The following is a 55918-nucleotide window of genomic DNA, read 5'->3' on the forward strand; positions in this document are numbered from 1 at the left end:
GAGCCCCCCAAGGGGCTGCGAGGCCATCCGTGGCTGACTCTTTTCTCCGTCGCCATCGGCGTGATGATGGTCGCCCTGGACGGCACGATCGTCGCCATCGCCAACCCGGCCATCAAGCAGGACCTCGGTGCCTCGCTCGCCGACGTGCAGTGGATCACCAACGGCTACATGCTCGCCCTGGCCGTCTCCTTGATCACGGCGGGCAAGCTCGGTGACCGCTTCGGCCACCGCCAGACCTTCCTGATCGGCATCCTCGGCTTCGCGGCGGCCTCCGGCGCCATCGGGTTCTCCCACGAGGTCGCCCTCGTCATCGTCTTCCGTGTGCTGCAAGGGCTGTTCGGCGCGCTGCTGATGCCCGCCGCACTGGGACTGCTGCGCGCCACCTTCCCGGCCGAGAAGCTCAACATGGCGATCGGCATCTGGGGCATGGTCATCGGCGCCTCCACGGCCGGCGGCCCGATAGTCGGCGGACTGCTGGTCGAGCACGTCAACTGGCAGTCCGTGTTCTTCATCAACGTCCCGGTCGGCGTGCTGGCCCTGGTCCTGGGCCTGGTGATCCTCAAGGACCACCGCGCCGAGAACGCCCCGCGCTCGTTCGACATCCCCGGCATCGTGCTGCTCTCCGGAGCGATGTTCTGCCTCATCTGGCCGCTGATCAAGGCGACGGAGTGGGGCTGGGGCGACATGAAGACCTGGGGCTTCCTGATCGGCGCCGTGGTCCTCTTCGCCCTGTTCGCCGTCCTGGAGACCAAGGTGCGCGAACCGCTCATCCCGCTGCGGATGTTCCGCTCGCTGCCGCTGACCGCCGGCACGGTCCTGATGGTGCTGATGGCCTTCGCCTTCATGGGCGGCCTGTTCTTCGTGACGTTCTACCTCCAGAACGTGCACGGCATGACCCCCGTGGACAGCGGTCTGCACCTCCTCCCGCTCACCGGCATGATGATCGTCGGCTCGCCGCTCGCCGGCGCGCTGATCACCAAGCTCGGCCCGCGCATCCCGCTGGTCGGCGGCATGGTCCTGACCGCCGTCGCCATGTACGGCATGTCCGGCCTGGACACCGACAGCACCACGGGCCCGATGTCCCTGTGGTTCGCCCTGCTCGGCCTGGGCCTCGCACCGGTCATGGTCGGCGCCACCGAGGTCATCGTCGGCAACGCCCCGCTGGAGCTCTCCGGTGTCGCCGGTGGTCTCCAGCAGGCCGCGATGCAGGTCGGCGGCAGCCTCGGTACGGCCGTGCTCGGCGCGGTGATGGCCTCCCGCGTGGACAGCGAGCTGCCGGGCAACTGGCAGTCGGCCGGTCTGCCGCCGGTCCCGCCGGCCAAGGCGTCCGAGCTGTCCGACGCCGTCTCGGCCGGTATCGCACCGGTCCCCAAGGGCACCCCGCCGGAGTTCGCCGCGAAGATCACCTCCGCCGCCCATGACACCTTCGTGTCCGGCATGGGCCTGGCCTTCACGGTCGCCTGCGGCGTGGCGGTCCTCGCGGCCGTCGTCGCGATCTTCACCAAGCGCGGCGCCAACGCCGAGGCGGGCGCCGGCGTCGGCCACATCTGACCGGCCCCCCCTCCATACCGCTGCGGCGCGCGGCCGTCCGAGAAGACTCCTCGGACAGCCGCGCGCCGTTGTCGTGCCCGGCGGCGGGTGCCGGACGTCAGCCTCGGCCGTCAACCACCGCCGGTGGCCCGCATTCCGTCCCACCCGCCGTATGCCGGGCGGGAGTTGGGTCCCGCCGGCGAGGTGAATCGCTCATCCGGATGAGCCGTCGCGGGAACCGGTCGCGCGGAGCGCGGCAATCCAGGCGCCGCCGGTGCGCACCGCACCTCACCAGGCCCCGGGAGAACGGTTTTTGCGGCCCGCCCGCGCCATCCGCCCCGCGTCAACACCGCGCACCGGCACCCCGGCCCGGCGCGTACCGCTCGTCCACATACCCGATCCGGGTGGCAGGGCCGTCACGGCCTTGGCAACCGCGCGGCACCCTCGCGAAGCTCGATGACGAACCCGCCGCGGCCGACCGGCCCGCCGCGGGGCACCGTCGTCCTACTCCACGGGGGAGAGATTCCTATGCGTCCGCGTCCGTCCCACACCACCGCGTTCCTGACCGGCCTCACCGCGCTGGCCGCCGCGCTCACCCTGCCGCCCGCCCTCGGCACACCGGCCGCGCACGCGGCCACCGGCGGGCACCGGGCCGCAGCGACGGGCCACTGCGACGCGGGCGAACTCTGCGTCTGGCGGCGCGCGGACTTCGCCGGCGAGCGGCGGACCTACGAGCTGTCCGGCACCGACATCGAGAGCTGTGTGCCGCTGCCCGAGGGAATGACCGCCGCCTCGCTCGCCAACCGCATGGGCCGGCCGGTCACCACGTACCAGAGCGCACAGTGCGCCGAGACCGCCGAGTTCGACACCTACCCGGGCGGCGGCAGCTATGTGCCCCGGTCCCCGTACCGGGTACGGGCGTTCAAGGTCTGGGAGAGCTGAGCGTGAACATGCGACGCCCCCGGCAGCGGGGTGCTGCCGGGGGCGTCGCACAGGCGATGCGGTACGCCGCGAGGAGGTTATGCGTCGCCGCCGGCCTCACCGGCTTCGGCGGCCGCGACGTCCAGGAGCTGGTAGCGGTCGATGGCCTGCTTCAGCAGCGACCGGTCGACCTTGCCCTCCTTGGCGAGCTCGGTGAGCACGCCCAGGACGATCGACTGCGCGTCGATGTGGAAGAAGCGACGGGCCGCGCCGCGGGTGTCCGCGAAGCCGAAGCCGTCGGCGCCCAGCGACTGGTACGTGCCGGGAACCCAGCGCGAGATCTGGTCCGGGACGGCACGCATCCAGTCCGACACCGCGATCTTCGGGCCCTCGGCGCCCTGGAGCTTGTGCGTCACATAGGGGACGCGCTGCTCCTCCTCCGGGTGCAGAAGGTTGTGCTCCTCGACCTCGACGGCCTCGCGGCGCAGCTCGTTCCAGGAGGTCGCCGACCAGACGTCGGCCTTGACGTTCCACTCGTCCGCGAGGATCTGCTGGGCCTCGACCGCCCACGGCACCGCGACGCCCGAGGCGAGGATCTGGGCGGCGTGCTCGCCCTTCTCGCCGGCCTTGACGCGGTGCAGACCCTTGAGGATGCCCTCGACGTCGGCGTCGGCCGGCTCCGCGGGGTGCTGGATCGGCTCGTTGTAGACGGTCAGGTAGTAGAAGACGTCCTCGGCGTTCTCGCCGTACATCCGCCGCAGACCGTCCTTGACGATGTGCGCGATCTCGTAGCCGTAGGCCGGGTCGTAGGAGACACAGGCCGGGTTGGTCGAGGCCAGCAGCTGGGAGTGGCCGTCGGCGTGCTGCAGACCCTCACCGGTCAGCGTCGTACGGCCGGCGGTCGCGCCGAGCACGAAGCCCCGCGAGAGCTGGTCGGCCATCTGCCAGAACTGGTCACCGGTGCGCTGGAACCCGAACATCGAGTAGAAGACGTAGACCGGGATCAGCGGCTCGCCGTGCGTGGCGTAGGCGGAGCCGGCCGCGATCAGCGAGGCCGTGCAGCCCGCCTCGGTGATGCCGTCGTGCAGCATCTGACCGGTCGGCGACTCCTTGTAGGCCAGGAGCAGTTCGCGGTCGACGGACTCGTACTGCTGGCCCAGCGGGTTGTAGATCTTGGCCGACGGGAAGAACGCGTCCATACCGAAGGTGCGGTACTCGTCGGGCGCGATCGGCACGAAGCGTTTGCCGATCTCCTTGTCCCGCATGAGGTCCTTCAGGACCCGCACGAACGCCATGGTCGTGGCGATCTTCTGCTGCCCCGAGCCCTTCTTGGCACCCGCGTACGCCTTGTCGTCCGGCAGCGGCAGCGGCTTGGCGCGCACGACACGGGTGGGCACGTAGCCGCCCAGCGCCTTGCGGCGGTCGTGCATGTACTGGATCTCTTCGGAGTTGCGGCCCGGGTGGTAGTACGGCGGCAGGCCGTCCTCCAGGTCCTTGTCCGGGATCGGCAGGTGCAGCCGGTCGCGGAAGCCCTTGAGGTCCTCGACCGTCAGCTTCTTCATCTGGTGGGTCGCGTTGCGGCCCTCGAAGTTCGGGCCGAGCGTCCAGCCCTTGACCGTCTGCGCGAGGATCACGGTCGGCTGGCCCTTGTGCGCCTTGGCCGCCGCGTACGCCGCGTAGATCTTCTTGTGGTCGTGGCCGCCGCGGCCCAGGTGCAGGATCTGGTCGTCGGTCATGTTCTCGACCATCGCGCGCAGACGGTGGTCGTCGCCGAAGAAGTGCTGGCGGATGTAGGCACCGGTCTCGGTGGCGTACGTCTGGAACTGACCGTCGGGCGTGCTGTTGAGCTTGTTGACCAGGATGCCGTCGCGGTCCTGCGCGAGCAGCGGGTCCCAGCTGCGGTCCCACACCAGCTTGATGACGTTCCAGCCGGCACCGCGGAACTGCGACTCCAGCTCCTGCATGATCTTGCCGTTGCCGCGGACGGGGCCGTCCAGACGCTGCAGGTTGCAGTTGACGACGAAGGTCAGGTTGTCCAGGCCCTCACGGGCGGCGATGGACAGCTGGCCAAGCGACTCGGGCTCGTCCATCTCGCCGTCGCCGAGGTAGGCCCAGACGTGCGACTTGGAGGTGTCGGCGATGCCGCGCGCCTCCATGTAGCGGTTCATCCGCGCCTGGTAGATCGCGCCGAGCGGGCCGAGGCCCATCGAGACGGTCGGGAACTCCCAGAAGTCCGGCATCAGCCGCGGGTGCGGGTAGCTGGACAGGCCGTGGGGTGCCTTGGACTTCTCCTGGCGGAAGGCGTCGAGCTGGGTCTCGCTCAGTCGGTCCAGGAGGAACGCGCGGGCGTAGACACCGGGCGAGGCGTGGCCCTGGAAGAAGATCTGGTCGCCGCCGTCGCCCTCGTCCTTGCCCCGGAAGAAGTGGTTGAAGCCCACGTCGTAGAGGGAGGCGGAGGAGGCGAAGGTGGCGATGTGGCCGCCGACGCCGATGCCCGGACGCTGGGCGCGGGAGACCATGACGGCGGCGTTCCACCGGGTCGCGTTGAGGACCTTGCGCTCGATCTCCTCGTTGCCGGGGAAGAACGGCTCGTCCTTGGTCGCGATGGTGTTGACGTAGTCCGTGCTGCGCATCTCGGGCACGGCCACACGCTTCTCGCGGGCCCGCTCGATCAGCCGGAGCATGAGATAGCGGGCACGTTCCCGGCCTCGCTCGTCAACGGCCGCGTCGAGCGAGTCGAGCCATTCCTGGGTCTCTTCGGGATCGAAGTCCGGGACCTGGCTGGGAAGGCCGCCAATGATGATCGGGTTTCGATCGGATCCGGAAGCCACGCTGTTCCTTCGTGTTCGGGTCGTGTCGTGCTCTGCACGCTATTGCTGCTGTGCACGGGACGAATGCTGTCTATGCCTGGGTGTCGCGCCGTCTTCCATCGTGTACCGAGCCACAGGGATACGTCACCTCTACCGATGGGTAACCACCCGCTGAGAGATGGCGCTGAAAAGGCCGCTTTCTCAGGTCGGCCAAATCGCAACCATACGCCCATGTCGAAAGTGCCTTGCGCACGGACGTGCGGCCCTCGAATGGAGATCCGCAACGGCGTCCGCCGCCCCCCGAAGGGACCAGTCGCGCGCGACTACCCGATATACCCCGCAGAACGCTGTGGCGTGAATCACTTCAGCCTGTCCTGTTGGGGTCGTAGTTGCGGTGAGACGCCTCCAAACGTCACCGTTTCGGCGGTCTGGACCGCCGGGTACTTGCGCGATCCGCCCGGCCCGTGTGGACTACGCCCAATGCTCCGCGCACGCGCGGGGTCCCCGAGCATTACCCGAAACATGACAGGAGGCAATCCGTGAGCGCGACCGCGGACCACGCGGAGGAGCGGACCAACCCTGCCGCCAGGCTGGGGTTCGAGCCCGGACAGGTGGTCCAGGAGATCGGCTACGACGACGACGTCGATCAGGATCTCCGCGAAGGCATTGAGACCGTGATCGGCCAGGATCTCGTCGACGAGGACTACGACGACGTCTGCGACGTCGTGCTGCTGTGGTTCCGCGACGAGGACGGCGACCTCACGGACGCTCTGGTGGACGCCATCGGCCTGATCGACGAGGGCGGGCAGATCTGGCTGCTGACCCCGAAGACCGGCCGCGACGGCTATGTCGAGCCGAGCGACATCAATGAGGCCGCGCAGACCGCGGGTCTGTCCCAGACCAAGAGCATCAACGCAGGCAAGGACTGGGCCGGCAGCCGACTGGTGACGCCCAAGTCCAAGCGCTGAGCAGTACCGCTTCGACGTTCGCCGCCGAGCCCCCTCCGCCCTGTTCAGGAGGGGGCTCGGAGTCGTTGTGCACAGGTTCCCCGGCCACTCACCCCGGCGCGTAGGGTTGGTCGCGTTCTGTTGAGCGTGAGCGGAAGGGAAGCACCCCATGGCGATCGAGGTCGGCACGAAGGCTCCGGATTTCGAGCTGAAGAACCAGCACGGCGAGCTGGTCAGGCTCTCCGACTTCCGCGGCGAGAAGGCCGTCGTCCTCCTCTTCTACCCCTTCGCCTTCACCGGCGTGTGCACCGGTGAGCTGTGCGCGCTCCGCGACGAGCTGCCGAAGTTCGTCAACGACGACGTCCAGCTGCTGGCCGTCTCCAACGACTCCCCGTTCTCGCTGCGCGTCTTCGCCGAGCAGGAGGGCCTGGAGTACCCGCTGCTGTCGGACTTCTGGCCGCACGGCGAGGCCTCGCGGGCGTACGGCGTCTTCGACGAGGAGAAGGGCTGCGCGGTGCGCGGCACGTTCATCATCGACAAGGAGGGCGTGGTGCGCTGGACGGTCGTCAACGGCCTGCCCGACGCCCGCGACCTGAACGACTACGTCAAGGCCCTCGGGACCCTCTGAGCCGACGCGCGCGCTGGGACGCACCGGGCGTCCGCCGGCCGACATCCGCACTGATCCGGGTGCGATATCTGCAATCGGCGGGAACCGGTCACTAGGATCAATTCGTTGATCCGATGCCATGCACGACGGGGGCGCAAATCTTTACGTACCCCTCGAATCTATGGGAGGACTCGTGGGAGTCAGCCTCAGCAAGGGCGGCAACGTCTCGCTGACGAAGGAAGCCCCCAATCTGACCGCCGTCATCGTCGGTCTGGGCTGGGACGCGCGTACCACCACCGGTACGGACTTCGACCTGGACGCCAGCGCCCTGCTGACGAACGACCAGGGCAAGGTGGCCAACGACCAGAACTTCGTGTTCTTCAACAACCTGAAGAGCCCGGACGGTTCGGTCGAACACACCGGTGACAACATCACCGGCGAGGGCGAGGGCGACGACGAGCAGATCAAGGTGAATCTGGCCGGCGTGCCGGCCGATGTCGCCAAGATCGTCTTCCCGGTGTCGATCTACGACGCCGAGACCCGTCAGCAGAGCTTCGGCCAGGTCCGCAACGCCTTCATCCGCGTGGTCAACCAGGCCGACAACAATGAGCTGGCGCGCTACGACCTGAGCGAGGACGCCTCGACCGAGACCGCCATGGTCTTCGGCGAGCTGTACCGCAACGGCGCGGAGTGGAAGTTCCGGGCCATCGGCCAGGGCTACGCCTCCGGCCTGCGCGGCATCGCACAGGACTTCGGCGTCAACGTCTGATCGACCGGATCCGGGATCCGATCGTCGATATCCGGCCGAGCGACGCCACCGCAGTGATCGCCCGTGCCGCAGAGCAACCGCGTCCGGCGCCGTACGCCCCCGTCCGGGGGAGTGCGGCGCCGGACGCTTGAAAGAGGCGGGCCGCGCCTGGCATGGCCCGTGCTGACACCGGGGAGGAAGCGCACGATGACCGTCACGCTCGCCAAGGGGGGCAATGTCTCCCTGTCCAAGGCCGCTCCGAATCTCACGCAGATCATGGTCGGTCTCGGCTGGGACGCGCGGTCCACGACCGGAGCACCGTTCGACCTCGACGCCAGCGCGCTGCTGTGCCAGTCGGGGCGGGTGCTGGGGGACCAGTACTTCGTCTTCTACAACAACCTCAAGAGCCCCGAAGGCTCCGTCGAGCACACCGGGGACAACCTGACCGGAGAGGGAGACGGCGACGACGAGTCGATCCTGGTGGACCTCGCGCAGGTGCCCGAGCAGGTCGACAAGATCGTTTTTCCGGTCTCGATCCATGAGGCCGATCTCCGTGGCCAGAGCTTCGGCCAGGTCAGCAACGCCTTCATCCGGATCGTCAATCAGGCCGACGGCAGCGAACTCGCCCGTTACGACCTCAGCGAGGACGCCTCCAGCGAAACCGCGATGATCTTCGGCGAGGTATACCGCCACAAGGGTGAATGGAAGTTCCGTGCGGTAGGCCAGGGGTACGCGTCGGGCCTGCGGGGCATCGCTCTAGACTTCGGGGTCAACGTTTCGTAAAGCGCCGCGCGCTGCGCGCGGGGGACCCCATACAGCGAGGGATTGGGTAGGCAGTGCTCCTGAAAACCTTTGGCTGGTCGTTCGCCGTCACGGTGCTCGGCCTCGCCTTGGCCGGCGTGCTCTGGGGGTGGCAAGGGCTCGCGATTGTCGGGATCCTGTCCATCCTGGAGATCTCGCTCTCGTTCGACAACGCCGTGATCAACGCAGGCATCCTGCGCAAGATGAACGCCTTCTGGCAGAAGATCTTTCTGACCGTCGGCATCATCGTCGCGGTATTCGGCATGCGGCTGGTGTTCCCGGTCGTCATCGTCGCGATCACCGCGAAGATCGGGCCGATCGAAGCGGTCGATCTCGCCATCAACAACAAGGCGCATTACGAGGAGCTGGTCACCAGCGCCCACCCGGCCATCGCGGCCTTCGGTGGAATGTTCCTTTTGATGATCTTCCTCGACTTCATCTTCGAGGAGCGCGACTACAAGTGGCTGGCCTGGATCGAGCGGCCGATGGCCAAGCTGGGCAAGCTCGACACGCTTTCGATCATCATCGCGCTGGTCGCGCTGCTGGTGAGCGCCATGACGGTGGCCACCGACGTCGCGCACGGCGGCGGTGACAAGAGCGCCACGGTCCTGTTGTCCGGCGTCGCGGGTCTGATCACGTACCTCGTCGTCGGCGGTATCTCCGGCTACTTCGAGGACAAGCTGGAGGACGCCGAGGAGGACGAGGGCGAGGAGGCCGCCGCGGCGCCCGCGAAGAAGGGGACCGGCGCGGCCGTCGGGCTGGCCGGCAAGGCCGCGTTCTTCATGTTCCTCTACCTCGAGGTCATCGACGCGTCCTTCTCCTTCGACGGTGTCATCAGCGCGTTCGCCATCACCAACGACATCTTCGAGATGGCGCTGGGTCTGGGCATCGGCGCGATGTACATCCGTTCGCTGACGGTCTTCCTGGTCCGCAAGGGGACGCTGGACGAGTACGTGTACCTGGAGCACGGTGCGCACTACGCGATCGGCGCGCTGGCGGTCATCCTGCTCATCACGATCAAGTACGAGATCCCCGAGGTCGTCACCGGCCTGATCGGTGTCGTGCTGATCGCCCTGTCGTACTGGTCCTCGGTGGCGAAGAACCGGCGGGACGGTAAACCAGGCGCCGAGGGCGGGGCGAAGTCGGAAGTGGCGTCCGGAGTGTGACAGGACGCTGATTGAGGAACGCTCTCTGCGGGGCGGCCTGGGGTGCGGACCTCGGGCCGCCCCGCGGTAATTGGGGCCGAGCAATGGGGTGGGCATGGTGTCGTTCCTGGGGAACCTGTGGCGCGGTGGCGCGCAGAAGATGGACTTCGACAGCGGCGGGGCGTCGTACGTCGTCGAGCTGACGAAACGCAATCCGGTCATCTCCCTGACCAAGCAGGGGGCGGCCACGGGGCATCTGCGGGTCAATCTGCACTGGCAGATGCGGACCTCGGACCTCCATGAGCGGGGCGGGCAGGGCAAGGGCAGTCTGCTGCGCCACCCGGGCAAGCTGTTCAAGCCCGAGATCGTCCAGGCGCAGGGACCGGCCGTGGTCAAGATCGACCTGGACCTGGCCTGCCTGTACGAGCTCAAGGACGGCACCAAGGGCGTGGTGCAGCCGCTGGGCAACTTCCTCGGCGATCTCAACGCCGCGCCGTTCGTGAAGCTCAGCGGCGACGACCGCTTCGGCTCCCCGTCCGGCGAGACGCTGTACATCAACATGGACCAACGCGACGAGATCAAGCGGATGCTGATCTTCGTCTACATCTACGACGGCACGCCCGCCTTCGACCGTACCCACGCGGTCGTGACGCTCTACCCGAGCAACGGCCCGCGGATGGAGATCAAACTCGACGAACGGGCGCCACAGGCCCGCTCCTGCGCCATCTTCATGCTGGAGAACAACAAGGGCGAGCTGACGGTGCGCCGCGAGGTGAAGTACGTCTACGGCTTCCAGGCGGAGCTCGACCGGTTGTACGGCTGGGGGCTGCAGTGGGGGCGCGGGTACAAGTCGAAGGTGTGACCCGCCGGTGCCCGGGGGCACCGCCCTCAGGAGGCGCCCCGCAGGCTGTCCCCTAACGGCGCTGGAACTGCGGGCCCTGGGGCGGCAGGACGAACGAGGGGTCCGGCACGAACGGCTGCTGCTGCATCGGATAGCCGTATGTCGCCGCCGGGTGCGGCTGCTGCTGTGGATAGCCGTACGTGGGCGGCTGCTGCTGGGGCTGGTACTGGGGCGGCGGCCCCGGGTAGCCGTAGGCGGGCTGGGCCGGGGGCTGGGCGGGCGGCGGCGGAACGTTGTGCGGGTAGCCGTAGCCGCCGCTCGTCGGTGCGGGCGCCGGGGAGGCCGCGGCGGCAGGCGGCAGTGGTGCGGCCGAGAACGGCTCCGGCATCGCGTCCGGCACATGCTGGGTGACGGCGTCGGGGTTCGACGGGGCGGAGGTCTGCGGGTCGGGGGCGGAGGTCCGCTGACCGGCCGCGGAGGGCGGCCCGGAGGCCTCTTCCGGCCAGGCGCTCGGCGGTGGGGTCACCGGGGTGGCGGGCTCGCTCCGCGGGGGTGCGGGGAGGGCTTCCGTGGGTTCCGAGCCGGGCGGTGTCGAGGGCGGCGTCGACGGTGTCTCCGGGGCCGGTGCGGCCGCGCTCTCGCCGGCCGTGTCCTTCTCCTCCACCGAGATCCCGAACTCGGTCGCCAGGCCGACCAGGCCGGTCTCGTACCCCTGCCCCAGGGCGCGGAACTTCCAGCCCTCGCCGCGGCGGTACAACTCCCCGCAGATCAGGGCCGACTCGTCGCCGGTCTCGGGCACCACGTCGAAGACCGCAAGCGGCTCACCGTCGCTCTCCGCCGCGTCGTACAGCAGGACCCGCAGATCCCCTACGTCCGCGAAGGCGCCGCCGTCCGACGATGCGGCCAGCACCACCCGGTCGACTGACGGATCCAGGGTGGCCAGGTCCGCCTCGATGGTCTCCGTCAGGCTGTCGGCGAGCCGGGCCTTGGGCAGGTGCCGGACCAGGCCGCTGGGGTGCCGCGGCTGGTTGTAGAAGACGAAGTCCTCATCGGAGCGCACGCTTCCCTCGGGCCCCACCAACAGGGCCGAGGCATCGACATCGGGGACTCCGGCGCCGGGCGTCCAGCGCAGGACGGCCCGGACAGCCGTGGCATCGAGGGGTACGTTCGACCCTTTCAGCATCGCGTGCGTCATGCCGCAATCCTGCCTTCCCGGAGGTCGCAGGGACAACGCGGGGGCCGTGGAGCGGTGCAGGGGGAGCGGTCACGGACATCTGAAGGCCCCATGCGGGTTACGTGATTTTCACGCACGCGGGAACTAACCACACCCCCACGCACGTACGATTACCGGCTGGATCCAGACAGCGAGACGCAGCGGGGGTGCCCGGTCCCGCATCCATACGGGGAGATATATGCGGCATTTTGGGTACCTTCCGCCCGATATTCGGAAGGCGCTGTTCCATCAGGAGCCGGTGGATTTCACCGCCGACTCCCCGGCCCGCACGCTCTCGGTCGCCCTCGGTGCCACGCTCTACAGCCCCGCCACTCGCCCCCGGCTCGCCGCCGACGTCCTCAAGCAGGCCGGGCGTGGCGTGATGTCCATGGTGCTGTGCCTCGAAGATTCCATAGGGGACGGGGACGTCGAGGCCGGCGAGTCGAACCTCGTACGGCAGTTCGGTCTGCTCGACGAGGCCGCCGACGCGGGAGGGGACCTTCCGCTGCTGTTCATCCGCGTCCGCACCCCCGGCCAGATACCGGATCTGGTGCGCCGCCTGGGGTCGACGGTGCACAGGCTGTCTGGATTTGTACTTCCGAAGTTCACCGAAGAGCGTGGGGTCCCCTTCCTCGAGGCGCTGACCGCGACCGAGTCGGCCTGCGGCCGGCGGCTGTTCGCGATGCCGGTGCTCGAATCCCCGCAGCTGCTGCATCTGGAGAGCCGCGCGGAGACCCTTCAGGGCATTTCCAGGACCGTGGACAAGTACCGGGACCGGGTCCTTGCCCTGCGGCTGGGCGTCACGGACTTCTGCTCCGCCTACGGCCTGCGCAGACCGCCCGACATGACCGCCTACGACGTCCAGATCGTCGCCTCCGTGATCTCCGACGTGGTGAACGTACTGGGCCGGGCGGACGGCACGGGCTTCACGGTCACCGGCCCGGTGTGGGAGTACTTCCGGCTGCACGAGCGGATGTTCAAGCCACAGCTGCGGCGCAGCCCGTTCCTGGGCCGCGCCGAGGAATTGCGTACAGCTCTGATCGAGCACGACATGGACGGTCTGCTGCGCGAGATCGAACTGGACCGCGCCAACGGCCTGCAGGGCAAGACCTGCATCCACCCCTCGCATGTCGCGCCGGTGCACGCCCTCTCGGTCGTCAGCCATGAGGAGTTCAGCGACGCCGCGGACATCCTGCGGCCCGAGCGGTGCGACGGCGGGGTCCTGCGCTCCGCCTACACGAACAAGATGAACGAGGTGAAGCCGCACCGCGCCTGGGCCGAACGGACCCTGCTGCGCGCGGAGGCTTTCGGGGTCGCCCGGGAGGGCATCGGCTTCGTGGAGCTGCTGACGGCAAGCCTGCCGCAGACCTGAGATACGGCGAACGACATGAACGGTACGACGGAGGAGACGGAACGCGTGGTGTGGACGGGAGAATGGGTCGCCGGTCGGCTCGGGGTCTCGCTGAGCGGCGGGGACGAGCTGCCGGAACTGCTGGGGCTGGCGCTGCGGCGCAACCCCAAGCGGGCCCATCTGCTCGTGTCGAACGTGCTGGGCAAGCACGTGCCGCAGCGACCGGACGTGGTTCATGGCGCCGGCTTCGGGCTGGGGCGCCGGGTGCGCGAGCTGCTCGGAGACGAGGCCGCCGCCCGCTCCGTCGTCCTGGGCTACGCCGAGACCGCCACCGGCCTGGGCCACTCCGTGGCGGACGGCCTGGCGCTCGCGCCCTATCTGCACTCCACCCGCCGACCGGTGGAAGGCGTGGCGCAGGCGGGCGGGTTCGAAGAGGAGCACAGCCACGCCACCTCGCACCTGCTGCTCCCGGAGAACCGCGAACTCCTGGCCGGCGACGGGCCGCTGGTTCTCGTCGACGACGAGTTCTCCACCGGCAGGACCGTTCTGAACACCATCAAGGCGCTGCACGCGCGCTTCCCGCGTGAGCGGTACGTCGTCGTCGCCCTGGTCGATATGCGCTCCGACGCGGACCGCAGCCGGCTGGAGAAGTTCGCGGCGGAACTGGGCGCCCGCGTCGACCTCGTGGCCCTTGCCGCGGGCGGCGTGCGCCTGCCCGAGGACGTCCTGGTCCGCGGCCAGGAACTCGTCGCCGAGCACGAGGCCCTCGCGGCACACGGGCCGGCGGCCGGATCCGGGAGCGCGGCGGGGCCCGTCGGCAGCCATCGCACGGACGTCGTACGGATCGACCTCGACTGGCCCGCCGGGCTGCCCGACGGCGGGCGGCACGGCTTCACACCCGCGCACCGCGAGCGGCTGGAGTCCGCTCTGCCGGGCATGGCGGCCCGGATCGCGCGGCATCTGGACGGCGCCCGCCGCGTCCTCGTCCTGGGCAACGAGGAACTGATGTACGCACCGCTGCGGATAGCCGGCGCGCTGGACGTCCTGGTCGGCGAGGGAGGGGAGGCCGCCGACGCGCCTCGGACCGGCGAGCCGTCCGAGCCGGCCGCGGGCCCAGGCGTCCACTTCTCGACCACCACCCGTTCGCCCGTGCTCGCCGTGGACGACCCCGGCTACGCGATACGGACCCGGCTGTCCTTCCCCGCCCACGACCGGCCCGCCGACGGGCCGGGGGAGCGGTACGCCTACAACGTCGCGGCCGGCACCGACCCGGCGCGCCGTTTCGACGCCATCGTCGCCGTCGTGGACTCGCACGGCGACGTCCCCGAACTGCACGCCGCCGACGGTCTGCTGGACCGTCTCGCCGAGCACACCGACCGGCTGCTGCTCGCCGTCATCCCCTCGTACGCCCCGCGACCCCAGGCCCGGCCCATGTCCCTCCCCGAGCCGCTGCGCGGCCCCGCCTTCTCCTCCTACGACGCCGACGAGGTCGGCTGGCTGCTGCAGGACCTGTCCGACATCACCCTGGAAGCGCCCACCGAGGAACGCGAGGAGGCGATTCAGCGCGGCGGCGCCCACTACGCCGAGTCGCTGCCGGTCGAATACCAGCCGAGCGAGCAGTACCAGGCGCTGTTCCACAGCGCGCTGCAGGCCTCTGCGCACCGGATCGCATGCGCCGTCGGGACCGTCACCGAGACCGTGCTCGCCGAACGCAGCCGGCGCCCCGTACTGGTGTCGCTGGCGCGGGCCGGTACGCCCGTCGGTGTGCTGATGCGGCGCTGGGCGCAGCACGCCCACGGCCTGGACCTGCCGCACTACGCGGTCTCGATCGTCCGCGGCCGGGGTATCGACACCACCGCGCTGCGCTGGCTGGCCGCCCATCACGATCCCGCGGACGTCGTGTTCGTGGACGGCTGGACCGGCAAGGGCGCCATCACCCGCGAACTCGCCCGGGCCGTGGCGGACTTCCCGGGCTTCGACCCGCGGATCGCCGTGCTCGCCGACCCCGGCGGCTGCGTCGAGACCTACGGCACCCGCGACGACTTCCTCATCCCGTCCGCCTGCCTCAACTCCACCGTCTCCGGCCTCATATCGCGCACGGTCCTGCGCGACGACCTCGTGGGACCGGACGACTTCCACGGTGCGAAGTTCTACCGCGAGCTGGCCACGTCCGATGTGTCGCGCGCGTTCCTGGACGCGGTCGGCGCGCGGTTCGACGAGGTCGCCGGGGAGGTCGCCGCCAAGGTGAAGGAGCTGGCCACCGCCGACCGTGCCCCCACCTGGGCGGGCTGGGCGGCCGTCGAGCGGATCAGTGAGGAGTACGGCATCCACGACGTCAATCTCGTGAAGCCGGGTGTCGGCGAGACCACGCGGGTACTGCTGCGCAGGGTCCCCTGGAAGATTCTGGCCCGGCAGGGCGCCGGAGCCGATCTCGATCATGTGCGCCTCCTGGCTGAACAAAGGGGTGTGCCCGTCGAAGAGGTCGACGAACTCCCCTACACCTGTGTCGGATTGATCCACCCCCGCTTCACTCGCGGGGCGACGGGCGCTGACGGCAAGGCGGTGGCCGGCTGATGAGCACGATCGTCGCCAGCGACCTCGACCGCACGCTGATCTATTCGGCGGCCGCGCTGGACCTGGCCATGCCCGACGCCGAGGCCCCGCGGCTGCTGTGCGTCGAGACCTACCAGCGCAAGCCGCTGTCCTATATGACGGAGACGGCCGCCGGGCTGCTCGCCGAACTGGCAGGCAGCACCACCTTCGTGCCGACCACCACCCGCACCCGTGAGCAGTACGGACGCATCCATCTCCCCGGTCCCGCACCGGAGTTCGCGATCTGCGCCAACGGCGGCCATCTGCTCGTACGGGGTGAGTCGGACCCGGACTGGCAGCGCACGGTCGCCGAGCGGCTCGCCTCGCACTGCGCTCCGCTGGACGAGATCCGCACACACCTCGTCCGCACCGCCGACTCGGCCTGGCTGCTCAAGGAGCGGGTCGCCGAGGACCTCTTCGCCTATCTCGTCGTGGAGCGGTCTCTGCTGCCCGAGACCTGGGTGAAGGACCTCGCCGACTGGGCGGAGCAGCGTGGCTGGACCGTCTCCCTGCAGGGCCGCAAGATTTACGCCGTACCGCGGCCGCTGACCAAGAGCGCGGCCGTGGCGGAAGTGGCGCGCCGTACCGGAGCGTCCGAGATCCTCGCGGCCGGCGACTCCCTGCTCGACGCCGACCTGTTGCTGGCCGCGGACCGGGGATGGCGCCCGGGGCACGGTGAGCTGGCGGACTCCGGCTGGCAGGCCCCGCACGTCACGGCGCTCGGCGCGCGGGGTGTCGCCGCCGGCGAGGAGATCACGCGGGCCTTCATCCGCGGCGCCGTATCCCCGGGCCGCGCCGGCTGACCCGTACCGACACGAAGGCCCCCACCGCCAGCGCCGCCGCCGCGAGGACCACTTTCGAATAGACGTCAACAAATCCCGTCACCTCTTCCCATCGCTCGCCGAGCAGATAGCCGGCGAGGACGAAGATCGTGTTCCAGATCAGGCTGCCGAGGGTGGTCAGGGCGAGGAAGACCGGTATCGGCATGCGCTCGATGCCGGCGGGGATCGAGATGAGGCTGCGGAAGAGAGGGATCATCCGGCCGAAGAACACCGCCTTCGTCCCGTGCCGCTGGAACCAGCGCTCCGTCTTCTCGATGTCGGAGACCTTGACCAGCGGCAGCTTCGAGGCGATGGCGACCGTACGCTCGCGCCCGAGCAACGCCCCCACGCCGTACAGCGCCAGGGCGCCGGTCATCGAGCCGAGGGTGGTCCACGCGAGCGCGGACGCCAGATGCATACTGCCGCGGTCGGCCGCGAAGCCCGTCAGCGGCAGGATCACCTCGCTCGGCAGCGGCGGGAAGAGATTCTCGGCGGCGATCGCCAGACCCGCGCCGGGCGCGCCGAGCGCGTCCATGAGGTCGGTGATCCAGCCTGGTGCGGTGTTTCCGATGCTCTCGATCATGTTTTCAAAGCTATGAATTCCGCTCCGCCCGCACATTGCGGAAGACCGCACAAAAGACTGCGGTTTTCCGCAGTGTGCGGCAGCGAGCGGGGCGGCTAGCGTTTCGATCATGTTGGGAATCGCACGGCGCGGACTGCGCCTGACGACAGGGCTGGTGCTCGGCGCGGTGGCATCCGTCGCCGAGCTCCCCTTCGTCGTGCTCTCCGGGCTGTCCCTGCTGCTCGTGCTCGCCTGGCCGCGCGGCCGCCGCGCGGTCCTCAGGCCCGTGGCGGCCGGCGGACGGGCCCTGACCGAAGCCAACCGGCGCCGCCTGCGCGACTACCTCACGACCGAGACCTCCGACGCCTACACCGACCACCGCGCCCTGCACTATCTCTCGCTGCGCTGGTCGTTGGGCCTGCTGGGCGTCTTCGTGCTGAGCACCGCCCTGATCGGAGCGGCGTACGGCACCGCGTGGATCTTCATCCTGCTGCTCGGCGAGGTCCGGCACTTCGGCACCGTCGTCCTCTCGGGTATCGGCGGCCTCTTCCTTCTTTTCCTCAGCATGCAGGGCGCGTTCGGGGTCGCCGGCCTGGAGTCCAAGCTGGCGCGACGCCACCTCGGCCCGAGCCGCCAGGAGGAACTGGAGCGGCGCATCGAGCAGCTGGCGGCCAGCCGCGCCGGCGTCGTCGCCGCCGTCAACGACGAGCGACGCCGCATCGAGCGTGATCTGCACGACGGCGTCCAGCAGCGGCTGGTGGCGCTGGGGATGCTGCTCGGCCGCGCGCTGCGCAGCCAGGACCAGCAGCGCGCCGAGCAACTCCTGCGCCAGGCCCACGAAGAGAGCGGAATGGCCCTGGCCGAGCTGCGTGAAGTGGCATGGCGGGTCTACCCGACGGTGCTGGACGAGGCAGGTCTGCGGGCGGCCCTGGAGACCGTCGCCGAGCGCTCGGCCATCCCCGTGCGGCTGGACTACGAACTCTCCGCCGATCCCGAGGCAACGGTGGCGACGGTCGCCTACTTCGTGGTCTGCGAAGCGGTCACCAACGCCGTCAAGCACTCCGATGCCGGGCTGATAACCGTCCGCGTCGCCCGTGGTGAGGACGCCGTGCTCGTATGCATCGAGGACGACGGACTGGGCGGCGCGGATGCCTCCGGCAGCGGCCTGTTCGGGATGGCCCGCAGGGTTGCCGCCCTCGACGGCCGGTTCCGGGTCGACAGCCCGGCCGGCGGACCGACCACCATCACCGCGGAGCTGCCGTGCGCGTAGTACTCGCCGACGATTCGACCCTGTTGCGGGAAGGCCTGGTGCGCCTTCTCGCCGAGGAAGGCCACGAGGTTGCCGCGGCGGTCGGTGACGCCGATCAGCTGATCGCCGTGCTGGAGCGTGCGGCGGAGACGGGAACGAAGCCCGACGCGGTGGTCGTGGACGTCCGGATGCCCCCCACCCACACCGACGAAGGGCTGCGGGCAGCGGTGCAGATCCGGGAGCGCTGGCCCGGTGTCGGCGTGCTGGTGCTCTCGCAGTACGTCGAGCGCCGCTATGCGACGGAGCTGCTGACCGACGACGGCGAGGGGGTCGGCTATCTCCTCAAGGACCGGGTGGTCCAGGTGGACGAGTTCCTGGACGCACTGCAGAGGGTGGGAGCCGGCCAGGCGGCCTTCGACCCCGAAGTCGTACGGCAGTTGCTGACGCGTACGCGCCGCTCGGATCCGCTGGGCACCCTCACCGCACGCGAGCGGGAGGTGCTCGCACAGATGGCGCAGGGCCACACCAATGCGGCGATCGCCGCCCGGCTGCACATCTCGCAGAGCGCCGTGGAGAAACATGCCAACGCGATCTTCGACAAGCTCGGCCTGACCGGTACGTCCGGATACTCACGCCGGGTCCTGGCGGTGCTGCGGTACTTGGGAACGTGACAGGCCGGGCGGACATTCACGGCGTGACAGCCAAGGTGTGGCAGGCAGGCAGGCAGGCAGGGAGGGATGAGCGAAGGCTCGTGAAGGGAGGGGTGAAAAGCGGCTGGCGGCGAAGTGGCTCGGCTAGTCTCGCCGAGGCGGGCGGCTGCACCGTCCGGTGATCGGCCGGGACCGCGATCCTTGGTCAAGAGGAGAGCAAGTGGCTGAGTCCAAGAGCACACCGATCACGCCGGAGCTGTACGACTACGTTCTCGCCCACAATCCGCAGTTGAACCCAGCGCAGCGGGGCATCGTGGAGCTCACCCGGCAGCAGTTTCCCAAGGCGGCGGGGATGCAGTCCGCGGAGGAGCAAGGGCCGCTGCTCGCGTTCCTGGTGCGGCTGATCGGGGCGCGGCATGTCGTCGAGGTGGGGACGTTCACCGGCTACTCGGCGCTGTCCATGGCTCAGGCTCTGCCCGCGGACGGCACGCTGATCACCTGCGATGTGTCCGAGGAGTGGACGGCGTACGGCCGGGAAGCCTGGACCAGGGCCGGTGTCGCGGACCGCGTCGAGCTGCGGATCGCGCCCGCGCTGGAGACGCTGCGGGCGATGCCGAGCGAGCCGCACATTGATCTTGCCTACCTCGATGCGGACAAGGGGGGCTATATCGCCTACTGGGAAGAGCTGGTGCCGCGGCTGCGGCCCGGCGGTCTGATCGTCGCGGACAACGTGCTGTACCGCGGTGAGGTCGCCGACCCGGCGGCGACCGGGTCGGCCCTGGCGATCAGGGCGTTCAACGACCATGTGGTGGCGGACCGGCGCATGGAGGCGGTGCTGCTCACCGTGGCGGACGGTCTGACGCTGGCCCGCAAGCGGTAGCGCCCGCGACCGAAGGACGCGGCCGCCGCCTCCCGAAGCGCACGCGGCCGCCGCCTCCCGAAGCGCACGCGGCCGCCGCCCGGGGCGCGTCTCCCCGCCGGCCTAGCCGCAGCAGCCGCCTCCGCAGCAGCCGCCGCCTCCGCCCCCACCGCTCGGCGCGGGGGCGGCCGCGGAGCCGCCGACGGCGACCGTGGAGAGCAGCTTCACGGTGTCCTCGTGGCCCTCAGGGCAGACGGCGGGGGCGGAGGACTCGGCCATCGGCCGGTTCAGCTCGAAGATGGAGCCACAGGGGCGGCACCGGTATTCGTAACGAGGCATGGCCACAGATTAACCGTGTCGCTGATCAGCGCACGACGGTGTCGGGTGGCGCGTCCAGCATGCCGAGCTCCGCACGGGTCGGTGCGCCCTCCCAGTCGCCGTGCGAGGCGACCGCGAACGCGCCCGTCGTGACGCCGCGCTCAAGGCGTCCGGCAGGTCCCTCGCCGTCCAGCAGTGCCGAGAGGTACCCCGCCACGAAGGCGTCGCCGGCGCCCACGGCGTCCACGGCACGGACCGCTCTGGCGGGCTGGTGTACACAGCCGTCGCGGGTGAAGGCCATCGCCCCCTTCCCGCCGAGTTTGACCACCACCTCACCGACACCCTCCGCCAGCAGAAGCCGGGCCTGGTCCGCGTGGCCCGGCGCCGCGGCGCCCGCGCCGTCGGGCAGGCAGAGCGGCAGCTCGTCATCGGAGGCGATCAGGACGTCCACGAAGGGGATCCACTCGCGAAGGACCGCGGCGGCCTCCTCGGCGGCCCACAGGCGGGCGCGGAAGTTGACGTCGAGACAGACCCTTGAGCGATACCGGCGTGCCAGGTCGAGGACCTGGTGCGCCGCAGAGCGGGCCGTAGGGCTCAGCGCCGGGGTGATGCCGGTCAGATGCAGGACGCGCGGCGGAGCGGCGCGGAAGGCGCGGTCGATGGCGGCCGCCGCCGGCCGGGAGCCGGCCGATCCGGCGCGGTAGTAGTGCACCCGGGTGACCTCCGGCAGCCGCGGCTCGAAGAGCAGCAGCCCGGTCGGGGCGCCGGGATCGGTGGTGGCGGCGGAGACCTCCACGCCCTCGGCCCGCAGCGTCCGGAGCACCAGCGCTCCCGCCTCGTCGTCACCGACCGTGCCCGCCCAGCGGACGGCGTGCCCGAGCCTGGCCAGCCCGATCGCGACATTGCTCTCCGCCCCGGCGATGGAGACCTGCATCGTGCCGCCGAGCCTCAGCGGGCCGCTGCCGCGCAGGGCCACCATGGTCTCGCCGACGGTGAAGACGTCCGGGCGGTCCCGTTCCCCCGGGAGCCCGCAAGCGGGGAGGGCGCCACCGGGAGCCTCGCCGCCGCGCCGCTCCTCCCCGTCCCCGCCGGCCGCCGGCGGCCGCCCCGTCACTGCGTGCACACCGCCTTGAACTCCGCTGCGCGTTTGCGCAGCTCGTCCAGGTCGCCGCCGTCCGCCGCGTCCCCGATGAGCGGCGAGCCGACGCCCACGGCCACCGCTCCCGCGTCGAAGTACGCCGGGGCGACGGCCGCGTCCACCCCGCCGACCGGCACGAACGGCAGCTCCGGGAAGGGAGCGCGCAGCGCCCGCAGATACGCGGGTCCGCCGGCCGACGCCGGAAACAGCTGGAGCGCCGACACACCCAGTGCCTCCGCGGCGATGACCTCGGACGGCGTCATCACCCCGGCGAGCGTCGGCAGTCCCTGCCGTACGGACTCCTCCAGCCCCGCGCCCAGACCGGGCGTGACGATGAGATTCGCGCCGGCCTCGGCGGCACGTCGGGCGTCGTCGCCGGTCAGGACGGCGCCCGCGCCGAGCCAGGCGGCATCGCCGAGTTCGCTGCGGGCCCGCCGGATCACGCTCAGCGCGTCTTTGCCGCTGAGGGATACCTCGATCAACGCAAGGCCGGCCTCCGCAAGCGCCATGACCGTACGGAAGGACGCCTCCGCATCCCTGCCCCGGATGATGGCGACCAGCCGGTCGTTCCGGAGCGCTTCGCTGAAGTCCATGGCGATTCCTGCTTTCTCCGCTCCCCGCTGCGCGTGTGCCGCGCGTGCGGGTCGTTCGGGCGCGCGGGTGGTGCCATCGATTATTCCGGCCCGGCCGCATGGGTGGGGCGCTTCGGCCGGCACCTTGTCACCATTCCGCAAAGCCACCGTCCTCGTAGCGCCACACCGGGTTCCGCCAGGCGTGTCCCCGCTTGTCCGCCGCCCGTACGGCGGCCTCGTCGACCTCCACACCGAGCCCGGGGCGTTCGGTGCGCAGCAGCGACCCGCCATGGAAGCGGAACGGCTCCGGGTCCGCGACGTAGTCCAGCAGCTCGGCGCCCTGGTTGTAGTGGATGCCGATGGACTGCTCCTGGATGAGGAAGTTCGGTGTGGTGAAGGCGACTTGGAGGCTGGCGGCCAGTGCCACCGGGCCGAGCGGACAGTGCGGGGCGAGCTGCGCGCCGTACGCCTCCGCGAGCGCGCCGATCCGGCGCAGCTCGGAGATACCGCCCGCATGCGAGACATCGGGCTGGAGGATCGCCACGCCGGACTGCAGCGGAGCCAGGAACTCTCGCCTGGTGTAGAGACGTTCACCGAGTGCGAGGGGGATGCCGGAGGCATTGACGAGATCAGGGAGGGCCTGCAGGTAATCACCGAGCACCGGCTCCTCGACGAACATCGGTGCGGTCTCGGCCAGCAGGGGGAGGAGCCTGCGGGCGTTGGCGGGGGAGACCCGGCCATGGAAGTCGAGCCCGAAGTCCCGGTCCTCACCGAGGACTTCGCGTGCGGTCTCGGCGCGGAGCAGGCATGCGCGCACCTCGGCGCGGGTCGCCACCGGGCTCATCCGGCCGCAGCCGTTCATCTTGACGGCCGTGAAGCCCGCCTCGATCTGCGCGGTGATCGCCTCCCGGATGGCCTGCGGTTCGTCGCCGCCGACCCATGCGTAGGCCCGGATCCGCTCTCGTACCGGCCCGCCCAGCAGCTGGTGGACGGGGACACCGTGGCGCTTGCCCTTGATGTCCCACAAGGCCTGGTCCAGACCGGCGACGGCGGACGACAGCACCGGCCCGCCCCGGTAGAAGCCGCCCTTGGTCATGACCTGCCAGTGGTCCTCGATGCGCGCCGGATCCTGCCCCAGGAGGTATGCGGACAGCACCTCCACGGCCGCCCGGACGGGCTCCGCCCGCCCCTCGACCACCGGCTCGCCCCAGCCGACGAGGCCCTCATCGGTCTCCACCCGTACGAACATCCAGCGCGGCGGGGCGAGGAACGTCTCGATGCGGCTGATCTTCATGGACCGGACCGTCCTTTCGGCGTGCGCGGCGTACGGCGGGACGTGCATCCCCCGGCGGGCCCGTGCGCGATCTACTGCCCGCAGGGGACGCCGCCGTAACGGGAAGGGCCGTCGCCGCTGCCCCCGAGGACCGATGTGATCACACAGTCCGGTCACGCCTTCCCGAGCCCCTCCGCCCCTACGCACCTCCGGACTCTTCCCGTACGCCGTCCCGTAGGCCGCCCGGCACGCCCTCCCGAAGAACTCCGAGCGCGACTGCGGCGGGCGCCACGCCTAGGCCCGGCTAGGCCCGGCTAGGCCCGGCTAGGCCCGGCTAGGCCCGGCTAGGCCCGGCCTACGGATGCTCCCGCGCCGACTTGTCCAGCAGTTCGAGCATCGCCATGTACGCGCCGTCGACGTCCCGGTTCCGTACGGCTTCGACGACCGCGGCGTGCACCGCATGCGGATGCTCGAAGGCGCGGTCGGCGGCCAGCACCTCCCGGTCGCGCTCGACGAGCACGGGCACGATCACCCGGTGCATCTGCGCGTAGAAGCGATTGTTCGACGCGATCAGCATCGCCGTGTGGAAGGAGGCGTCGGCGCGTACGAGCAGCACCGGATCGTCATCGGTCGCGGCCATCGCGCTCAGCGCGGCGTCCAGTGCCGCCAGATCGTCGTCGGTACGGCGCTCGGCGGCGAGCGCGGCCGCGGCGGGCTCGATGGAGCGGCGCAGTTCGAGCACGTCGGCGAAGAAGTCCGAGGACACCCCGGCCGCCAGCTTCCAGCGCAGCACGTCCGTGTCCAGGAGATTCCACTCCCCCCGAGGGCGGACGAAGGTGCCGCGCTGCTGATGGGTGCCGAGGAGCCCCTTGGTGGTCAGTACCTTGACCGCCTCACGCAGTACGGTCCGGCTGACGTCCAGCTCCGCCATCAGCTCCGGCATGACCAGGGTTTCCCCCTCGCCGTAGGTGCCCTGGAGGATCCGCCTGGCGAGCGCTTCGACCGCCGCGCCGTGCGCTCCGTGGCCCGCGGCGGAGGCGGCGCGCTCCGACCGGCTCATGGTGCTGCTCCCTGCTCCCCCTGCCCCTGGTCCCCGCGCCCCCGCCTCCCCCTGCCCCGAACCACCCGCCGCCTGCCGGCACCGGTCGTCAGGGCGTACCGAGCACCCCAATCCCACCTCGGTACGCCCTGACGTGTCCCTCGCCCCGGTCAGGTCCCCTTGCCGCCGGAGCCGCCCGCGCCGGTGCCCGTGCTCGTGCTCCCGGAGCCGGCACCGGTGCCCCTTCGGGTGATGCTGCTACTGGTACCGGGGCCGAACGAGCCGCGCCCGGCATGCGGGGCGCCCTGCATCTTCCGGCGCGCCACCAGCCGGCCTGCCGTCATGCCGGCCACCGGATGCGCCTGCCCGCGGGCGAACTGTTCCGCTTCCTCCGGGTGCCGGGCGCGCCAGTACGGGTTGTCCTCCGAGAGACCACCGCTGACCCGTCCGTACATCCCGAAGACCAGCAGCATCAGCCCGACCACGAAGCTGAACAGGACGTTCTGGATGCGGAAGGCGAGGAAGTTCGCGCCGGTGTCCAGCAGCGCCAGGTTCACGAACCCGCTCAGCAGGAAGAGGCCGCCGAAGACGATGTTGAGGGTCGAGGCGAAGTTCCCGCCGATCACCATGCCGGCGAAGAGGATCGCCCCGACGACGATCGACAGCACGCTCAGGGAACCGTTGGTGTTCAGCCCCGCGACGGTGTCGCCGCCGGTGTCGAAGAAGCCGATGTGGTGGGTCAGTCCGAGGATGCCGAAAGCGACCAGTACCAGGCCCATCAGCCCGGCGCCGATGCGGTAGACCTTGCTGAGCCCGTGATCCACGGGCAGATGCTCGTCGAACCGGGCACGACGGTGCCCCTTGGCCCGGTGGTGCCGCCCCATGGGCCCGTGCAGGGTCTGGCCAGTAGCCCCAGTAGCCATGTCCGGCCTCCTTCGCGCAGATGTGCCGCCTGGGCCGTACTCAATCTCCAGGATCCGCCCACGGGCCGCTTCACGCCATCGCACCTGGAAGAACGCCTCCGGAGCGGGGCCACTTCTGAGCCGTACGACACGACCGCCCACCCGCCGCCCACGGCGCAGCTCAGCGGGACACACCCACTGGGCCGGCGGGAACCACTCGATGAGGAGGCCCGCCGGCAGCCTCAGCCGGCGGTCCCTGCCGCGCCCCTGGCGTCCCGGATCTCCTGCACCACCCGGGCCGCCGTCTGCCGTACCGCCTCCGTCTCCGTCAGGAAGTGCCACCAGTCCGGATGCCGCCCTTCCAGGCCGGCGACCGCACGATCGAGCCGCGCCACCGCGTCGTCCAGGGGGCGGGCATGCCGCGGGTCGGGGGTGCTGCGCCCGGCCATCGCCAGCCGCTGTGCGTCCCGGAGGGCGAAGCGGGTCCGTTCGACCTCCTTCTGCCGGTCGAACGAGACCGCATCGAGCCGCTGCAGCCGGTCACCGGCCGCGGACACCGCATCGTCGGTGGAGTCCAGCAGCGCCCGCACGGTGGCCAGCCGGCTCGTGGCATCCGCCCAGCGCTGCTCGTCCCGCGCCTGCTGCGCCTCCCGCAGTTTGACCTCGGCCTGCCGCACGGACTGCGCCGCCTGCTCCGGTACGTGCTGCAGGTCCTGCCAGCATGCCGCGCTGTAGCGCCGCCGCAGCTCGCTGAGGACCGGATCGACCTTCCCGGCGCGCGTCGTGATCGCCTGCGCCCGGGTCCGCAGCGACACCAGCCGCTTGTCGATCTCCGCGGCCTTCGCCGGCAACCGCTCGGCCTCGGCCCGTATGCCTTCGGACTTGCGGAGCACGTCGTCGGCGCGCCGGATGGTCTCCTGTACGCCGTGCTGCCCGGCGCCCTGATTGAGCTTGGTCAGCTCCGGCCCGAGCGCCGCCAGCCGGGCCGCGAGATCGTCCGCCCGCATGCCCTGGGCCCGGACCGCGTCCAGCGCGTTGCTCGCCGCCAGCAGCGCCTGTCGCGCCCGCTCCACCGCCGGGGCGAGCTGCGCGAGCTGCGTCTCGGCGGACTGCAGCAGCGGTCCCAGCCCCTGCGCGAACCGGTCGAGGTCACCCTTGACCCGGTCCAGTTCCTCCTTGGCCCGCATCAGATCGGCCCGCGCCCGTGTCATCGCGGCGCCGTCCAGATCATCGCGGTCGAGATCATGGGAATCGACCGCGGTGATATAGCCGTGACTCACCTCGTCGATCCGCCGCCCGAAGCCCTCGTAGTCCGCCGCGGCCCGCTGCGCCTGAGGGGAACTGTCCACCGCGGTGATCGTCTCTATGGAGATCCGCAGATCCCGGTGTGCGGTGTCCAGCTCGTAGAACGCCGCCGCCGCGGCATCCTTCGCGGCCTGCGCATCGGCCCGCTGGCTCTCCCCGCGCCCGAACCAGCGACGAGTCCCCCCACCGGCGAACGCCATCGGAGCCAACGCGATCAGCAACGGCAACGGCAGCAACGCGAGCGTCACCGCATCCCGGACCGGGCCTCCACGCACGCGACGGCGTTCTCGCTGCTCATGCGGCTGCGTGTGTGTCGCCGTCACTTCCCTCTCCCGATCGGTTCGCCCCAGGACGGATGCCATTCTCCCACTCACCGGAAACGAACACACCGGCCGGTAAGTTCGCACTTCGCGCACTGGTTTGCAGTCCAGCCCCGAAGGCAAGGTAGTCTGTCGGCTCGACCAGGGCGCATAGCTCAGCGGTAGAGCGCTGCTCTTACAAAGCAGATGTCGGCGGTTCAAATCCGTCTGTGCCCACTCACCACGCAGAACGACGAAGGCCCAGGCCATCCGAGATGCACTCGGATTCCTGGGCCTTGATCGTTTGTTGCCGCGGGTGCGCGGCCCACCCAGCTCCTCGGCGTCATGACTTCGGGCGCGGAGATCAGCTCGCCCGGCAGGCGACAGGTGCACCGGCCTTGGGCTCCGGGGTCTGCGACACTGGTAGCAGCATGTCAGCGCCGGAAGGCCGGCAGCAGCGGTGGGCGATCAGCGTCGCCGCTCGACGGCGAACCGGGCCCGGCGAGGACCGGGCGCCTCCTACGGCCGTTGTTCGGGCAGGCTGCGAGAGTCGGCGCGGCGCGTCGGCGCCCCAGTCCCCGAAGAGAGCGCGAAGCCCGCACCGCATTCGGCCCTGGCGCCCAAGGCGGCATGACGGCTCGATCTCACCATCTGTGGGAGGCATCCGATGCCATTCATCGACATCAAGGTGATCGCCGGAGTATTCACCCCCGAAGAGAAGCAGAAGATGGTCGAGGATGTCTCCGAGGCGTTGATCGCCATCGAAGGCGAGGCATTGCGACCGGTGACGCATGTGGTGGTCACCGAGACGCCCAGCGGCGAATGGGCGGTCGGTGGTAAAGCCCTGACCGCCGAGGACGTTCGGGCCAAGAGGGCCGGCTAGGGTCTGTTGCGAAAGTTGATCTTGTTCGCTGATGATCACGTCTCATGGGACGTGGGGATCTGACGAACGGCCAGTGGGCCCGGCTTGAACCGTTGCTGCCGCAGGGCATCAAGCCGGGCCGTCCGCAGGTGTGGACGCGGCGGCAGTTGATAGACGGCATACGGTGGCGGACCCGCACCGGTGCTCCCTGGCGTGATGTGCCGGAGCGGTACGGGCCATGGGACCGGGTCTATGACCTGTTCCGCCGCTGGCAGCGGGACGGGACGTGGGCTCGGATCGTCACGCAGCTCCAGGCCGAGGCTGACGCGAAGGGGATGATCACCTGGGACGTGAATGTCGACTCCACGGTCTGCCGTGCCCACCAGCACGCGGCTGGGGCGGTGAAAAGGGGGATCTCCAGAAGGAACCGCCCGGCGGGATCACCGTCGAGCCGGCCGACCACGGACTCGGACGCTCCCGGGGCGGACTGACCAGCAAGATTCACCTCGCGGTCGAGCAGGGCCAGAAGCCGTTGGCGGTGGTGGTCACTGCCGGGCAGCGGGGCGATTCCCCTCAGTTCGAGCCTGTCCTGGAAGCAATCCGGGTGCCCAGACTCAGCCGGGGACGGCCACGCAAGAGGCCGGATCGAGTGCGCGCTGACAAGGCGTACGACTCCCGCAAGAACCGCTCCTACCTGCGCAGACGCGGCATCAAAGCGACGATCCCGGTCCCCGCGGACCGCGTCCGCAACCGGCAGAAGCGCGGCTCGCGCGGCGGACGGCCACCGACGTTCGACAAGACCGACTACAAGCAGCGGCACGCGGTCGAGTGCGGAATCAACCGACTCAAGCGGCACCGCGCGGTCGCCACGAGATACGACAAACTCGCCGTCCGCTACGAATCAACTGTGCTGGTCGCAGTCCTCAACGAGTGGCTGTGACCAGCACTTTCACAACACGCCCTAGGGCCTGCCCCATCGGACACCCCTGGCCCAGCCGGTAGGTGTCCTCGAGTTCCTGCCGGGCGCCAGGCGGCGGCGCATCCGTGACCTGGCGGCCTCCTTCCCCGAGCCATCGGCCTGGTGGCCCGGCCTCTCCTGTCAAGGAGCAGGTTCGAATCCTGTCGTGCCCACCAGTGGTGGACCGCGAGGTCAGTGGCCCCCGACTCGGTTGAGTCGGGGGCCGTTTTCGTGCCCGGTGGCGGTGGGGTGGCGCGGGTGGGAGCGCTCCGGGGGCTGCTGGGGGGACTGCTGGGGGGCTGTTGTTTGTGGTGTGTGGGGGTGTATCGTCGGTTGTAGTTTGAACTTTCAAGTAAGTGTGGCGAATGATCCACGCGGTGTCGTGGTGGAAGATCGGAGAGCGGGTTCATGGCCGTACGACGGCTCAATCACGCGGTGTTGTACGTCCGGGACGTGGCGCGGGCTGTTGCTTTTTACGGTGAGGCGCTGGGGCTCACCGTGGATGTGGAGATACCGGGGCGGGCGGCCTTCCTCAGTGCGCCCGGCTCGCTGAACGATCACGACCTGGGGCTGTTCGCGGTGGGGGCGGACGCGCCGGGGCCGGAGACCGGACGGGTCGGGCTGTACCACCTGGCCTGGGAGGTCGGCACGCTCGGCGAACTCGCCGCGACCGAGGCGCGGCTCGGTGAGCGCGGCGCACTGGTCGGCGCCACCGACCACCTCGTCTCCAAGTCCCTGTACGCCAAGGACCCGGACGGCAACGAGTTCGAGGTGATGTGGCGGGTTCCGCGGGAGGACTGGCCGGGGCCGGAGGAGGCGGACCGGCTGCGGCCGCTGGATCTGGCGGTGGCGCTCAGGCGCTGGGGGCCGGACCTGGTGACGGGCGCCGCGGCCGGCTCGGCCACGTGAGGTGAGGCGCGGCCCGCGCGCCGTGCCTCAGGAGTCCGACGCCGCTGCCGCCCGCTCTGCCGCCTTCGCCCGGTCTGCCGCCTCCGCGCGCTGCGCCCAGCGCTTCTCCACGCCGCTCAGTCGCCAGTACGCCAGCGCCGCGGCCCACACCACGACGAACAGGCCGACGATGATGAAGCCGACATTGTCGAGGTCGAGGGTGGAGATCCAGCCGGTCAGCGGGTCGTCGAGGGCGAGTTTGTCGTGCAGCACGGTCACCAGCTCGATCGTGCCGATGAAGAAGGCGACGGCGATCGACAGTCCGGTGATGGTGAGGTTGTAGTAGACCTTGCGCACCGGGTTGGAGAACGCCCACTGGTAGGCGAAGTTCATGAACGTGCCGTCGAGGGTGTCGAACAGGCTCATCCCGGCGGCGAACAGCAGCGGCAGGCACAGGATCGCGTACCACGGCACGCCGGCCGCGGCGCCGCTGCCCGCCATCACCATCAGGGTCACCTCGGTCGCGGTGTCGAAGCCGAGCCCGAAGAGGAAGCCGAGCGGGAACATCTGGCCGGGGCGCGAGATCGAGCGGGTGAAGCGTCCCAGGAAGCGGTTCATGAAGCCGCGCGAATCGAGGCGCTGCTCCAGCTCGGCCTCGTCGTACCGGCCGTCGCGCATACCGCGGAAGACCCGCCAGATCCCGGCCAGCGCGATGAGGTTGAGGGCGGCGATGAGGTAGAGGAACGTCCCCGAGACCGTGGTGCCGATGGTGCCGAGGATCTGGTGGGTACGGGATTCGTCGTTGAGCAGGGTGCCCGCGAGCTGGGCGCCGCCCGCCACCAGGGCGGCCATCGCGACCACCACGCTGGAGTGGCCGAGCGCGAACCAGAAGCCCACCGAGACCGGCCGCTTGCCGTCGGCCATCAACTTGCGGGTGGTGTTGTCGATCGCGGCGATGTGGTCGGCATCGAAGGCGTGCCGCATGCCGAGGGTGTATGCGGTGATGCCGAGTCCGGCGCCGAAGACCTGGCTGCCCACGGAGTAGTGGTGCGGGACGACGAGCAGGAAGAGCACGCCGAAGGCGACGACGTGCAGGCCGGCTATGACGGCCATCAGGCCGGCGGTACGGAGGGTGTCCTGCCGGCGCCAGCGGAACGCGGCGGGGGCAGGGGTGTTCGGGGTATCGGTGGACAGGGCCATCCGGCGGTCACGCTCCAGCACCTCGTGGATCAGTTCGTGAGATGCCGTGGCCGGTCTCCTGGCTTACGGGTGCACGCGTCCGTCCCCGCCTTCCCGGCCGCGGGCTGCGGTCAGTGGCGCCGTACGCGCGCCGTGCGCATACGGAAAGGGCTGGAAACTCCCCGATCACAGTGGCGAGGGCCGCTCCGGCCTGGGACACAAGGTCCGGCACCGGTCTTCCCGAACACCACGGCTCGATCACTCTATCTGCCGAGGAGGGCGGGTGTGCCGAGGAGGACGGGGGGAGGTGCGGGCCAGTGGCAGTGGACTCGCGGCCGGTGGTCGCCGGGAGGGCCGGCGCTCCGCTTCGGGGTCGGTGGGCCAGGGACGCCGGGTCAGTAGTCCAAGGACGAGAGGAAGGCGTGCAGTTCGCGGTCGAAGAGCCCGGTGTTCTCCAGATTGACCATATGGGCCGCGCCCGGTATTCGGACTCTTCGGGCGCCGGGGACGGCCAGCGCTATGGCATGGGCGTTGGCGGAGATGTCCGCACTGTCGAGGTCGCCGTCGAACACGACCGTCGGCACCCGGATCTCGCCCAGGCGGTCCGCGGCCCCGACCTCAAGGGGCATCCCGGCGCCCAGCCCATCGGCATGCACCTCCACATTGGCCGCGGCCGAGGCGCGCATCCGCTCGCGGAACCCCGGGTGCACGGCGGATGGTTCGCGATGCGGACCGTCCACCCACATCCGCAGGAAGTGCTCGACATAGCGATCCGCGCCGTCCGGTGCGCCGATGGCCGCGACCTGCTCCTTGATGTGCTCCAGCACGAAGGGGTCGGTGAAGGGGCGGCCGCTGATGCCGGGGGAGGCGAGCGCGAGGGCCGTCACCCGGTCCGGGTGGGCTATCGCGGTGTCGAGGGCGACCCGCGAACCGTGTGAGAGGCCGACGAGGACGGCGCTGGGGGCGTCGAGCGCGTCCAGGAGGGTGCACAGGTCGTCGTGGTTGGCGTAGTCCCCGTCCACCGTGGAGGACAGGCCGTGGCCGCGGAAGTCGTAGCGGATCGCGCGGAGGCCGGAGTTCACCAGCCAGGTGAACTGTTCGTCCCACATGTGCTGGTCGAGCATGCCGCCGTGCAGCAGTACCACCGCGGGGCCCGAGCCGGCCGTCTCATAGAACAGCTCGCCGTCGTCGACCGGCACGAGGCCGTTGTCGACCTCGGACCAGTCGGTGATTGCTCGGGTCATGCTCCGGACCGTCCTTTGTGCGTGGAGTGCGTGGAGTGCGTGGGGGATGGGGGCGGGTGGGGTGATTGGGGTTGGTCAGGCGAGCTTTGTGACGTTGTTGGTGGTGGTGGCGTGTGTGTTGTTTCTGTTTTTGATGCCGGTGTTGTCGTTACTGCCGCTGGTGTCAGTTTTATCCGGTGGACTGTGTGAGCCGTTCGCCAGGTGCCGGAATTCCTCACCGAGTCGGTCGAGCACGTGCAGGGCCGTGCGGACGTCCTCGGCGGGCAGGTCGGCCAGCCGCTGTCGCAGCTCCCTCGCCTCGAACTCCTGGATCCCGCGTATCGCCGCCGCGCCCTCGGTGGTGAGCTCGATCAGGGAAGAGCGGCGGTGTGCGGGGTTGGGGGCCGTCACGACCAGGCCCAGCTCCGCGGCGTGGTTCACCCAGCGCTGCACCGGCTGTCTGTCGAGCCCCATCGAACGGGCCAACTGCGGCACGGTCCTGGGCCCTTCGCTGCGCAGGGCGTCCAGCAGCGCGTGTTCACCGGCGGTCATGCCCGTGCCCGTCAGCTCGCGCTCCACCGCGCGGACGACCGTCCGGTGCAGCGGCCATAGGCGTCTGATGACGCCGTACAGCAGGTCCTCGGCGGTAGTGGGTCCATCGGCGCCCACCCTGTCGGCGTCGCGCGCGGTGGAACTGTGCGCTCCGGCGCCGTTTTCGCCGGTGTCATGCTCTGCGGCATCCCCCTCATTGACACTCATGATGTCATGATGACATCGGTGATGTCGTTTGGGAAGGGGCTTGGCGCGGAAAGGAGTTGATGGCGGAAGGAGCTGAGGAGGGAGAGGAGCGGTGAGCAGTGCCGCGGGTGACGGGCGCGGCGGGGAGCGTGCGGGCGATGTGTGATGGGTGAGGGAGAGCGTGAGGGCGGATGAAGGTCGGTCTGTTGCGTGCGGTCGGGGTGGTCACGGCGGTGTACAGGGTGGCGGTGACGGCGGTGCCCGATCTGCTGGCGCGGCCTTCGGGGCTGGTCGACGGTGAGGGAAGGGTCGAGCCGGCCACCCGGATCTCGTTGCGCCCGCTGGCCTGGCGGGAAGTGGCCAGCGGGCTCGCACTCGCGCTGGCGCCCGAGGGTCCGGCGCTGCGCACCGCCGCGTACATGAGGATCGCGGCGGATCTCGGGGACGCCGTTCTGGTCGGTGCGACGCTGCCGGGCCGGGACCGGAGGGGGAGGGCGGCCGCGGCGTCCGTGGGATGGGGTGCGCTGTCGGTGGTCGGTCTGCTGGTCGGCGGGCGGCGACAGGGGGGCAGCCGCCGGACGGGGGTCAGTCGTCGGACGGGGGCGGGGCCGTTTCGGGGGCGAAGGAGATGACGAGGTCGGCGCGGTCGCGAGTCGCCGCCACGACGCGGGCGTTGGTCTCGTCCGAGGCGTGCACGAACCGTTCGGCGTCGGCGCGTGGGCGCCCGAAGCGCTCATGGCGGTCGATCAGCCGCCGGATCCGCTCCGGGCCGTCCAGCTCCACGTACCAGACCTCGTCGAGCAGCGCGCGGACCCGTGGCCAGGGCGCTGAGTCGAGAAGGAGGTAGTTGCCCTCGGTGACGACGAGCGGGATGTGTGGTGCGACGGCGATGCTGCCGGCGACCGGCTCCTCGATACGGCGGTCGAAGGCCGGGGCGTAGACGGTGGTGTCCGGCTCCGGGGTGCGCAGGCGCGCCAGCAGCGCCTCGTACCCGGCGGGATCGAAGGTGTCGGGCGCGCCCTTGCGGTCCGTGCGGCCGAGGCGGCGCAGCTCCGCCTCGGCGAGATGGAAGCCGTCCATCGGGACGAGCGCCGCCTGCCCGGCCAGCTCCGCCACGAGGTGGGCGGCGAGGGTGGACTTGCCGGCGCCCGGTGGGCCGGTGATGCCGAGCAGTCGGCGTCGTGCGGGGGTCGCGGAGCCGGCGAGCCGGCGGGCGCGGGAGAGAAGGTGCCGGGGATCCATGATGGGTCCATCGTGCCTGATCGACGGCCGGCCGGCGGTGGATCGGCCCGGCTTCTCGGCGTCTCGGCCGCGGCCTCCGGATCTCAGCTGTAGTACTCCATGCCGTATTTCGCGCCGATCGCGTTGAGGCGGTCGAGATCGGGGTGGCCGCCCTTCATGACGACCGGCCCGGCCTCGAACATGTCCTCCACGAACTCCTCCCAGCCGCCCGGCGACGAGATCTGCAGGCAGCGGGCGGGTGGCTGGGAGGCGTTGCGCATGGCGTGCGGGACGCCGTGGGGGAGCAGGGCGCACATGCCCGCGGTCAGGCGGTGGGTGGCGCCGTCGAAGTCGACCTCCATCTCGCCTTCGAGGACGTAGACGAACTCATCGGCGTGGTGGTGGACATGCGGCGGAATGTCGACGTCGAGCTGGTTCTCCAGGATGGCGAGTCGGCCCTCGGTGTCGCGCGTACGGGCCTTGACGCCGAATCCGGGTGGCAGGGGCACGCGGCCCGGGCGTCGCTCGCCGGGCTGCAGGACGAAGAATCGCTCCTCGGGCATGGTGATCGCCGGTCCTCTCCTGGGCGGTCCATAGACGTAAAGCGGAATCGGAATCCGATTCCGTTTGAGGAGCGTAGCAGTAGCATCGGCGATGTGGCAGCCTCCTCGACCTCCCCCACCCCGCAGCGCAGGCCGCGCGCCGACGCCGAGCGCAACCGCACCCGTGTGCTGGACGCCGCGCGGGAGGTGTTCCGCGCGCGTGGCGACGAGGCGCAGATGCCCGAGGTGGCCCGGGCGGCGGGGGTGGGCGTGGGGACGGTCTACCGGCACTTCCCCAGCAGGGCGGCCCTGATCGCCGCTGTGGGGGAGCAACGCCAGGCGGAGATCGTGGAGTTCGGGCGCACCCGCTGCCTGCCCAGCGCCGCGGCCGCCGACGGGCTGGCCGCCTATGTCGAGCACATCGGGGAGGTCCTGGACGCCGAGCGGGGGCTGTCCGCGTCGATCGAGGCGGCGTTCGGTTCCACCGAGCCGACCGGGGAGGGCCGCACGCAGGCCGAGACGGTCGCCGGCCAACTGCTCGCCCGCGCCAAGGACGAGGGCACGGTGCGCGCGGACGTCGAGGTGGGCGACGTGGTGATGATCGTGTGCGGACTGGCGGCGGTGATCCGTCACGGCGCCGGTGACTGGCGCCGCTACGTCCGCAACGCGTGCGCGGGGCTACGGCCCCAGGGCGCGCCCGGTGGAGCGGGGGCGCCCCGGGCCTGAGGCCGGGCCGGGCGGGCTACCCGTTCGAGACCCCCAGCCGCCACAGCGAGGTGACCTCGGCCGCACGGGCCTCATGGAGCGGGTCGGAGGTGTCGCGGGCGCGCGGGTGGCGCGGGGTGATGTCGAGCCGGCCCAGGACCGTCAGGCCGGCCTTGGCGAAGGCGTCGAGGAGGTCGGCGCGCGGGCGCAGGCCGAGGTGTTCGGCCAGGTCGGAGAGGATCAGCCAGCCCTCGCCGTCCGGGGTCAGATGGTCGGCGAGGCCGTTGAGGAATCCGTGCAGCATCGCGTTGCCCGGGTCGTACACCGCGCGCTCCACCGGGGAGGTCGGTTTCGCGGGCACCCACGGGGGATTGCAGACGACCAGCGGGGCACGGCCGGCCGGGAACAGGTCCGCCTCGACCACCTCCACCTGCCCGGCGACACCCAGGCGTTCGGTGTTCTCCCGGGCGCAGGCCAGCGCGCGCGGGTCCTGGTCGGTGGCCACCACGGTGCGCACGCCGCGCCGGGCGAGCAGCGCGGCCAGCACGCCGGTGCCGGTGCCGATGTCGAACGCCAGGTCCTGCGAGGGCAGCGGTGCCTCGGCGACCAGATCGACGTACTCACCGCGGGCCGGCGAGAAGACGCCGTAGTGCGGATGGATGCGGTCGCCGCCGAGCGCCGGGATCTGCACGCCCTTCCTGCGCCATTCGTTGGCGCCGATCAGCGCGAGGAGTTCACGCAGCGACACCAGCGAGGCGGCCGGGGCCGGGCCCTCGGCGTCGGCGGTCTCCGCAGGAGCGGGCTCTGCGGGGCCGTATGCCCTGGTGCAGGCCTCGCGGACATCGGGGGCGCGGTGCAGCGGGACGGCGTGCGTGGCGTCGAGCGGGATCAGCAGCATGCCCAGGATGCGGGCGCGTTGGTTCTGCGCGGCGCGGTGCAGATGGAACGCCTGGGTGGCATCGGCGGGCGGCGCCTTGCGCGGGCGGCGGTCGATGCGGCGGGCCATCGCCGTCAGCAGCTGGCGGGCGTTGTGGAAGTCGCCCCGCCACAGCAGCGCGGTCCCCTCACAGGCGAGTTTGTAGGCGTCGTCGGCCCGCGTCCGGTCGTCCGCGATGACGATCCGCCGGGGTGGCGGGGAGCCGTTCTCGGAACGCCAACGGGCGGAGCGGGGCCGGTCGGCCTCGGTCCATTCGACGACCGGTGGTGGGTTCACCGAAGTGTGCCTCGCGTGTGTGGTTCGGCCCGTCCCGTGGGAGTGCCGCTGAAGCGCGGCGTCCGGCACGCTCCCGGGGAGGGCGCGGTGCGCTCGCGGGTGGCGGCGGGCGGGTGGTGTGACGCCCGACTTTACTCCGTGTTCGTCATCGGGCCTGGTCGCGCCGGTGTGGGGCACCGGCGACGGAGGCCGGCGGCGCAGGCCGGGATCAGTCGATACCGAAGGCCTCCGCATAGCGCACCGTGCCGCGCGGGGGTACGGAGCCGTCCAGGGAGAGCGCCATGAAGGCCTCGTCCGGCCAGGGCTGCGGGGGCAGGATGCCGAAGCGGTCGACGGCGGGCACGAACCCGAAGCGCGGGTAGTACGGCGGGTGGCCCAGCACGATCGCGGTGCGTTCGCCGGCGGCCCGCGCGGCCTCCAGCAGGGCGCGGATCACCGCACTGCCCGCACCGCTCTTCTGGTATCCGGGCAGCACCGCGCACGGGGCGAGTGCGACGGCCGGGACCTCGTCGACATGGCAGCGGGTCAGCAGGGCGTGGGCGGCCGGGGTGCCGTCGGGCGCGTCGGCGACGTACGAGAGCCCCGGCAGCCAGGCGGCGGGGTCGTGGCGCAGGGCGTCGACGAGATCCGCCTCCGCGGCCGTGTCGAAGGCGGCGAGATTGATCCGGCGGACGGACGGTATGTCCTCGGCGGTCTCGGGGCGGGGAAGCCAGGGGCGCACCGCGGCGGGCGCGGGGGCCGTCGTCACCTCGCCGGTGCCGGGCGTGCCGCCGGGGCCCTGCGGGCCGTCGGAGCGCTTCGTGCCGTCGATGTCGTTCGTACCGCTCATGTCGTCATGGTCGCAGCCGGGTCCGACATCCGGCCACGGCATTTTCCGCACCGCTCCGCGTCCGCGCGTGCCGCGGTACGTCAGTGCGCGGTACGCCTCTCCGGCCGCCGCATCAGGAACGCCGCGGCCGACCCGGCGGCGAAGAGGGCGACGACGGAGAGCGCGGTGCTCACCCAGGACGCGCCGAGCCAGTGGCCGCCGAAGTAGCCGAGGCTCACGCTGTACCCGGCCCAGGCGAGGCCGGCCAGTGCGGACCAGGGGAGGAACTCGCGGACCGTACGGTGCGCGACGCCGGCGCCCAGGCTGACCACGGACCGCCCGGCGGGTGCGAAGCGGGCCAGGACGACGATGCCGCCCCCGCCCCGCGTAAGCGCCGTGCCGAGGCGCTTGTGCGCCGCCGTCAGACGGCGCGAGCGGCCGATGGCCCGGTCGAAGCGGTCGCCGCCGCGCCAGGCGAGCCGGTAGGCCACCATGTCGCCCAGTACCGAGGCGCCGGCCGCGCACAGCACCAGGGAGAGCATCTCGGCCAGGTGGGCTCCGCCGTGGACGGACGAGGCGACATCGACGGCGTCGGCCGCGGTCCCGGTGCCGGCGGCCGTGGTGGCCGCGGCGATCACCAGGACTCCGCTGGGCAGGATCGGGACGAACACGTCGAGGACGATCGAGAGGCTGACGATCACGTACACCCAGGGGGTGCCGCTGAGCGACCCCAGGCTTTCCACCAACGTGCTTCTCCCGCTCCGGACCCCGCCGCGACGTCGCTCGGTGCGGCAGGGGCGGCTCTAGCGCCATACAGCGTACGCCTGGCCCTTCCACCGGGCGGTGCGGGGTGGCGGTGCCGGCCGCCGAGAAGACGGCACGGCCCGTACGGCGCGGGTGCCGTACGGGCCGTGCGGGACACGCCGGGATCAGGCGGCGGAAGGCTCCCGCTGCGTGCTCGGGGCCGCCTCCTCCTCGCGCGCACCGAAGAAGACGCGGTCCAGCGCCCAGGAGCCGGGGCCGGTGAAGACGATCAGCAGGAAGGCCCAGGCGTAGATCGCGGCGGACTCGCCGCCGTTCTGGATCGGCAGCAGCGCGCCGGCCTGGTGGACGGAGAAGTACGCGAACGCCATCGAGCCGGAGCTGACGAGCGCCGCGGCGCGGGTGCCGAGGCCCAGCATCACGAGGACGCCGCCGGCCAGCTGTATGACGGCGGCGTACCAGCCCGGCCAGGAGCCGGTGGGCACGGTGCCGCCCTGCCCCATCGCGCCGCCGAGAACGCCGAAGAGCGAGGACGCGCCGTGGCAGGCGAAGAGCAGCCCGATGACGACGCGGAAGAGTGCGAGGGCGTGCGGTGCCGTTCTCTGGGTGAACGAGTTCAACGGTGCGGACATGTGGGGACTCCTACGGTTTCTGGGGACGAAGGGAACCGTGGAGGCAAAGGTTAGGGAACCCTAAAGGTACTTGCAAGTTCAAGCTTTGCTCAAATGGGACCTTTGGATCGAAGCGACCGCCTCCGCGGCGACCGCCTCAGAAGCCGCCGCGCCCGGGCCCGCGGGGCAGGCCCCGACCGCCGTCCGCAGCGCCGCCCGCGCCACCGCGTCCGTATCGGCCAAGGTCACGGAGCCCACTCCCGGGCGGGCCCCCGCCGCCGTCACCCAGTGCACGCCCTCCGTCGGCACCCCGATCGCGAACCGCCGCGGATGGCACCGTCCATCGGCCTCGACGAGGTGGTACGGGCTCGGCGACACATCGAGCCCACCGGTCTCGTAGCCGTCCGCGGTGTGCGGCCGGCAGCCGCCGTCGGCCAGCAGCCGGACCAGCAGCTCATCGGCCGTACGCCGCAGATCCGGCTCCGGCAGCCGCGCCTCGATCAGTGCCGCCGCCGTCACCTCCGACCCCGGGACGTCCGGGGAGTACGCCGTGAAACCGGGCCCGTGGCCGTCCGCGGCGCCGGGCCGGACCACCATCCGGGGGCCGACCACCTCCAGCACCCCGGCCTCGATCAGCGCCGCCGTCTCCGCTATCCGGTGCCGCGGCGGCCCGATGGACAAGAAGGCGTTGAGCGGGGTGTACCAGCGGTCCAGGTGGTCGCGGCGGGACGCGCCGGCCAGCCCGCCGTGGTCGACGATCTGCCGCAGCTCGTTGCGCAGATCCCGCAGCACGTCGAGGGCCGCCTTGACCGGCCCGGACACATTGTCCAGCCGGGCGTGTGCGACGTCCGCGCGCAGATGGTCCAGCAGCCACTCCCGGAAGGCGGCGCGGCCGGCGAACGACCGTCCCGCGTGCGGCCGGGAGACCCGTTCCCAGTCCCAGCGTTCGGCGGGCGCGATACCGAAGGCGTCCAGCGCCGCGGCCTCCTCGGGGCTGCGGTGGGCGCTCCCCAGGAAGCGCTCCCGGAAGCGGTCGCGGAACGAGTCGTCCAACGGGTCGGCCGCTTCCCGCCGCATCAGCAGCGCCTCGTAGTAGACCGACTCCACTTCCTTGGCCACCAGGGGCCAGACCTCCGCCAGGAAGTCGGGCAGATCGCCGGACCCGGCGCGCTCGCGGAAGGCGGCGATCACGTCCGCGGTGAGCAGCAGCGGCAGATGACGGCCGTGCGCACCCTTCGCGTTGTCACCGCGCGCGTGGTAGGGAATGCCGCGCCGGGAGCCCGCGTACAGCCTGGGTTCGCGCCCGGACGGCAGATACCTCAGCGCGCCGTCCGCGCCGGGCGCGAACCGGCCGCCGCGCGCCGTCGTCAGCAGCGCCATGTGGTCGAAGAAGTTGAGCCCGAGGCCGCGCAGCAGCACCGGGTGGCCCGGTGCCAGCGCCGCCAGCTCGGTGGTGAGGTCGGCGGGGTTGGCCGGCGGCAGATAGCGCAGGCCGTGCCCGGCGGCGTAGTCGGCGAGGTGCCGCTGCTCGGGGGCCGGGGCGGTCGGCAGATGGCCCTGGGCGAGCACCACCGCCCCCAGGCCGGTCAGCTCCCGGCCGTCGTCGAGGGCGAGCGACTGCGTGCCGTCGGCGGCCTCGGTCAGCCGTACCGCGCGGGCGGTGTGCGGCACGACGGTCACCCCGTCGGGGGCGGTGCGCACCGTGTGCCGGAACACCCACTCCAGATAGCGGCCGTACAGGGCGCGCCCCGGATAGTCGTCGGGGCCGACCTCGCACCCCTCCCAGGCGTACAGGCTCGGCCCCGTGCGTATCGGGCCCGCGCACTCGACGCTCTCGTCGGTGAACAGCGTCACCTGCGACGCCACGGTGTTCATCAGCAGCTCGGGCGGCTGGGCGGTGCGCCACACCTGGCCGGCACCGGGCGGGGCGGGGTCGATCACATGGACGGTCAGGCGGGCACCCGGGGCCAGTTCGGCGGCCGAGGCGCAGATCCGTTCCAGCACGCTCGTTCCGCGCGGCCCCGCGCCGACGACGGCGATGGCGGGGCGGTGGCGGTCGGCGATGCGGTCGGCGGCCAAGTGGGGCTCTCCCTGGGGCGGGGCGGGCGGCCGGCGCGGGGGCGCGGCCGTCCGGAAGTTCGGGCGACGAGCAGAGGTGTGCACCATCATCACCGCCCGACCCACCGGTGCAGCACCCGGATGGGCGGAGAATTCGGCCACATCCGCGGACCGGACGGCGGCCGGCTGACGGCCGCTCAGCGGGCTGCGGATGCGGGACCGCCCGGATCATCCATCATTCGGGCGATCGGTCTCGGGGACGGACTCGCTCACCTCGCCGTTTTCCCCGCCGAGGCGGGCATCGGCCGCCACCTCACGCCACACCGTGACCAGCCGGACGTTTCCGCTCCGCTTCTCCCGGCGGGCCTGATCCAGCGCGATCCGCGCCGTACGGCCCGCCAGAGTCAGCGTCATCAGCTGGTTGCCGAACCAAGGGCCGCCCGTACGCCGCCACTTCACCGGCGGCCGCCCGAGCCGGCCGTGCCGGGCCACCAGCTTCCCCAGCCACCGGCCGGCCCGGCTCCAGCCGAACCGGAAGCCGGCCTGCAGCGAGCCGGGGATGCTGTTGTGGACGGGGGAGCAGGTCAGCTGCAGCACCTGGCTCGTGGGCCGCCGCGCGGCCTCGCGCCAGTGCGGCTCCGCCACGTACGCGTGGTGCACGTCCCCGGACAGCACACAGACCGTTGCCGGGGCGTTCGCGCCGGAGCCCGCCTCGGCGATCAGATCGGTGAGTGCGGCGAACGAACCGGGGAACGCCGCCCAGTGCTCCAGATCGGCCCGCTGGCGCAGGAACTCGCTGCCCCGGGCCCAGCGGGGCCCGCGTTCGCCGGCGCACAGCGCGGCGTTCCAGCCCTCCGCGGCATGGATGAGATGGGGCAGCAGCCAGGGCAGCGAACTGCCCAGCAGCAGGTGGTCGTAGCCGTCGCGCCCGTCCAGCACGGCCTGGCGCAGCCATTCGCCCTCGGCCTTGTCGAGCATCGCGCGGCTGCCCTCGTCCAGGACGCGGGTGGCGCGGGTGTCGATCATGACCAGGCGCACCCGGCCGAAGTCGCGGCGGTAGCTCCAGCGGGCGCCCGCCGGATCGGCGTCCGCGCCGGCCGCGAACTCCCGGACCAGGTCCGTGCCGTCGTCCGCCGCCCGCACCTGGGCGTACAGCTCGTCGGCGGCCAGTTCGGCGGGCGGGAGATTGCCCAGATGCTGGTACACCCAGTACGACATCAGGCCGCCCAGGATGCGCTCGTGCCACCAGGAGGTCGCCCGCATCCGGCTCAGCCACGCGGCGGAGGTGTTCCAGTCGTCGATCACATCGTGGTCGTCGAAGATCATGCAGCTGGGGACGGTGGACAGCAGCCAGCGGACCTCCGGGGCGAGCCAGGACTCGTAATAGAGGTGGGTGTACTCCTCGTAGTCGGCGACCTGTTTCCACGGCGGCCGGCTGATGTCGCGGTGCTCGGCCAGCTTCCGTGCGGTCGCCTCGGAGGTCTGGTCGGCGTAGACCTGGTCGCCCAACAGCAGCAGCACGTCCGGGCGTTCGCGGGCGGGATCGGCGGCCAGAGTGGCGGCGAGGGTGTCGAGCGCGTCCGGGCCGACCGGGTCGTGAGCGGCCTTCGCGGGAGTCGCGGACCAGCGGCAGGAGCCGAAGGCGATGCTCAGCGGGGCCCGCCCGGAGGCCGTGAGGGTACGGATCGTGCTCTGTGGGAACCGGCCGTCGGGCAGCGGCCAGACCTGCTGCTCGTCCAGCAGGACCTGGTAGGGCGTCTCGCTGCCGGGCGTCAGGCCGGTCACTGGGACCAGCGCGTAGTGGTGGCCGGCCACCTGCCAGGTGTGCTGCGCACCGGACGCCCCGCTGTCGCAGCGGATGCGCACCACGCACGGCCGGTCGGTCTCCACCCACACCGTCGCGCTGTCCGCGTCGACGTAGCGCAGCAGCGGCCCCAAGCGCAGTCCGGCCATCGGTGCCCTCCCGTTGTCGTGGCTCAGAGGATAAGAGCACAACAGGGGCGGCGGTCCACCGGTACGACGGCGGGCCCGCGGACCGGCGGAATCCGGCCTGCGGGCGCGCCAGGGCCTGCCCGGCGAACGCCGCGGGGCACGCGGCAGTCCGGTGGCAGGCCCTGGGTGATCGCCCTAGCTGGGGCGGCGGCTGCTCAGCAGCCGTCCAGGATCTTCTTCAGCGCGGCCTTCTCGGCGGAGTCCGCGGTCATGCCGTACTCGTGCTTGACCCACACCCACATCCGGGCGTACTCGCAGTGGTACGAGGCCTTCGGCGGCAGCCACTTCGCCGGGTCCTTGTCGCCCTTCTCCTGGTTGACGTTGTCGGTGACGGCGATCAGCTGGGAGTGGGTCAGATCGTTGGCGAGCTCCTGGCGGCGCTCGGTGGTCCACTGCGCGGCGCCCGACTTCCAGGCCTCCGACAGCGGGACGACGTGGTCGATGTCGAGGTCGGCCGCCTGGGTCCAGGTCGCGCCGTCGTAGGCCGAGACCCACTTGCCGCTCACCGCCGCGCAGCCGCCGTCCTGCTGTACGTCCGTGCCGTCACGCTTGAGCACCACCTCGCGGGTGTTGCAGTTGTTCCCCTGGTCGATCCAGTGCGGGAACTTGTCGCGGCTGTAGCCGTCCTGCGGGCCCTCGGCCTGCTCCTTGATCTGGCTGAGGTACGTCCGAGCGGTGGCCGCGTCCGGCGGGCTGGGCGGCGCGGCCTGGGCGGACTGGCAGCTCAGCGCCAGCGTGCAGACCAGAGCCGCGGCCGAACCCGCCGCTATGGTGACGCGACGCGCGTAGACCTTTGCCATCGAAACTCCCTTGAAGTGGGGGGAAGTTGCCGTGCGGTGCGGGCCCATGGTGGCGATGTGGGGTTTCCACGGGGTGGGCACCAGGTAACAGAGTGACGACATGCCCACGTCAGTTCAAGGGTTGACAGGGCGCCAGAAGTGCTCTCCGGCACTCCGGTTGGCCTGCTCCCGGGCGATGCGATCCCCCCGCCGTCCTACAGTGAGCGCGTGCTGATGCCGGTCAACGTCACGCTCGGGGTGGTACTCGCCGTCCTGCTGGTCGCCGCGGTGGCCGTCGCCGCGCTGGCGCACCTCGGCCACGCCCGGGCCATCGCCGCCGCCGGGCTGCGCGCGGCCGCCCAACTCGCCGGGGTCTCCGCTCTCATCGGTGTCGTGGTGCGGGCCCTCCCGTGGCTGCTGTGCTTCCTGGCGCTGATGTTCGCGGTAGCGGTACGGACCGCCGGCCGCCGGATCACCCGGAACCGCACCTGGTGGTGGGCCGCCGCGCCGATCGCCACCGGGGTCGCACCGGTGGTCGGTCTGCTGCTGGCGACCGGCCTGGTACCGCCGCGCGGCCTCACTCTCATCCCCGTCACCGGCATCCTCATCGGCGGTGCGCTGACCGCCACCGTCCTGGGCGGGCGGCGGGCGCTGGACGAGCTGGAGACGCGGCGCGGGGAGTTCGAGGCCGGGCTCGCCCTCGGGCTGCTGGACCGGGACGCGCGGATGGAGGTCGCCCGGCCGGCCGCGTCGGACGCGCTGCTGCCGGGGCTCGACCAGACCCGGACCGTGGGATTGGTCACGCTCCCGGGGGCCTTCGTCGGCATGCTGCTGGGTGGCGCCTCCCCCGTCCAGGCAGGAGCGGTACAGCTGTTCGTGCTGATCGCCCTGCTGGCGGTGCAGGCGGCGGCGTGCGCGGTGGTGCTGGAGCTGGTCGCGCGCGGACGCCTGCACCGCGTACCCTTGTCGGCAGCAGAAGGGGAGTAGCTCTCTGCCGGACCGTCGACATACTGCTCGCCCGTCGCCCGACGACGAGGTGGGCCGGCGCCCGGAGCGCGGTACGCATGCGTACGGCGCCAGCGAGACCTTCGGCCGCAGTGTTCGACGCTGCCGTGCCGAAGCGACCCCTCTCCCGGGCCCTCTGGCGCGGCCCGACCGATCGAGGTATCCCACCCCGTGTTCAGTTTCACCATCGCCGCCGTCGTCTTCGGCGTGATCTTCCTCGCCGAGCTGCCCGACAAGACCGCACTGGCCGGCCTGATGCTCGGCACCCGCTACCGCGCCTCGTACGTCTTCGTCGGGGTCGCGGCCGCCTTCCTCGTCCATGTCGCACTCGCGATCGCCGCGGGCAGCGTGCTGACGCTGCTCCCGCACCGTGTGGTCCAGGGCGTGGTCGGAGTGCTCTTCCTGGCGGGCGCCGCCGTGCTGCTGTTCAAGAAGGACGACGGCGAGGAGGAGGTGAAGAAGCCCGCCGACCAGAGCTTCTGGAAGGTCGCCGGGGCGGGCTTCACCATGATCCTGGTCGCCGAGTTCGGCGATCTGACCCAGATCATGACCGCCAACCTCGCGGCCCGTTACGACGACCCCGTCTCGGTCGGCGTCGGCGCCGTACTCGCCCTGTGGGCGGTGGCCGGACTGGGCATCCTGGGCGGCCGCACCCTCATGAAGCACGTCCCGCTCAAGCTCATCACCAAGATCGCGGCGGCCGTGATGGCGCTGCTGGCGGGGTTCAGCCTGTACGAGGCGATCGCCGGGTGAGGTGAGGGGGCGCCTCCCTGGGGAGGGGCCTCTTCTCCGGGGAGGGGTCTCCTTCTCTGGGGAGAGGTGTCTCCCTGGGGACGGGGACATTTTCCCCCGCCGCCCACCCCCCTTCGGGGGGTGGGCGGGTGGAGAGGAGAGGTCTGGAGGGGCCTGGAGAGGCCTGGAAGGACGAGGAAAGGCGAGGAAAGGCGAGGAGCGACGAGGAAAGACGAGGTCCCGGCGCTCAGCCCCCGATGCTCCCGGTGCCCCCGATGTGTACCGCGATCACGCCGTCCGGCCTCGCCTCGACCCGGACCTGTGTGAGGTCGGGCACCTGCACCGTGGGGGCGAACGCGGCCGCGCGCTCGCCGATGCCGATCACCCGCATGCCGGCCGCCCGGCCGGCCTCGATACCGGCCTCGGAGTCCTCGAAGACCAGGCAGTCCTCGGGGGCGAAGCCCAGCTCCGCGGCGCCCTTGAGGAATCCCTCCGGGTCGGGCTTGCTGGCGCTCACGCTCTCCGCCGTGATCCGCACGGCGGGCATGGGCAGCCCGGCCGCGCCCATCCGGGCGTCGGAGAGGGGTATGTCGGCGGAGGTGACCAGGGCGTGCGGGAGCCCGGCCAGGGCGGCCATGAAGGCGGGGGCGCCGGGGACCGGCACCACGCCGTCCGTGTCGGACGTCTCCTGGGCCAGCATCCGGCGGTTGTCCGCGAGGTTGAGCTCCATGGGGCGGTCCGGCAGCAGTGCCGCCATCGTGGCCCAGCCCTGCCTGCCGTGGACGACCTTGAGGACCTCGTCCGCGTCCAGCCCCTGCTCGGCCGCCCACCGGCGCCAGCAGCGCTCGACGACGGCCTCGGAGTTCACGATCGTGCTGTCCATGTCCAGCAGGAGGGCGCGGGCGGTGAGCGTGGTGGGTGCCGTCATCGGCGGGCTCCTGTGCGCTACGGGCGAACGGACGGTACGGGCCGTACGGACGAGAAGGGCAGACAAGAAGGACAAGTGGCTCCACCCGCTGGTCAGGGAGTGCGGGCGGAGCCACTTTGTTCTCCTACGATACAAAACGTTTCCAGGTGCCGACAACCGTCCCTGGTCGAAGACCGGTCAGGGCTGGTCAGGGCCGGTCGGAGCCCGGTCGGCCCGGCTCGGTTCCCGGTGCTGGTCCGAGGTGGCTGCCGGTGCCGGGGCGGGTTCGCGGGGCTCCGCCCGGTCTACGGTTCCCCGGTGCGCGACTCCAGGGACGCGCGGGTCCGCGGGCCGTAGACGCCGTCCGGATCACCCGTCACCTGGTAGGTCCGCTGAAAGCGCGACACGGCCTCGCGTACCTCCGCGTCGTACCGGCCGTCCTCCGCCCCCGAGTAGAGGGCCAGCTGCCGCAGCCGCCCTTGGAGCTCCGTAACTTCCGGGCCGCTGGACCCCTCGCGCAGCACGATCGGCCCGGTGGGCGCCGTGCTGGGGGCTTGGCCGTCGGGGGACTCCGTGACGCTGCCGGAGGCCCGGGTGGGGGCGGGTGGCGGCGGTGTCGCGGTCCGGTGGCGCTGCGCGGTGGTCTCCGGGCCGCCGGCGCCGGTCGCACTCGTCGAGGGGGAGGCGGGTGCGGAGGGCGAGGAGGGGGTGTCGCTTGGCGCACGGGTGGCTTCGTTGCCGGTGGGGAGGGCGGCGGTGGCGGAGGCCGGGCCGCCGTCGGGGGGTGCCGCCCGGTCCTGGGTGCCGCCGGACAGCGCGTCGGAGCCGATCAGGACGGCGGTGGCGGCCACTGCCGCGCCGGCGGCCACGAGTACGGCCGGCAGGGCGCGCCTGCGGCGGGACGAGGCAGGGGCGGGGCGCCCGGAGACGCGGGCCGCCGGCTCCTCTGGGGCCGAGCCGACCGTCCGGGACGTCGGGCCGGGGCGGTGGCCCGCCCGGGGTATCAGGGGCTCGGAGAAGAGGCCGGCCGCGGACGCCGGATCACGGGCGGCGGGAGGCCTGAGGGGGCCCTTGGCCGTGTGTACGGCCGCGTCCTCGCCGGGTAAGCCGTCCAGGTGGTCACCCCGGCCGCCCCAAGGGGCGCCGGCCCGGTACTCGTCGCCCCCGTCGCCCCCGCCGTCGCCCTCGGCCCCGTCCCCGTCTTCGTCGGGCAGTGACACGTACGGCCGTACGCGCAGCGGATCAAAGTCCTCCGCATCGACCGCCGCGCACAGACAGGTCGGCCGGCCGTCGCTGCGGACCGGGGCGAAGCAGTGCGGGCACGTCGGTAATGCCGTCACGGGTGGTCCCCTCCCTGGAGGCCTCGAACCGGCAGCGATTATCCAGACGCCGCACCCGCCCGCGCAGGCGCTCGCGGACATCCGTCCGGCATGCCCCAGGTGTTCACCACCCAGGCCCCGGGTGTCCACGGCCGCACACGGCACCGCGCGATCGCGGAGGGCGATCACCGCTCGGCGGGCCATATCCGGCGGAACCACCCAGGATGGAATAAGCCCGACGGCGGCCCGCGACGGGCGCGGTCGCCGTGGCCCGGACAGGCGCGGTCGCGGTGGTCCGCAACGGCCGTGGTCGGCCCGCGGCGCCGACCACGGCCGCCCGGCACCGCGCCCCGTACTTCCCGGTGCCGCACTGGACACCCCGGAACAGGAGGAGACGCCCCATGGCGCAGGACACCAGCGCTCCTGCCGTCCCCGGCGAGAGCCGGTCCCAGCGAACGATCCTCGTCGCGATCGGCGCGCTGTTGCTCGGCATGCTCATCGCGGCGCTCGACCAGACCATCGTCGCCACCGCGCTGCCCACGATCGTCAGCGACCTCGGTGGCCTGAACCACCTCTCCTGGGTGGTCACCGCCTACCTGTTGGCCTCGACGGCCGCGACGCCCCTGTGGGGCAAGCTCGGTGACCAGTACGGCCGCAAGAAGCTGTTCCAGACCGCCATCGTGATCTTCCTGATCGGCTCGGTGCTCTGCGGTATCGCCCAGAACATGGGCGAGCTGATCGCCTTCCGAGCCGTCCAGGGGCTGGGCGGCGGCGGTCTGATCGTGCTGTCGATGGCGATCGTCGGGGACATCGTGCCGCCCCGCGAACGCGGCAAGTACCAGGGCCTGTTCGGAGCGGTCTTCGGCGGTACCAGCGTCCTCGGGCCGTTGCTCGGCGGGCTGTTCGTGGACCACCTCAGCTGGCGCTGGGTGTTCTACATCAACGTCCCCGTCGGCATCGTCGCGCTCGCCGTCATCGCCGCCGTGCTGCACATCCCGCGCCACCGCACCCCGCACCGGATCGACTACCTGGGCACCGCCGTGATCGCCGCGGTCGCCGCCTGCTTCGTCCTGATGACCTCGCTCGGCGGCGTCACCTACCCCTGGCGCTCCTGGCAGATCATCGGCTTCGGCGTCCTCGGGGCCGTCCTGCTGGGGGCGTTCGTCCTCATCGAGCGCAGGGCTGCCGAACCCGTGATTCCGCTGCGGCTGTTCCGGCTCCGCACGTTCACGCTCACCGCCGTCATCGGCTTCGTCATCGGCTTCGCGATGTTCGGATCGATGACGTACCTGCCGACGTTCCTGCAGGTCGTACACGGTGTTTCACCGACCATGTCCGGTGTGCACATGCTGCCGATGGTGTTCGGCATGCTGCTGGCCTCCACCGGCTCCGGGCAGATCGTCAGCCGCACCGGCCACTACAAGGTCTTCCCGATCGCCGGCACCGGCGTCGTGGCGGTCGGCCTGCTGCTACTGCACCGGCTCGACCCGGCCAGCAGCGACGCCGAGATGAGCGCCTGCTTCTTCGTCTTCGGCTTCGGGCTCGGCCTGGTCATGCAGGTGCTGGTGCTCATCGTGCAGAACGCCGTCCCCTACCAGGACCTGGGCGTCGCCACCTCCGGCGCCACGTTCTTCCGCTCCATCGGCGCCTCGTTCGGAGTCTCCATATTCGGCACGATCTTCGCCAACAACCTGGGGCCGCGGATCGCCGACGCCCTCGCCGGGCAGCAACTGCCGCCCGGCATAGACCCGTCGACCATCGCCGAGGACCCCCGGACCGTCGCCCGGTTGCCGGCCGGCCAGGCGGCCGGCGTCCTCGACGCCTACTCCGTCTCGATCACCGACGTCTTCCTCTACGCGGTCCCGGTCGTCCTGGTGGCGTTCGCCCTGGCCTGGTTCCTCCGGGAGGAGCCGCTGCGCAGCAGCGTGACCGCCCCCGACACCAGCGAGGTGCTCTCCTCCAACCCCGTCGAGCGGTCCTCCCGCGACGAGTGCGCCCGCGCACTGTCCAAACTCGGCAGCATGGAGGGCCGCAAGGACATCTACGAGAAGATCACCGCACGCGCCGGCCTGGACCTCAAACCGGCCGCCAGCTGGCTGCTCCTGCGCATCCTCCGCTACGGATCGGTGGAACCGGGGCTGCTGGCCGAGCGCAGTACCGTCCCGCTCGGGGTGATCACCGAGAGCGTCCGCCAGGTCGAGGAGCGCGGACTCGCCGCGCGCGAAGGGCTGTTGCTGCTGCTCACCGACAGCGGGCGGGACGTCGCCGACCGGCTCTCGGCGGCCCGTCAGCAGTCGCTCGCCCAGATGCTCGGCGACTGGTGGACCAAGGACCGGCCGACCGACCTCACCGAACTCGTCCAGGAGCTGACGGCGGAGCTGTGCGGCTCGGACGCGGAGGAGCCGCGCGACGGCGACGCCCGCGAGCCGGTGCCGCGTACGCCGCCCCAAACGCCGCGGCCACCACGGCCGCCGGACCTCGCGAAATGATCCGGCCCGGCGGGCCGGCCGGCAGTCGACGGCTGGGGCGCCCTTCGCGCGACGGGCCCTACTCCGCCGACGGCTCCCCGCCCAGCCGCTTCTCGAAGAAGATCTCCGCGTAGACGTCGTCGTGGTACGGCGGGATCTCGGTGAAGCCGTGCCGCCGGTAGAGCGCGATGGCCTCGACCAGATCCAGCCGGGTGTCCAGCCGGATCCGCTCGGCGCCCAGCCGTGCCGCGGCCGTCTCGGCGGCCCCGAGCAGCCCGCCCGCGCCGCCCAGGCCGCGTAGCGCGGGCCGTACGTACATCTGCTTGAGCTCGGCGGTGCGCGCGTCCAGCAGCCGCACTCCGGCGCAGCCCACCACCGCCTCGCCGCGGCGGGCCACCAGCAGTACGCCGTGGGGCGGCATCAGATCGGCGCTGGGGTACTCCGCCAGCCCCTCGGCGATCTCCTCCGGCGTCGAGCGGCGGCCCTCGTGCAGCTCGAAGTAGCGGTCCGCCACCTCCGTGTAGTACTCGCGCAGCAGCGCCGTGGCAGCCGGCGAGTCGCTCGGCTCGGCGGCGACGGCCAAGGGGAGACGGAGGGCGGTGGCGTCACTCATGGCGCCATTCTCGCGGTCGGTACGGCCCGGCACGCAACGGAATTGCGGGGCGCCGGGCCGCTCGGCGCCCTCAGAGCCGCCACCTGGTGCGCGGCCCTCATCGGGCGCTCCGTCGCGAGGGTAGGAAAGCTGGGGGTGCCTCAAGGGCCGAGGGCGCTGAGGGTGTATGCGCGCTTGGTGGTGCGTCAGATACCGCGTTCGATCATGTCGATGACGTGCTGGCCGGCGTCATGGACCTGGGTGGCGTGGAGGCCGCGGAGGGGGCCGTCGATGACGAGGGCGGCGAGGCCGTGAACGGCCGACCAGGCGAGGAACTCGGCACCGGGGCGGCGGTCTTCGGGCAGGAGACCAGCCTCCACCAGGCCGTCGAGGGCGGCGCCGAGCAGCTCGAAGGGGGTCTTGCCGGTGGCGCCTGCGGAGGTGTCGGCGGCGGCGTGGGTCATGTCGCCGGGGACGTGGAAGGCCGTGCGGAACAGGCCGGGTTCTTCCTGGGCGAAGCGCAGGTAGCCGGTGCCGACGGCGCGGAAGCGGGCACGGGCGCCGGCTGCCGCGTCCGTGGTCGGAGGCAGGGCGGCCTGCTCGGCCTCCATGGTGCGGGCGAGGTGGGCCATGGCTGCCTGGGAGACGGCGTGGAGCAGTGCGTTGCGGTCGGTGAAGTGCCGGTAGGCGGCGTTGGGGGCGACTCCGGCCTGCCGGGTGGTGGCGCGTAGCACGACGGCTTCCGGCCCGCCCTGGCCGGCGAGTTCCAGGCCGGCTTCGATCAGTGCGTTGCGGAGGTCGCCGTGGCGGTAGGTGTCCCGCTTCGGCTTGTCGTTCTCGGCTGCTGTCATGGCCGCCCCTCCAATGTGGACAGCATCCACTTAGGTCGTCTAGGCTTCTGTGTGATCGCTCGGAGGCGCGGATCGCCGCACCCTTCGAATGTGGACATCGTACACAAGGGGTGGCCGTCGACCGCCCGGACGCTCTTTCATCAGGGGGTTCCGCTTCTCATGGGCAAGATCACGCATTTTGTGCACCAGTCGCTGGACGGTTTCATCGAAGGCCCGAACGGCGAGTTCGACTGGCCCCGTATGGACGCCGAACTGTCCGCCTACTCGCACGCCCTCACCGGCAGCGCCGACGTCTTCCTGTACGGCCGCGCGGTGTGGGACATGATGTCCGGCTACTGGCCCCGCGCCGAGGAGTTCTCCACCCACGAGCACGACCTCGCGTTCGCGCCCGTCTGGCGCAAGGCGCCGAAGGTGGTCGTCTCCTCGACGCTGACCGAGGCCGACTGGAACACCCGCGTCATCAACACCGACGTCATCGAGGAGCTCACCGCCCTCAAGGACGGCGGCGCCCATCTGCTGCTGTTCGGCGGCTCCACGCTGGCCGGCTTCCTCACCGAACACCGGCTGATCGACGAATACCAGATCTTCGTCCACCCCGTCGTGCTCGGCGGCGGCAAGCCCGTCTTCACCACCGGGCAGCAGCGCTTCGACCTGACCCTGACCGAGACCAGGACCTTCGACTCCCAGGTCGTTCTCCTCCGTCACCAACGGACCGACTAGCCGTCTGGTCCAAGCCCGCCCCGAAGGGCGGGCGACGACCGATGAGTTTCTCCGTGATCGGCAGTCCGAGATCACGGTGGGTGCACTGCAGCAGCGAGCGTGATCGAAGCGTGCACCGACTGAACCTTCTGGCCCTCTGGCACGAGATACCGAGGAACCTCAAGATGCGTACTCTGATCAGCACCGCCTTCATCTCGCTCGACGGCGTCGTGGAGGCACCGGGCGGCGAGCCCGGATACCGGAACTCCGGATGGACCTTCAAGGACGTCGAGTTCCTCCCCGAAGCGTTCGACATCAAGGGCCGGGAGCAGAAGGAAGCCACGGCGATGTTGCTGGGCCGCACCAGCTACGAGGCGTTCAGCCCGGTGTGGCCGGACATGGCGGACTTCGCCGACTACAAGCTCATGCCGAAGTACGTCGTCTCCACCACGCTCACCGAGGACGACCTGGTGTCCAACTGGGGCGAGACCACGATCCTGCGCTCGCTCGACGAGGTCGCCGCATTGAAGGAGACCGAGGGCGGCCCGATCATCGTCCACGGCAGCGCCACCCTGAACCAGGCCCTTTCGGACGCCGGCCTGATCGACCGCTACCACCTCCTGGTCTTCCCGCTCCTGCTCGGCGCGGGCAAGCGCCTGTTCAGCGCCACGGACAAGGACGCCCAGAAGCTGAAGCTGGTCGAGCACGAGGTCTACGCCAACGGCCTGCAGAAGAACGTCTTCGACGTCCTCGGCTGACAAGGCTCCCGCCCCCGCCCCACCGCCGCGTCCCCGAAGTATGCCCCCGACAACACACCGACAGAAGGACAGAACCCCGACATGACCACTGCAGCGAAAGGCCCGGCCAGCTACTTCCCCTCCATCGAGAAGAAGTACGGCCGCCCGATCACGGAATGGAAGGACCTCATCCGCTCCTCACCCCTGACCAGGCACATGGAGCTCGTCAGCTGGCTGAAGACCGAACACGGCCTGGGCCACGGCCACGCCAACGCCCTGGTCGCCCACACCCTCGCCGAGGGCACTGGTGGATAGCACGCAGAGTTGCGCCCCGACCTGGGCAGGCCGGGGCGCGGTCGGAGCAGGCTAGGCGGGCTTGGGCGCCGCCTGCTGCACGACCTCGAACGACCACACGGTGGAACCGCTGGCGGCAGGCTTGGGCCGGTCGCTGCCGCCCTGGTGCGCGGCCTTCATGGGTCCCTCCATCCAGGCCTGGAACGACTCCTCGTCACGCCACCGCGTGTACACCAGGTAGTCGTCGGTGCCTTCGACCGGGCGGAGGAGCTCGAACCACTCGAAGCCGTCCGAGCTCTCGACCGCGTGCGCGCGCGACGCGAAGCGCTTCTCCAGGACCTCACGCTGCTCGGCGGGGACGGTCAGAACGTTGATCTTTACCACGCTGGGCACAGGACACCTCTCACCACGTGGACGCCGGACCGGCGCCCTCATCTCGATCATGTGCCTGCAGTTTCCTACATCGGACGGTCAAAGCGCCGTGAGGACGACTCCCGGCGCCCCGCCTGGCCGGCTCCTCCGCCGGCCGTCACCCGTACGTGGACGAGGAAAAGATCCCCCTCGAAGCCGTCGACGTGGCTGCGCGCCGACGTGCGCGGAGTGCGATCGCCAGTGCCGAGCCCACCGCTGCCACCAGCAGCAACAGCACGCCGAGGACCGTCAGGATCCAGGCCGGGACACCGCCCACCCTCAGCAGCGCTTCGGTGTATCTGACCCGTTGGAACGGGGTGTCGTGGTCCGCGCGGCGGAGTTCGTGGTCACCGGTGATGCGTTGCGGTCGCGGGAAGCTCTGGTCGATGGCGGTCAGGAAGGTGCCACCGCTGTCGCCGAGGTCGCGCACCGCACCCTCGGGCTCGATCCGGCCCGCGTAGAAGACCTCGGGCCGCGCCCCGCCGATCGTGCTGCGCGGCTCCATCCGGTGTGGTGCGAGGACGTACAGGCCCAGCGACTGCGGTGTCTTGGCGAGTCGGGAGAGCCGCATGGGGTAGACGAGACGGTCGCTGGCGAAGGACAGGTGCAGCGGATCGAGGGTGCCGGTCAACGGGCGGTGCCGTTCTGCGGGGGCCAGGCGGATCGCCACGTACTCCCAGCGCTGTGTCACATACGGGCGGAGTTCGGTCGCCAGGGACGCGGGGAGACGGAAGCCCTGGGAATTCAGCCAGTTGCGCAGCGCGCCGGGGTCGGTGGCGGTCAGCCGGGCGACGTCGAAGGGGCCCAGGCGCTCGCGGCCGACCACCCCGACTCCCGGGCCGCGCGCACCCGGTGGCGGAGCGGCGGCGCCGTCCACGGTCTGGAACGGCCAGTCGCCGCCGCGCGGCCAGAAGTAGTGGCGCTGCCGGACGGCCGGCTCGGTCAGCGCGGAGAGCTGGTCGAACAGCTCCGGGTCGCCCAGCTTGACCGTGGCCCGGTGCGGTACCGGCATGATCCACGCGGCGTCCGGCGCGCTGCCGTTCACCGTCAGGCTCATCACGATCTGCTCGGTCCTGCCGTCCCAGCGCACCGCCGAGGTCTCGCGGTCCACGGCCATGGTGGTCTTGGGATCGTGCACCATGGCACCGCACCCGCAGGCGTACGCGGGCCTGGCCAGCGACACCAGCTGTACGGCCAGCAGCACCAGCACCACCAGCAACACCCGCCGCCTACCGGTCCGCGCCATGGCGGCTGCGCCCGTCACCACGCCCATCGTCGTCCCCCGTTCGCCGCACGCCGATCACTCGATCGGCGGCAGCGACACAGACGGCGAGGACGGTAGGACTGGTTCCCCTTTCCGGGGGCGGCGGTCCGCCCGTTCGGGGATCAGGCCGCCGAGCCCGCCGTGGCCGGCCGGCCGTTCGCCGCACGCACGGCCCGGGCCTCGGCCTCGGTCTCCACGGCCGGCGGGGAGCCGGGCAGCGGCTTGCGGGCGCTCTCCGACATCAGCAGCACGGCGATGCCGCCGATCACGGCCGCCGCCATCATGTAGTAGGCGGGCATCATCTTGTTGCCGGTCGCGCCGATCAGGGCGGTGACCACCAGCGGCGTCGTACCGCCGAAGAGCGACACGGAGACGTTGAAGCCGATCGACAGCGAGCCGTAGCGCACCCTGGTCGGGAACAGCGCGGGAAGGGTGGCCGGCATCGTCGAGGTGAAGGCGACCAGCAGCAGTCCGAGCGCCCCCATGCCCAGCGCGATGGCGAGCAGCGACCCCTGGCGGATCAGCAGCAGGGCCGGCACGGACAGCACCAGGAAGCCCAGGCAGCCCGCGGCGATGACCGGCCGGCGGCCGAAGCGGTCGGAGAGCCGGCCCGCGAACGGCTGGACGCCCATCATCAGCACCATCACCGCGAGCACGACCAGCAGCCCGTGCGTCTCGTCGTACTTCAGCTCCGAGGTCAGATAGCTCGGCATGTACGACAGCAGCATGTAGTCGGTGACGTTGAAGACCAGGACCAGTCCGACGCACAGCAGCATCGCCCGCCACTGACCGAAGATCATCTCGCGGATGCCGATCCGCTTCTCGGCGTCGCGGCGCGCCTTCTCCTTCGTCCGCGCCTCCTTCTCCAACTGGGCGAAGGCCGGGGTCTCTTCGAGCCGCATCCGCAGATAGAGGCCGATGATGCCCATCGGTCCGGCGATCAGGAACGGGATGCGCCAGCCCCAGGAGTGCAGGTCCTCGGTGGACAGCAGCGCGGTCATCAGGGTGACCAGGCCGGCACCGCCGACGTATCCGGCGAGCGTGCCGAACTCCAGCCAGCTGCCGAGGAATCCGCGCTTCTTGTCGGGCGCGTACTCGGCGATGAAGGTGGAGGCGCCCCCGTACTCACCGCCGGTGGAGAAGCCCTGTACCAGGCGGGCGACGAGGAGCAGGATGGGCGCGCCCACCCCGATGGAGGCGTACGACGGGATCAGGCCGATGGCGAAGGTGCCCACCGCCATCATGATCATGGTGATGGCGAGGACCTTCTGCCGGCCGATCCGGTCGCCGAGCGGCCCGAAGACCATGCCGCCGATGGGACGCACCAGGAACGCCGCCGCGAAGGCGCCGAACGTCGACAGCAGCTGCGCGGTCGGACTCCCGGACGGGAAGAAGACATGTCCCAGAGTGACCGCGATATAGCTGTAGACGCCGAAGTCGAACCACTCCATCGCGTTGCCGAGCGCCGCCGCCGAGACCGCACGCTTGACCATCGCGGGATCGACGACGGTCACCTCGCCCGGGACCTGCTTGTGCAGATCCGCTCTCCTCTCCGGCTGCGGATCGGATGCGGCGCCGGCATGACTGCCGACGGGGTTGCGGGGGCC

Annotated in this window: 54 protein-coding genes, 1 tRNA gene and 1 riboswitch (1 of these 56 only partly in view); of the genes, 26 read left to right on the forward strand and 29 right to left on the reverse strand. The window is 71.1% G+C overall.

The features are described from left to right. A protein-coding gene (locus tag AC0680_RS23390) for an MFS transporter (RefSeq protein ID WP_478631908.1) crosses the window boundary here: on the forward strand, nt 1-1551 show its 3' portion. 51 nt of this gene lie to the left of the window's left edge; only the last 1551 of its 1602 coding nucleotides appear in the window; the start codon falls outside the window, past its left edge; it ends in the stop codon at nt 1549-1551. Between the two features lie 507 nt (nt 1552-2058). Then, complete coding sequence (locus AC0680_RS23395) at nt 2059-2472, forward strand: peptidase inhibitor family I36 protein (RefSeq protein WP_478631910.1); 414 nt, start codon at nt 2059-2061, stop codon at nt 2470-2472. 77 nt (nt 2473-2549) lie between these two features. Here the strand turns inward: AC0680_RS23395 and aceE are convergent, their stop codons facing one another. Beyond that, nucleotides 2550-5282 carry a pyruvate dehydrogenase (acetyl-transferring), homodimeric type gene (aceE, locus tag AC0680_RS23400; protein WP_478631911.1) on the reverse strand — a complete coding sequence of 911 codons (2733 nt, stop codon included), beginning with the start codon at nt 5280-5282 and terminating at the stop codon, nt 2550-2552. Between the two features lie 518 nt (nt 5283-5800). Between aceE and AC0680_RS23405 the strand changes: the two genes are divergently transcribed. The 6 genes from AC0680_RS23405 to AC0680_RS23430 all read left to right on the forward strand — a co-directional run bounded on the left by AC0680_RS23405 (nt 5801) and on the right by AC0680_RS23430 (nt 10371). Then, on the forward strand, nt 5801-6229 hold the full coding sequence (locus tag AC0680_RS23405; protein ID WP_384427224.1) for a DUF3052 domain-containing protein: 429 nt from the start codon (nt 5801-5803) through the stop codon (nt 6227-6229). 148 nt (nt 6230-6377) lie between these two features. Then, nucleotides 6378-6836, forward strand: a complete 459-nt coding sequence (locus AC0680_RS23410) for a peroxiredoxin (RefSeq protein ID WP_393487197.1) — start codon at nt 6378-6380, stop codon at nt 6834-6836. Nucleotides 6837-7008: 172 nt separating this feature from the next. Then, nucleotides 7009-7584, forward strand: a complete 576-nt coding sequence (locus tag AC0680_RS23415) for a TerD family protein (RefSeq protein WP_128505933.1) — start codon at nt 7009-7011, stop codon at nt 7582-7584. 186 nt (nt 7585-7770) lie between these two features. Further along, nucleotides 7771-8346, forward strand: coding sequence for a TerD family protein (locus AC0680_RS23420; protein ID WP_384489083.1), 576 nt, complete (start codon nt 7771-7773; stop codon nt 8344-8346). 53 nt (nt 8347-8399) lie between these two features. Beyond that, nucleotides 8400-9530, forward strand: a complete 1131-nt coding sequence (locus AC0680_RS23425) for a DUF475 domain-containing protein (RefSeq protein WP_478631918.1) — start codon at nt 8400-8402, stop codon at nt 9528-9530. A 94-nt stretch (nt 9531-9624) separates the two neighbouring features. After that, complete coding sequence (locus AC0680_RS23430) at nt 9625-10371, forward strand: TerD family protein (protein WP_468986254.1); 747 nt, start codon at nt 9625-9627, stop codon at nt 10369-10371. 52 nt (nt 10372-10423) lie between these two features. Here the strand turns inward: AC0680_RS23430 and AC0680_RS23435 are convergent, their stop codons facing one another. Then, on the reverse strand, nt 10424-11545 hold the full coding sequence (locus AC0680_RS23435; RefSeq protein ID WP_478631920.1) for a TerD family protein: 1122 nt from the start codon (nt 11543-11545) through the stop codon (nt 10424-10426). Between the two features lie 217 nt (nt 11546-11762). Here AC0680_RS23435 and AC0680_RS23440 point away from each other — a divergent pair, with 217 nt between their 5' ends. Genes AC0680_RS23440 through AC0680_RS23450 form a run of 3 tightly spaced genes read left to right on the forward strand, consistent with a single transcriptional unit; the run spans nt 11763 to nt 16309 of the window. After that, complete coding sequence (locus AC0680_RS23440) at nt 11763-12935, forward strand: HpcH/HpaI aldolase/citrate lyase family protein (protein ID WP_478631923.1); 1173 nt, start codon at nt 11763-11765, stop codon at nt 12933-12935. Nucleotides 12936-12950: 15 nt separating this feature from the next. Next, nucleotides 12951-15488 (forward strand): phosphoribosyltransferase, encoded by a 2538-nt coding sequence (locus AC0680_RS23445; RefSeq protein WP_478631926.1) that lies wholly within the window; start codon nt 12951-12953, stop codon nt 15486-15488. After that, nucleotides 15488-16309, forward strand: coding sequence for an HAD family hydrolase (locus AC0680_RS23450; RefSeq protein ID WP_478631929.1), 822 nt, complete (start codon nt 15488-15490; stop codon nt 16307-16309). The genes AC0680_RS23445 and AC0680_RS23450 overlap by 1 nt, the downstream gene beginning before the upstream one ends. On the opposite strand, the gene AC0680_RS23455 is transcribed toward AC0680_RS23450, so the two are convergent. Next, entirely contained in the window at nt 16272-16910 is a 639-nt protein-coding gene (locus AC0680_RS23455; protein ID WP_478631932.1) for a DedA family protein, read from the reverse strand. The two genes, AC0680_RS23450 and AC0680_RS23455, sit on opposite strands and share 38 nt — an antisense overlap. A gap of 109 nt (nt 16911-17019) precedes the next feature. On the opposite strand from AC0680_RS23455, the gene AC0680_RS23460 reads away from it, so the two are divergent. From AC0680_RS23460 to AC0680_RS23470, 3 genes are all read left to right on the forward strand, one after another. Then, nucleotides 17020-18159, forward strand: coding sequence for a sensor histidine kinase (locus tag AC0680_RS23460; protein WP_478631935.1), 1140 nt, complete (start codon nt 17020-17022; stop codon nt 18157-18159). Then, complete coding sequence (locus AC0680_RS23465) at nt 18150-18809, forward strand: LuxR C-terminal-related transcriptional regulator (RefSeq protein WP_478631938.1); 660 nt, start codon at nt 18150-18152, stop codon at nt 18807-18809. The genes AC0680_RS23460 and AC0680_RS23465 overlap by 10 nt, the downstream gene beginning before the upstream one ends. Before the next feature lie 199 nt (nt 18810-19008). Then, the gene (locus AC0680_RS23470) at nt 19009-19668 is read left to right on the forward strand and encodes an O-methyltransferase (RefSeq protein ID WP_478631941.1); all 660 of its coding nucleotides are present in this window, start codon (nt 19009-19011) and stop codon (nt 19666-19668) included. Nucleotides 19669-19770: 102 nt separating this feature from the next. On the opposite strand, the gene AC0680_RS23475 is transcribed toward AC0680_RS23470, so the two are convergent. The 7 genes from AC0680_RS23475 to AC0680_RS23505 all read right to left on the reverse strand — a co-directional run bounded on the left by AC0680_RS23475 (nt 19771) and on the right by AC0680_RS23505 (nt 26517). Continuing rightward, nucleotides 19771-19986: an FmdB family zinc ribbon protein gene (locus AC0680_RS23475; RefSeq protein WP_399150737.1), complete on the reverse strand. Its 216-nt coding sequence runs from the start codon at nt 19984-19986 to the stop codon at nt 19771-19773. Between the two features lie 25 nt (nt 19987-20011). Beyond that, nucleotides 20012-21079: a sugar kinase gene (locus AC0680_RS23480; RefSeq protein ID WP_478632036.1), complete on the reverse strand. Its 1068-nt coding sequence runs from the start codon at nt 21077-21079 to the stop codon at nt 20012-20014. Continuing rightward, a complete protein-coding gene (locus tag AC0680_RS23485; protein WP_478631946.1) occupies nt 21076-21696 on the reverse strand; it encodes a bifunctional 4-hydroxy-2-oxoglutarate aldolase/2-dehydro-3-deoxy-phosphogluconate aldolase in 621 nt (206 codons plus the stop codon). The genes AC0680_RS23480 and AC0680_RS23485 overlap by 4 nt, the downstream gene beginning before the upstream one ends. Before the next feature lie 127 nt (nt 21697-21823). Next, complete coding sequence (gene dgoD, locus AC0680_RS23490) at nt 21824-22969, reverse strand: galactonate dehydratase (RefSeq protein WP_478631948.1); 1146 nt, start codon at nt 22967-22969, stop codon at nt 21824-21826. A gap of 334 nt (nt 22970-23303) precedes the next feature. Then, the gene (locus AC0680_RS23495) at nt 23304-24008 is read right to left on the reverse strand and encodes a FadR/GntR family transcriptional regulator (protein ID WP_478631950.1); all 705 of its coding nucleotides are present in this window, start codon (nt 24006-24008) and stop codon (nt 23304-23306) included. Between the two features lie 149 nt (nt 24009-24157). Continuing rightward, nucleotides 24158-24871 carry a DUF4383 domain-containing protein gene (locus AC0680_RS23500; protein ID WP_478632039.1) on the reverse strand — a complete coding sequence of 238 codons (714 nt, stop codon included), beginning with the start codon at nt 24869-24871 and terminating at the stop codon, nt 24158-24160. 260 nt (nt 24872-25131) lie between these two features. Continuing rightward, on the reverse strand, nt 25132-26517 hold the full coding sequence (locus tag AC0680_RS23505) for a hypothetical protein (RefSeq protein WP_478631953.1): 1386 nt from the start codon (nt 26515-26517) through the stop codon (nt 25132-25134). Nucleotides 26518-26658: 141 nt separating this feature from the next. On the opposite strand from AC0680_RS23505, the gene AC0680_RS23510 reads away from it, so the two are divergent. The 4 genes from AC0680_RS23510 to AC0680_RS23525 all read left to right on the forward strand — a co-directional run bounded on the left by AC0680_RS23510 (nt 26659) and on the right by AC0680_RS23525 (nt 29222). After that, nucleotides 26659-26730: transfer RNA gene (locus AC0680_RS23510), tRNA-Val, on the forward strand. Nucleotides 26731-27160: 430 nt separating this feature from the next. Beyond that, nucleotides 27161-27376 carry a tautomerase family protein gene (locus AC0680_RS23515; protein ID WP_384427262.1) on the forward strand — a complete coding sequence of 72 codons (216 nt, stop codon included), beginning with the start codon at nt 27161-27163 and terminating at the stop codon, nt 27374-27376. 44 nt (nt 27377-27420) lie between these two features. Beyond that, a protein-coding gene (locus AC0680_RS23520) for an IS5 family transposase (protein ID WP_478631956.1) occupies nt 27421-28295 on the forward strand; the annotation gives its coding sequence in 2 pieces (ribosomal slippage) (nt 27421-27814 and nt 27814-28295; 876 coding nt in all). A gap of 426 nt (nt 28296-28721) precedes the next feature. Beyond that, nucleotides 28722-29222: a VOC family protein gene (locus AC0680_RS23525; protein WP_478631958.1), complete on the forward strand. Its 501-nt coding sequence runs from the start codon at nt 28722-28724 to the stop codon at nt 29220-29222. A gap of 27 nt (nt 29223-29249) precedes the next feature. Here AC0680_RS23525 and nicT read toward each other — a convergent pair whose 3' ends face one another. From nicT to AC0680_RS23540, 3 genes are all read right to left on the reverse strand, one after another. Then, entirely contained in the window at nt 29250-30401 is a 1152-nt protein-coding gene (nicT, locus tag AC0680_RS23530) for a Nickel transporter NicT (protein WP_478632041.1), read from the reverse strand. Between the two features lie 31 nt (nt 30402-30432). Further along, nucleotides 30433-30647, reverse strand: a riboswitch (cobalamin riboswitch). A gap of 128 nt (nt 30648-30775) precedes the next feature. After that, a complete protein-coding gene (locus tag AC0680_RS23535; protein WP_478631961.1) occupies nt 30776-31624 on the reverse strand; it encodes an alpha/beta fold hydrolase in 849 nt (282 codons plus the stop codon). A 75-nt stretch (nt 31625-31699) separates the two neighbouring features. After that, the gene (locus AC0680_RS23540; RefSeq protein ID WP_478631964.1) at nt 31700-32362 is read right to left on the reverse strand and encodes a MarR family winged helix-turn-helix transcriptional regulator; all 663 of its coding nucleotides are present in this window, start codon (nt 32360-32362) and stop codon (nt 31700-31702) included. Nucleotides 32363-32532: 170 nt separating this feature from the next. On the opposite strand from AC0680_RS23540, the gene AC0680_RS23545 reads away from it, so the two are divergent. Continuing rightward, nucleotides 32533-32973: a hypothetical protein gene (locus AC0680_RS23545; protein WP_478631967.1), complete on the forward strand. Its 441-nt coding sequence runs from the start codon at nt 32533-32535 to the stop codon at nt 32971-32973. Here AC0680_RS23545 and AC0680_RS23550 read toward each other — a convergent pair. Together AC0680_RS23550 and AC0680_RS23555 are read right to left on the reverse strand one after the other, a co-directional pair. Continuing rightward, complete coding sequence (locus AC0680_RS23550; RefSeq protein WP_478631970.1) at nt 32927-33583, reverse strand: nucleoside/nucleotide kinase family protein; 657 nt, start codon at nt 33581-33583, stop codon at nt 32927-32929. The two genes, AC0680_RS23545 and AC0680_RS23550, sit on opposite strands and share 47 nt — an antisense overlap. Before the next feature lie 83 nt (nt 33584-33666). After that, the gene (locus tag AC0680_RS23555; protein WP_478631973.1) at nt 33667-34125 is read right to left on the reverse strand and encodes a cupin domain-containing protein; all 459 of its coding nucleotides are present in this window, start codon (nt 34123-34125) and stop codon (nt 33667-33669) included. Nucleotides 34126-34218: 93 nt separating this feature from the next. Here AC0680_RS23555 and AC0680_RS23560 point away from each other — a divergent pair, with 93 nt between their 5' ends. After that, the gene (locus tag AC0680_RS23560; RefSeq protein ID WP_478631975.1) at nt 34219-34830 is read left to right on the forward strand and encodes a TetR/AcrR family transcriptional regulator; all 612 of its coding nucleotides are present in this window, start codon (nt 34219-34221) and stop codon (nt 34828-34830) included. Nucleotides 34831-34846: 16 nt separating this feature from the next. On the opposite strand, the gene AC0680_RS23565 is transcribed toward AC0680_RS23560, so the two are convergent. The 7 genes from AC0680_RS23565 to AC0680_RS23595 form a co-directional block, all read right to left on the reverse strand. Then, nucleotides 34847-36022, reverse strand: a complete 1176-nt coding sequence (locus AC0680_RS23565; protein ID WP_478631978.1) for a methyltransferase — start codon at nt 36020-36022, stop codon at nt 34847-34849. A gap of 208 nt (nt 36023-36230) precedes the next feature. After that, nucleotides 36231-36851 (reverse strand): GNAT family N-acetyltransferase, encoded by a 621-nt coding sequence (locus tag AC0680_RS23570; RefSeq protein WP_478631981.1) that lies wholly within the window; start codon nt 36849-36851, stop codon nt 36231-36233. Between the two features lie 80 nt (nt 36852-36931). Next, a complete protein-coding gene (locus tag AC0680_RS23575) occupies nt 36932-37576 on the reverse strand; it encodes a DedA family protein (protein ID WP_478631983.1) in 645 nt (214 codons plus the stop codon). Between the two features lie 183 nt (nt 37577-37759). Next, the gene (locus AC0680_RS23580) at nt 37760-38224 is read right to left on the reverse strand and encodes a DoxX family protein (protein ID WP_478631986.1); all 465 of its coding nucleotides are present in this window, start codon (nt 38222-38224) and stop codon (nt 37760-37762) included. 78 nt (nt 38225-38302) lie between these two features. Next, nucleotides 38303-40282 (reverse strand): FAD/NAD(P)-binding protein, encoded by a 1980-nt coding sequence (locus tag AC0680_RS23585; protein ID WP_478631988.1) that lies wholly within the window; start codon nt 40280-40282, stop codon nt 38303-38305. Nucleotides 40283-40489: 207 nt separating this feature from the next. Then, a complete protein-coding gene (locus tag AC0680_RS23590; protein WP_478631991.1) occupies nt 40490-42214 on the reverse strand; it encodes an alkaline phosphatase D family protein in 1725 nt (574 codons plus the stop codon). A 194-nt stretch (nt 42215-42408) separates the two neighbouring features. After that, complete coding sequence (locus AC0680_RS23595; protein WP_478631994.1) at nt 42409-43053, reverse strand: HNH endonuclease family protein; 645 nt, start codon at nt 43051-43053, stop codon at nt 42409-42411. Nucleotides 43054-43260: 207 nt separating this feature from the next. Here AC0680_RS23595 and AC0680_RS23600 point away from each other — a divergent pair, with 207 nt between their 5' ends. Both AC0680_RS23600 and AC0680_RS23605 read left to right on the forward strand, forming a co-directional pair. After that, nucleotides 43261-44019 carry an ABC transporter permease gene (locus AC0680_RS23600; protein WP_478631996.1) on the forward strand — a complete coding sequence of 253 codons (759 nt, stop codon included), beginning with the start codon at nt 43261-43263 and terminating at the stop codon, nt 44017-44019. A gap of 189 nt (nt 44020-44208) precedes the next feature. After that, nucleotides 44209-44790 carry a TMEM165/GDT1 family protein gene (locus tag AC0680_RS23605; RefSeq protein ID WP_478631998.1) on the forward strand — a complete coding sequence of 194 codons (582 nt, stop codon included), beginning with the start codon at nt 44209-44211 and terminating at the stop codon, nt 44788-44790. Between the two features lie 226 nt (nt 44791-45016). On the opposite strand, the gene AC0680_RS23610 is transcribed toward AC0680_RS23605, so the two are convergent. Continuing rightward, entirely contained in the window at nt 45017-45697 is a 681-nt protein-coding gene (locus AC0680_RS23610) for an HAD-IA family hydrolase (RefSeq protein ID WP_478632001.1), read from the reverse strand. Nucleotides 45698-45981: 284 nt separating this feature from the next. Further along, a complete protein-coding gene (locus AC0680_RS23615) occupies nt 45982-47016 on the reverse strand; it encodes a peptidoglycan-binding domain-containing protein (protein ID WP_478632004.1) in 1035 nt (344 codons plus the stop codon). Nucleotides 47017-47396: 380 nt separating this feature from the next. Between AC0680_RS23615 and AC0680_RS23620 the strand changes: the two genes are divergently transcribed. After that, nucleotides 47397-49484, forward strand: coding sequence for a DHA2 family efflux MFS transporter permease subunit (locus AC0680_RS23620; protein WP_478632006.1), 2088 nt, complete (start codon nt 47397-47399; stop codon nt 49482-49484). 58 nt (nt 49485-49542) lie between these two features. On the opposite strand, the gene AC0680_RS23625 is transcribed toward AC0680_RS23620, so the two are convergent. Then, on the reverse strand, nt 49543-50076 hold the full coding sequence (locus tag AC0680_RS23625; RefSeq protein ID WP_478632009.1) for a GNAT family N-acetyltransferase: 534 nt from the start codon (nt 50074-50076) through the stop codon (nt 49543-49545). 185 nt (nt 50077-50261) lie between these two features. After that, on the reverse strand, nt 50262-50906 hold the full coding sequence (locus AC0680_RS23630; protein WP_478632012.1) for a TetR/AcrR family transcriptional regulator: 645 nt from the start codon (nt 50904-50906) through the stop codon (nt 50262-50264). Between the two features lie 159 nt (nt 50907-51065). Here AC0680_RS23630 and AC0680_RS23635 point away from each other — a divergent pair, with 159 nt between their 5' ends. The 3 genes from AC0680_RS23635 to AC0680_RS23645 all read left to right on the forward strand — a co-directional run bounded on the left by AC0680_RS23635 (nt 51066) and on the right by AC0680_RS23645 (nt 52657). Then, nucleotides 51066-51626, forward strand: a complete 561-nt coding sequence (locus AC0680_RS23635) for a dihydrofolate reductase family protein (protein WP_478632014.1) — start codon at nt 51066-51068, stop codon at nt 51624-51626. A 164-nt stretch (nt 51627-51790) separates the two neighbouring features. After that, nucleotides 51791-52363 (forward strand): dihydrofolate reductase family protein, encoded by a 573-nt coding sequence (locus AC0680_RS23640; RefSeq protein ID WP_478632017.1) that lies wholly within the window; start codon nt 51791-51793, stop codon nt 52361-52363. Nucleotides 52364-52444: 81 nt separating this feature from the next. Then, nucleotides 52445-52657, forward strand: coding sequence for a DUF4287 domain-containing protein (locus AC0680_RS23645; protein ID WP_478632019.1), 213 nt, complete (start codon nt 52445-52447; stop codon nt 52655-52657). Nucleotides 52658-52708: 51 nt separating this feature from the next. On the opposite strand, the gene AC0680_RS23650 is transcribed toward AC0680_RS23645, so the two are convergent. From AC0680_RS23650 to proP, 3 genes are all read right to left on the reverse strand, one after another. Next, a complete protein-coding gene (locus tag AC0680_RS23650) occupies nt 52709-53029 on the reverse strand; it encodes an antibiotic biosynthesis monooxygenase family protein (RefSeq protein ID WP_478632022.1) in 321 nt (106 codons plus the stop codon). A 136-nt stretch (nt 53030-53165) separates the two neighbouring features. Beyond that, nucleotides 53166-54293, reverse strand: coding sequence for a DUF2330 domain-containing protein (locus AC0680_RS23655; RefSeq protein WP_478632043.1), 1128 nt, complete (start codon nt 54291-54293; stop codon nt 53166-53168). A 140-nt stretch (nt 54294-54433) separates the two neighbouring features. Next, nucleotides 54434-55849: a glycine betaine/L-proline transporter ProP gene (gene proP / locus AC0680_RS23660; protein WP_478632045.1), complete on the reverse strand. Its 1416-nt coding sequence runs from the start codon at nt 55847-55849 to the stop codon at nt 54434-54436. Nucleotides 55850-55918 lie beyond the last annotated feature (69 nt).

The organism is Streptomyces sp. NPDC043738 (assembly GCF_056436545.1).

Coding starts and splice junctions, on each gene's coding strand:
- AC0680_RS23395 (WP_478631910.1), top strand. CDS start 2,059: ATGCGTCCGCGTCCGTCCCACACCACCGCGTTCCTGACCGGCCTCACC.
- AC0680_RS23410 (WP_393487197.1), top strand. CDS start 6,378: ATGGCGATCGAGGTCGGCACGAAGGCTCCGGATTTCGAGCTGAAGAAC.
- AC0680_RS23420 (WP_384489083.1), top strand. CDS start 7,771: ATGACCGTCACGCTCGCCAAGGGGGGCAATGTCTCCCTGTCCAAGGCC.
- AC0680_RS23430 (WP_468986254.1), top strand. CDS start 9,625: ATGGTGTCGTTCCTGGGGAACCTGTGGCGCGGTGGCGCGCAGAAGATG.
- AC0680_RS23435 (WP_478631920.1), bottom strand. CDS start 11,545: ATGACGCACGCGATGCTGAAAGGGTCGAACGTACCCCTCGATGCCACG.
- AC0680_RS23440 (WP_478631923.1), top strand. CDS start 11,763: ATGCGGCATTTTGGGTACCTTCCGCCCGATATTCGGAAGGCGCTGTTC.
- AC0680_RS23445 (WP_478631926.1), top strand. CDS start 12,951: ATGAACGGTACGACGGAGGAGACGGAACGCGTGGTGTGGACGGGAGAA.
- AC0680_RS23450 (WP_478631929.1), top strand. CDS start 15,488: ATGAGCACGATCGTCGCCAGCGACCTCGACCGCACGCTGATCTATTCG.
- AC0680_RS23455 (WP_478631932.1), bottom strand. CDS start 16,910: ATGATCGAGAGCATCGGAAACACCGCACCAGGCTGGATCACCGACCTC.
- AC0680_RS23460 (WP_478631935.1), top strand. CDS start 17,020: ATGTTGGGAATCGCACGGCGCGGACTGCGCCTGACGACAGGGCTGGTG.
- AC0680_RS23475 (WP_399150737.1), bottom strand. CDS start 19,986: ATGCCTCGTTACGAATACCGGTGCCGCCCCTGTGGCTCCATCTTCGAG.
- AC0680_RS23485 (WP_478631946.1), bottom strand. CDS start 21,696: ATGGACTTCAGCGAAGCGCTCCGGAACGACCGGCTGGTCGCCATCATC.
- dgoD (WP_478631948.1), bottom strand. CDS start 22,969: ATGAAGATCAGCCGCATCGAGACGTTCCTCGCCCCGCCGCGCTGGATG.
- AC0680_RS23495 (WP_478631950.1), bottom strand. CDS start 24,008: ATGAGCCGGTCGGAGCGCGCCGCCTCCGCCGCGGGCCACGGAGCGCAC.
- AC0680_RS23500 (WP_478632039.1), bottom strand. CDS start 24,871: ATGGGGCGGCACCACCGGGCCAAGGGGCACCGTCGTGCCCGGTTCGAC.
- AC0680_RS23515 (WP_384427262.1), top strand. CDS start 27,161: ATGCCATTCATCGACATCAAGGTGATCGCCGGAGTATTCACCCCCGAA.
- AC0680_RS23525 (WP_478631958.1), top strand. CDS start 28,722: ATGGCCGTACGACGGCTCAATCACGCGGTGTTGTACGTCCGGGACGTG.
- nicT (WP_478632041.1), bottom strand. CDS start 30,401: ATGGCCCTGTCCACCGATACCCCGAACACCCCTGCCCCCGCCGCGTTC.
- AC0680_RS23535 (WP_478631961.1), bottom strand. CDS start 31,624: ATGACCCGAGCAATCACCGACTGGTCCGAGGTCGACAACGGCCTCGTG.
- AC0680_RS23540 (WP_478631964.1), bottom strand. CDS start 32,362: ATGAGTGTCAATGAGGGGGATGCCGCAGAGCATGACACCGGCGAAAAC.
- AC0680_RS23545 (WP_478631967.1), top strand. CDS start 32,533: ATGAAGGTCGGTCTGTTGCGTGCGGTCGGGGTGGTCACGGCGGTGTAC.
- AC0680_RS23550 (WP_478631970.1), bottom strand. CDS start 33,583: ATGGATCCCCGGCACCTTCTCTCCCGCGCCCGCCGGCTCGCCGGCTCC.
- AC0680_RS23555 (WP_478631973.1), bottom strand. CDS start 34,125: ATGCCCGAGGAGCGATTCTTCGTCCTGCAGCCCGGCGAGCGACGCCCG.
- AC0680_RS23570 (WP_478631981.1), bottom strand. CDS start 36,851: ATGAGCGGTACGAACGACATCGACGGCACGAAGCGCTCCGACGGCCCG.
- AC0680_RS23580 (WP_478631986.1), bottom strand. CDS start 38,224: ATGTCCGCACCGTTGAACTCGTTCACCCAGAGAACGGCACCGCACGCC.
- AC0680_RS23590 (WP_478631991.1), bottom strand. CDS start 42,214: ATGGCCGGACTGCGCTTGGGGCCGCTGCTGCGCTACGTCGACGCGGAC.
- AC0680_RS23595 (WP_478631994.1), bottom strand. CDS start 43,053: ATGGCAAAGGTCTACGCGCGTCGCGTCACCATAGCGGCGGGTTCGGCC.
- AC0680_RS23610 (WP_478632001.1), bottom strand. CDS start 45,697: ATGACGGCACCCACCACGCTCACCGCCCGCGCCCTCCTGCTGGACATG.
- AC0680_RS23620 (WP_478632006.1), top strand. CDS start 47,397: ATGGCGCAGGACACCAGCGCTCCTGCCGTCCCCGGCGAGAGCCGGTCC.
- AC0680_RS23625 (WP_478632009.1), bottom strand. CDS start 50,076: ATGAGTGACGCCACCGCCCTCCGTCTCCCCTTGGCCGTCGCCGCCGAG.
- AC0680_RS23630 (WP_478632012.1), bottom strand. CDS start 50,906: ATGACAGCAGCCGAGAACGACAAGCCGAAGCGGGACACCTACCGCCAC.
- AC0680_RS23635 (WP_478632014.1), top strand. CDS start 51,066: ATGGGCAAGATCACGCATTTTGTGCACCAGTCGCTGGACGGTTTCATC.
- AC0680_RS23640 (WP_478632017.1), top strand. CDS start 51,791: ATGCGTACTCTGATCAGCACCGCCTTCATCTCGCTCGACGGCGTCGTG.
- AC0680_RS23645 (WP_478632019.1), top strand. CDS start 52,445: ATGACCACTGCAGCGAAAGGCCCGGCCAGCTACTTCCCCTCCATCGAG.
- AC0680_RS23655 (WP_478632043.1), bottom strand. CDS start 54,293: ATGGCGCGGACCGGTAGGCGGCGGGTGTTGCTGGTGGTGCTGGTGCTG.